Source organism: Pseudomonas sp. VMV1 (genome assembly GCF_056790235.1).
The window spans coordinates 1-55,398 of sequence record NZ_JBXGSE010000008.1 but is presented as its reverse complement, the minus strand read 5'-3'; the positions used below and the strand labels follow the sequence as shown (position 1 = coordinate 55,398).

The window sequence follows — 55,398 nt, the reverse complement described above, 5'->3', positions numbered from 1 at the left end:
CGGGCGCATCATCTACCGCGTCGGCGCCCTGATCCGCGAGGAGGCCGAGGCCCTGGCGCAGCTGGAATCGCTGACCGCCAACAAGCCGATCCGCGACGCCCGCGTCGAGGTGCTCAAGGTCGCCGAGATGTTCGAGTACTACGCCGGCTGGGCCGACAAGCTGCATGGCGAAGTCATCCCGGTACCCACCAGCCACCTCAACTACGTGACCTACGAACCCCTGGGCACGGTGCTGCAGATCACCCCCTGGAATGCGCCGATCTTCACCGGCGGTTGGCAGATCGCCCCGGCCATCACCGCCGGCAATGCGGTGATCCTCAAGCCTTCCGAGCTGACCCCGGTGACCTCGCTGCTGCTGGGCGTGCTGGTGGAACGCGCCGGTGCGCCCAAGGGCCTGGTCAACGTGCTCGCCGGCCAGGGCCATACCGTCGGCCAGCAGGTGATCGCCCACGCCGACATCCGCAAGGTGGTCTTTGTCGGCTCGCCGGCCACCGGCCGGCACATCGCCGCCGCCGCGGCCCAGCGCTGCATACCGGTGGTGCTGGAGCTGGGCGGCAAGTCGGCCAACATCGTCTTCGAAGACGCCGACCTGGACCTGGCCGTGCGCGGCGCCCAGGCGGCGATCTTTTCTGGGGCCGGCCAGAGTTGCGTCTCCGGTTCGCGGCTGCTGGTGCAGGAGTCCATCTACGAGCGCTTCATCCAGGCGGTGGCCCGCGCCGCCAGCCAGTTCAAGGTGGGGGACCCGAGCGATCCCGAGACCCAGATCGGCCCGATCCACAACGCCAAGCAGTTCGCCCACGTCAGGAACATGGTGGAAGGTGCCCTCGGTGAGGGCGCACGGCTGGTGGCCAATGGCGTCGAGCCGCTGCCTGCCGGGACGGGCTACTACGTCAATCCCACGGTACTGGCTGGCCACAATGGCCTGAGTTGCGCCCAGGAAGAGATCTTCGGGCCGGTGGTGGTGGCTATCCCGTTCAAGGACGAGGCCGATGCCATCCGCATCGCCAACGACAGCCGCTTCGGCCTGGCCGGGGCGGTCTGGACCCGCGATGTCGGTCGTGCCCACCGGGTGGCGCGCGGTGTGCGCGCCGGTACCTTCTGGGTCAACGGCTACAAGACCATCCACGTCAGCTCGCCCTTCGGCGGCTACGGCGAGAGCGGCTACGGTCGCTCCTCGGGACTCGACGCCCTGCGCGAATACAGCGAAGTGAAGAGCGTCTGGGTGGAAACCGCCGCGGTGCCCGCCGCCGGCTTCGGCTATGGCGCCAGCCTGGAGTAACAGATGACCATCCATCAAGCCTTGTTGGACGACGCCCGCAGCTGGCGTCGCGATTTCCACGCCCATCCGGAATTGGGTTTCGCCGAGCACCGCACCGCGGCGCGGGTGGCCGAGTTGCTGGAGGGCTTCGGCCTGGAGGTCCATCGCGGCCTCGGTGGCACCGGCGTGGTCGGGGTACTGCGTCATGGCGAGGGCCCCAGCCTGGGGCTGCGTGCCGACATGGACGCCCTGCCGATGCAGGAGGTGGGGGACGTTCCCCACCGCTCCACCGCCGCCGGGCGCATGCACGCCTGCGGCCATGACGGCCATACCGCCATTCTGCTGGCCACGGCGCGTCATCTGAGTGAGCACCGCGACTTCCGCGGCACCCTCTATTTCGTCTTCCAGCCCGCCGAGGAAAATCTCGGCGGCGCGCAAAAGATGATCGAGGACGGCCTGTTCGAGCGCTTCTCCATGGACGCTATCTACGGCCTGCACAACTGGCCGGGATTGCCGGCCGGCCAGGTGGTGGTCAATCCGGGCGCCATGATGGCCTCGCTGGACACCTTCGCCATCACCCTCACCGGCAAGGGCTGCCACGCGGCCATGCCCGAGCGCGGGCGTGATCCCATCGTCGCCGCGGCGGACCTGATCCTGCAGCTGCAGACCATCGTCGCCCGGCGGATCTCGCCGCTGGCCGCCGCGGTAGTCAGCGTGACCATGATGGAGGCGGGGGAGGCCATCAACGTCATCCCCGAGGTGGCGCGGCTCAGGGGCACGGTGCGTTGCCTGGATGGCGCGGTACGTGCCGAAGTTGAGCGGCTGATCGGCGAGATCGTCGCCCAGGCGCCGCTGGCCCAGGGCGTGCGCGGCGAGCTGGAGTTCACCCGCGGCTATCCGGTGACCGAGAACCATCCCCAGCAGGCGGCGCGGGTGCGTCAGGCGGCGGTGACAGCCTTTGGCGCCGAGCGGGTCAGTGACGGCGTACCACCGTCCATGGCCTCCGAGGATTTCGCCTTCATGCTGGCGGCGCGTCCGGGAGCCTATCTCTGGCTGGGTGTCGATGGTGAGCGACCCTCGGCACCGCTGCACAATCCGGCCTACGACTTCAACGACGCCATCATCGAACCGGCCGTGCGGCTGTGGGCGGAGCTGGTGCGCCAGGAACTGCCCGCCTAATTAGTCTTCAGCGTTTGGTCAAAGCCTAAAGCCTTGCGAGCTAGAGCCAAACAAGGCCTGGGCGGCCCCGCGAAGAGGCCTGAGGAAGCGGATCGGACTCGCGGGCGAGTTTACAAGTGGTAAATGAGCATTCCGAAGGCATCTTCAACGCAGTTTGGCCGACGCGCAGCTGGCTTTGAGCCGACGCTCAGCGAAAGGCGGTCATCCGCTGCACCATGGCCGTGCGCAACTCGTCCGCGGCGCGGCTGAGCTTGCGGCCCAGGCGGGTCACCAGCTCGACGTGGGCGCGGGCGAAGCCCGGATCGGCCAGGGGCAGGGCGCGCAAGGCGCCGCTGTCCAGCTCCTGGGTGGCGGCGAACAGCGGCAGCAGGGTCACGCCGCCCTGCTGGGCATAGTGCTTGAGCAGGGCGAAGGTGTTGCAGGTCAGGGTCGGTGCCAGGCGCTGGCCGGCGGCCTGCTCCACGGCGTCGAGCATCTGGCGGATGCCGTAGGAGATGTCCGGCACGGCCAGGCGATGCTCGCCCAGCGCTGCCAGGGTCACAGGGCCCTGGGTCGCGGCCAGCGGATGCTCGGGCGCCACCATTGCATAGAGCGGCTGCTCGCGGCTGCCATGTACGCGCAGGTGCGGATCGCGCGGCGGATTGAACACCAGCCCCAGTTGCGCCTCGTCTTCCATCACCTGGCGGATCACCTCGTTGGTACCCACCACATTGACCCTGACCTCGATCTCCGGATGCCGCGCGGAAAAGTCGCCCAGGCTGCGCGACAGGTCGCCGATGAAGCCTTCGCCGATGGCCAGCACCACGCGGCCGGTGCGCAGTCCCTGGAGATCGGAGATGGCATCTTTCAGGCCGTCGAGCTGGGTCTGGCGCTGGCGGAAATAGTCCAGCACCAGGCGCCCGGCCTCGGTCGGGGTGATGCCGCGACGGTGTCTTTCGATGAGGTCGACGCCCAGCTCCGCCTCGACCTGGGCGATCTGCCGGCTGACCGCGGACGGGGCGATATCCAGGGCGTCAGCCGCAGCGCGCACGCTGCCCAGGCGCACCGCCTCGACGAAATAATGCAAGCGCTGTTCGTGAATTCCACGCATCCGTGTGTTCTCTTAAAGGCAACGGAAAAGGCCATTTCCAGTATTGGAGAGAGAACAGGCCGCTGTCCATACTCGGGCCAAGACCACGGCCGCCCCGGCCTGGCCAAGGCCCGCGACGCAGAGCCCTGAAGCGGTAAGAAGTCCCATGCGAGACACTGTCCGCGCCGGGCTTCTTCCCTCTGGCGCGCCAGGCGTACGCCTTCGACCAGACCTCCAGAACGACCGGGTCCTGCTCCCTTGCGGAGCCCTTTTCTGCCCAGCGGGCCTCGCTGCTCGCGACTGCCAACCATACCAACAACCGAGCCCGCGAGCGGGCCGCAGGGGGAAGAATGAGCGCCAATCCGACTCTGGCCGTGGGCCAGGACCGAGCCGTCAGCAATACCGTCAGACTCTACATCTGGGCAGCGCTAGTGCTGCTGATCGCCGAGCTGATCGGCTCCCTCACCATACCGCTGGGGCCGGGCAAGGTGGTGTTGCTGCCGATGATCTGGGCGCTCTTGCTGGGTGCGGCGGTGGGGCAGGTCGGCAAGCGCATGCCGCTGGGTCTGGGTATCGACCGCGGCGCCCAGGTGCGCTCGGCGGCCATTCTGCAATACGCCTTGCTGGTGTTCATTGCCAAGCTCGGCCTGGTGGTGGGTGGCTCGCTGCCCACGGTGATCGCCGCCGGCTGGGCACTGGCCTTCCAGGAGCTGGGGCATTTCGTCGGCACCATCCTGCTCGGTCTGCCGGTGGCCCTGCTGCTGGGCATCAAGCGCGAGGCCATCGGTGCCACCTTCTCGGTGGGGCGCGAACCGAGCCTGGCAATCATCAGCGAACGCTATGGCATGGACTCCCCGGAAGGCCGCGGCGTACTCGCCGAGTACCTGACCGGCACCCTGTTCGGCGCGGTGTTCATGGCCATCGTGGCCGGTTTCATCGCCAGCCTGAACATCTTCCACCCCTATTCCCTGGCCATGGGCGCCGGCCTGGGGTCGGGCAGTATCATGGCCGCCGCGGCTGGTGCCATCGCTGCCCAGCAGACCGCCGAGGTGGCCAAGGAGGTCATGGCCCTGGCCGCCGCCGCCAACCTCATCACCCTGACCCTGGGCACCTATTTCACCCTGTTCATCTCCCTGCCGCTGGCAGTCTGGGGCTACCGGGTGATGGAGCCGCGCATCGGCCGTACCACCAAGGCCTCCTTCCAGCAGAGTTCGGTGGATGCCGCCGTGGTGGACGAGCCCGTGGAGCTGGGCTGGTCGGCACGCTTCAGCGCCTGGCTGGCCTCGGGTGCCCTAGCGCTGCTGGCGACCCTGGTGATGAGCAAGACCCTGCCACCGGCTGCTTTCCTGGGCGTCGCGGTGATGATCCTGGCGGCCTTCGTCGGCGAACTGCTCTGCCAGCTGTTTCGCCGCAAGGTGCCGGCGGTGTGCTGGGTATCGCTGGTGGCCATGTTCCTGACCTCGCCCTGGTGCCCCCTGGCGCCGCAGATCACCGCCGCCCACAACGCGGTCGGCATCATGGCGCTGATCACCCCCATGCTGGCCTTCGCCGGCCTGTCCATCGCCAAGGACATCCCGGCCTTCCGGCGCCTCGGCTGGCGCATCGTGGTGGTTTCGCTGATCGCCAGCTTTGGCACCTTCATCGGCGCGGCCTTCATCGCCGAAGTGTTTCACTGATCCTCTCCGCGCGCACCGGGTCTCCGGTGCGCCGCTTCCCGCTGCCGTATCGCTCCGCCGCTTGATCTCTCCGCTTCCCGCATTTCGTGTCGCAGCTCCCAGCCTTGAGCCCTGACGGCAAGGTGTCGTCCCTGGACGATCACCGGCGCTTGAGCTACGCCCCGAGTTGCAGTATCTATGATGGAAAATTAACAAAAACCGTTAATTTAATAACATCAAGAAAACGGAGGCGTGCTCGGCATGGGCAAAATCGCGGTCATCGGCAGCAACATGGTCGACCTCATCACCTACATCGAGCGGCTACCCGTGCAGGGCGAGACGCTGGAAGCGCCGGACTTCGCCCTCGGTTGTGGCGGCAAGGGCGCCAACCAGGCGGTCGCCGCGGCCAAGCTGGGCAGCAAGGTGCTGATGGTGACCAAGGTCGGCGACGACCTCTTCGCCGACAATACCCTGGCCAACTTCCGCCGCTTCGGCGTCGACACCCGTCACGTAACCCGCGCGCCGGGTCGCTCCAGCGGGGTGGCGCCGATCTTCGTCCAGCCCGACTCGCATAACAGCATCCTCATCGTGAAGGGCGCCAACGCCGCCCTCGGCCCGGCCGACATCCAGGCCGCGGAAGCCGATCTGCGCGACTGCGCACTGATCGTGCTGCAGCTGGAGATCGCCCTGGAGACCGTCTATGCCGCCATCGATTGCGGCCAGCGCCTGGGTATCCCCGTGCTGCTCAATCCGGCCCCCGCGGTGGCCGACCTGAGCGCCGCGCACCTCGCCCGGCTGGATTACTTCGTCCCCAACGAGACCGAACTGGCCCTGGTCAGCGGTCTGCCCGTGCAGGATCGCGAGAGCGCCTTCGCCGCCGCGCGGGTGCTGGCCGGTCGCGGCATCCGCCATGTGGTGGTCACCCTCGGTGCCCAGGGCGCGCTGTACGTGGGCGAGGAGGGCGAATTCAGCCTCCCCGGCCAGCAGGTGGCGGCCATCGACACCACCGGCGCCGGCGATGCCTTCATCGGCTGCTTCGCCCATGGCCGCGTCCAGGGCCTCGGCCTCCGGGACGCCATGCAGCGGGCCGTGGCCTATTCGGCGCTGTCGGTCACCGGACGCGGCACCCAGACCTCCTATCCCGAGGCTGCGGTCTTCGCCGACTACCTCGCGTCCCTGGATCTCTGACGCAAGGTCGGCGATCCCCTCACCCTGGCACCCCTACGGAGAACAACAATGAGCCAGTCACCCCTGCGGCCCAGCGCCGACGGCTACTACCTGAACCGCACGCCGTGGTTCGCCTTCATCCTGCTGTGCTGCATCTTCGCGCTCTGGGCCGCCGCGGCGAGCATGAACGACGTGCTCATCGCCCACTTCAAGAAGGCCTTCCTGCTCAGTGATTTCCAGACCGCCTTCGTCCAGTCGGCCTTCTATCTCGGCTATTTCTTTCTGGCCCTCCCGGCTGCGCTGATGGTGCGGCGCTTCAGCTACAAGACGACCATTCTCTTCGGTCTGTTCCTCTACATGGTCGGCTGCCTGCTGTTCTTTCCGGCCGCCTCCATGGCCAAGTACGGCATGTTCCTGCTGGCGCTGTTCGTGATCGCCGCGGGGCTGTCCTTCCTGGAGACCGCCTGCAACACCTACTCGACCCTGCTCGGGCCGCGCGAGACTGGCACCCGCCGGTTGAACATCTCCCAGACCTTTCACCCCTTCGGCGCCATGACCGGCGTCTACGTGGGCAGCTTCGTGATGTTCAAGGACGGCGACGCCAGCCAGGCGCAGCTGCTGCAGATGAATCCCGCCGAGGCCGCCGCCCAGCAACTGCAGATGATCCAGGCCACCCTGACGCCCTACCAGTGGATGATCGGCGTGCTGGTGCTGATCTTCGTGCTGATCGCCTGTACCCGCTATCCGTCCTGCAAGGGCAACGACCGCGTCCGCAGCGAGGGCGACGGCATGGCCGCCAGCCTGGGTCGGCTGAGACGCAATCCGCGCTTCGTCTTTGGCGTGCTGGCACAGTTCCTCTATGTCGGCGCCCAGGTCGGCGTCTGGAGCTTCACCATCCGCCTGGCCATGCAGCTCGGCGGCATGAACGAGCGCAGCGCCTCCTGGTTCCTGCTCACCACCTTCGCCGCCTATTTCGTCGGCAAGCTGATCGCCAACCTGCTGATGCGCCGCTGGCATCCGGCCAAGGTGCTGGGCGTCTACGGCGTGCTGTGCATCGCCCTGCTGGCCTACACCATCCTGGTGCCCAACATCACCGCGGTGTACGCCGCCGTGGGCGTGAGCATCTTCCTCGGCCCTTGCTGGCCGACCATCTATGGCCTGACCGTCGACGGCATCGGCCGCGATACCGAATTCGGCGGTTCGCTGCTGGTGATGAGCATCGTCGGTGGCGGGGTGATCCCGATCTTCCAGGGCCTGCTGTCCGACTACACCGGCGGCAACATGCAGCTGGCCTATTCGGTGCCGCTGCTGTGCTTCACGGTGATCGTCGCCTACGCCCTCTATTGCCTGCGTCATCCGGCCAGCGAGCGGCTGCCGGTGGGCGCTGCCCAGACTGCCTGAGGAGGGCACCGCCATGTCCGTACGCCTGCCCCTGCAGCCTGAGCAATTCACCGCGTGCGAGCGCACCCTGCTCGCCAGCGACGCCTTCCAGGTGCGCGCCTGGACCTATCCTTCCGGGGTCCGCGCCCTGGCCCTGGAGAATCGCCGCGGCCGGCTGGTCGTGCTGCCCTATCAGGGACAGATGGTCTGGGATGCCACCTTCGACGGCTGCCGCCTGACCATGCCCGGGCTGTTCGATCAGCCGCGGCCGACCCGGCGGATCATCGAGACCTATGGCTGCTTCATGTTCCACGCCGGGGTGCTACGCAACGGCTGCCCGGCGCCGGAGGACAGTCACGAGCTGCACGGCGAACTGCCCTGCGCGCCGCTGGACGAGGCCTGGCTGGAGCTGGGCCGGGACGCGGAGGGTGACTTCCTGCGCCTGGGCGGTCGCCATGACTACGCCATGGGCTTTGGCGATCGCTATCGCGCTCAGCCCAGCGTGACCCTGAGGCCGGACACCGCCGTATTCGAACTAGGCCTGGAGGTGGAAAACCAGGCCGGCCAGCCCATGGACCTCATGTACATGGCGCACATGAACTACGCCTACGTACCCGGCGGTCGTTTCCACGAGCCGCTGGGCGTGACCCGCACCCGGGTGCGCACCAGCGTGCCGGCTCATGTGCGGCCGACCGCCGACTGGCAGGCTTTCATCGCCGAGCTGGCCGAAGATTCGGAACGGCTGCGGGTGCTGGATGCGCCTGAGCGCTACCAGCCGGAAATCGTCAGTTTCATCGATGCGCCGGGCACCGACGCGGCGGGGGAGGCGCACTTCCTGCTGGAGCATCCGGGCGGCGCGGCCTTCTACACGGCCTATCGCCCAGAGGATTTGCCCCATGCCACGCGCTGGGTGCTGCACAACCCCGACCAGCAGGTGGCGGCCTTCGTGCTGCCGGCGACCTGCGAGCCGGAGGGCTATCTGGCCGAGACCGCCAAGGGCCAGGTGCAGCAGCTGCAGCCGGGTGAGCGGCGCACCTTCAGCGTGCGCACCGGCTACCTCGCCGCCGCCGAACGCGAGGCGCTGCTGACGCGCCTGGCCGACCCAACGCGGATCAGGTGAGCAGTTGCGCGCCGTTCGCCTCGATCCGTTCGCGATAGCTGCGCGGGATGCGCCCGTCGCTGACCACCCCGTCGAAGTCGCTGAGCGCCGCGAAATGCGCGGCGCGCACCACGTCGAACTTGGTATGGTCGACCAGCAGCAGCCGCTGCTGGGCCTGGCGCAGGACCTTCTGCTTGACCTCGACCTCGTTGAAGTTGAAGCAGGTGACGCCGAAGTCCGCGCTCACCCCGGCCGCCGAGACGAAGGCATGGGTGAGGCGCACGCCATCGAGCACCCCGGTCTCCAGGCGACTCTCGAAGATCTGATTCTTGCGCTGGAAGGTCCCGCCGCACACCACCAGGGTGCAGTTGACCTTCTGCTGCAGCTTGAGCAGCACATTGAGCGAGTGGCAGACGGCGGTGAATTCCAGGTCATCGGGAATGAAGTCCACCACGAAGGGCGTGGTGGTCCCGCAATCGAGGAAGATGGTGTCGCCGGCGCGGATCTGGGCCGCGGCCAGCCGACCGATGCGGCGCTTTTCCTCGACCTGGCGCAGGTCCTGTTCCACCACCTGGTAGCCGGGCGCCTCGCTGCCGCCGACATCGCGGGTGACATGACCGCCGAGCAGCCGCAGGCCGTCCGGCGGGAGCCGCAGGTCGCGGCGCAGGGTCATTTCCGAGACACCCAGCAGTTGGGCCATCTCGCGCAGGTGAATGGCGTGCTGGTCCTGCAACGCCTGGTGCATCAGCTTGAGCCGAGCGGCTTTCTTGCTATCCATGAGAGGTGCTACGGGAGTCCGACAAGACGTACAGGCCACACGAACAAAGAATTCTGATCCGATCATACGCTACCCGTGCCTGAGGAGGCCCCATGCAGCTTGAACCCGGCGAACTCGCCAAGACCATCGACCACACCCTGCTCGCCGCCGATGCCCGCCGCGCCCAGATCGACCGCCTGTGCCAGGAGGCGCGTACCCATGGCTTCTACTCGGTGTGCGTGAATTCCGCCCAGGTCCCCCACGCCGCGGTGCAACTGGCCGGCAGCGCGGTCAAGGTCTGCGCGGTGGTGGGCTTTCCGCTCGGCGCCGGGCTGAGCGCGGCCAAGGCTTTCGAGGCCGAGCGGGCCATCGCCGCCGGGGCGGGGGAGATCGATATGGTGCTCAATATCGGCTGGCTCAAGGATGGTCTGCTGGAGGAGGTCTCCGCCGACATCGCCGCCGTCCAGGCGGCCTGCGGCGCGGTACCGCTCAAGGTGATCCTGGAGACCGGTCTGCTCGACGAGACCCAGAAGCGCCAGGCCTGCCGGATCTGTCGCGATCTCGGGGTCGCCTTCGTCAAGACCTCGACCGGTTTCGGCCACGGCGGCGCGACCCTGGAGGACGTGCGGCTGATGCGCGAGGAGGTGGGCCCGGATATGGGTGTGAAGGCCTCCGGCGGCGTCCGCGACCGGGCCACCGCCCAGGCCATGCTGGAGGCCGGCGCGACCCGTCTGGGGACCAGTTCGGGCGTGGCCATCGTCAGTGGGGGTGAGGGTGGGGCCGGGTATTAGGGCAGGACGCCTGTAGGTTGGGTTGAGCGCAGCGAAGCCCAACGGTGCCGCCTTGTGTTGGGCTTCGGCGGAGGAGCCGCCTCAGCCCAACCTACGGGTGCTATCCCGGCCCCTGCCGGTACAGCTTGGAATCGCTGAAATCCCCCGGCGCCAGCACCTCGCCCACCAGGATCAGCGCCGTGCGACGGAAATCCTTGTCCCGTGCCCGCTCGACGATGTCGGCCAGGGTGCCCTGGACGCTGTCCTGATCCGGCCAGCTGGCGCGGTGGACGATGGCCACCGGGCAGGCGGGGCCGTAGTGCGGCAGGAGGTCGGTGACGATGCGTTCCAGCTGGCCCACGCCCAGGTGAATGGCCAGGGTCGCCCGGTGGCGAGCGAGATCGGCCAGCGCCTCGCCCTCGGGCATGGCGGTGCGGCTGGCGTAGCGGGTGAGGATCACCGTCTGGCTGACGCCGGGCAGGGTCAGCTCGCAACCCAACAGGGCGGCGCAGGCGGCGGTGGCGGTCACGCCGGGGACGATCTCGTAGGCAATGCCCAGCGCCTGCAGGCGGCGGATCTGCTCACCGATGGCGCCGTACAGCGAAGGATCGCCGGAATGCACCCGGGCCACGTCCTGGCCTCGGGCATGGGCGGCGGCCAGATGCCCGACGATGGCATCCAGATCAAGGCTGGCGGTGTCGATCACCGTCTCGGCCTGGTGACCTTCCAGCACCGCTTGTGGCACCAGGGAGCCGGCATAGAGGATCACCGGGCATTGGCGGATCAGCCGCTGGCCCTTGACGGTGATGAGGTCGGGATCGCCGGGGCCGGCGCCGATGAAATGGACGGTCATGGGGTTTCCTCGGCCAGGGCGGCGAGCAATTCGGTGACGCTGGCGAATTCGCGGTCGACGCTGGGTAGGGCAGGGCGACGCAGGATCAGCACCGGCAGACCGCGTTCGCGGGCGACCTGTAACTTGGGCTGGGTGGCGGCACTGCCGCTGTTCTTGCTGATCAGCACATCGAAGTCGCCCTGGGCGAAGAGCGCGCGCTCGGCCTCCAAGGCGAAGGGACCGCGGTCGCCGATGATCCGTGCCCGTTCGGTGCCGGGATGGGCATCGAGCAGGCGCAGGGTCCAGAACTGCCCGCCGGGAATCTCCTGGAGATGCTCCAGCGGCTCGCGACCCAGGGTGAAGAAGGGCCGGGCGAAGGGTGCCAGGGCTCGCTGCAGCTCGGCCCAGTCGGCCACTTCGCGCCAGTCATCCTGCGGACCGGCCTGCCATCCGGGGCGCCGCAGGGCCCAGCAGGGGACACCCGATCGAGCTGCGGCCAGGGCGGCGTTGTGGCTGATCTGTGCGGCGTAGGGGTGGGTAGCGTCCAGCAGCAGGTCGATGCCTTCACTGCGGAGAAAGGCGCCCAGCCCCTCGGCGCCACCATAGCCGCCGACCCGCACCTGGCAGGGCAGGTCCTGGGGCACGCGGCCGAGGCCGGCCAGGCTGTAGAGGGCATTCGCCGGCAGCTGGCGGGCGATGGCCAGGGCTTCGGTGGTACCCCCGAGCAAGAGGATCTTCATTGGGCTTCTCCGACGATACCGCCCTGGCGGTCGATGGCCAGGACCTCCAGCGCCACGCCTGCCGGGACGATGCCACGGGCGAAGGCCAGCGCCTGGCGGCAGACGGCATCGCCCAGGGGAATGCCGGCGGCCTGGGCCAGTTGCAGTGCCTGCTGGCTGGTATTGGCGCCGATCATGGCGGCTTGCAGGTCCGCGTCGGCGCCCAACGTGGCAGCCCAGGCGGCCAGCTGTGGCAGGTCGATGCTGGAGCTGCGGCTGTGCAGGTCGAGATGGCCGGCGGCCAGCTTGCTGATCTTGCCGAACCCGCCGCACAGACTCAGGCGCGCCACCGGCGCCTTGCGCAGGTGCTTGAGCACGGCGCCGGCGAAGTCTCCCATTTCGATCAGGGCGGTTTCCTCCAGGCCGTAGCGACGGCGCATGGCGTCTTCGCTGGCGTTGCCGGTGCAGGCGGCGAGATGGCCGTGGCCGTTGGCGCGAGCCACGTCGATGCCCTGGTGGATGGAGGCGATGTAGGCGGCGCAGGAAAAGGGCCGGACGATGCCGCTGGTGCCAAGGATCGACAGGCCGCCGAGAATGCCCAGGCGCGGGTTCATGGTCTTGAGCGCCAGGTGTTCGCCCCCCTCGACGCCGACGGTCACGGAAAAGCCGCCACCATAGCCGTGGCGCCGTGCCAGTTCGCCGAGATGGCGGGTCATCATCTGCCGCGGTACCGGATTGATCGCCGGTTCTCCCACCGCCAGCACCAGCCCGGGCTTGGTCACGGTGCCGACGCCGGGGCCGGCGTGGAAGCTGACCCCCGGGGTGGTGCTCAGGCGTACCTGGGCGAACACCAGGGCGCCGTGGGTCACGTCCGGATCATCGCCACCGTCCTTGAAGGTACCGGCTTGGGCGCCGCCTTCCAGCCGCTGGCAGTGGGCCAGGGGCATGAGGACCCGCCGTCCCTTGGGCAGCTCGATCTCCACCGCATCGCCGGGCGTCTCGCCCAGCAGCAGGCTGGCCGCCGCCAGGCTGGTGGCGGTGGCGCAGCTGCCGGTGGTGAGGCCGGTGCGCAGGGGCGCGGGCTGTTCGGGGGTTTCGTCACGCATGGGGCTTGCGGCTGTGCAGCAGGGTGATGGGCAGCGCCGCGCGCCAGGTGTCGAAGGCGCCCAGCGGCTGGGCCTGGGCCACCTGCAGGCGGGTCAGGTCGCCGCCATGACGTTCGCGAAAGGCCACCAGGGCGGCTTCGGTCTGCAGGGTCACGGCATTGGCCAGCAGGCGACCGCCGGGCCGCAGGGCGGTCCAGCAGGCATCCAGGACCCCGGGCGCGGTGAGGCCGCCACCGATGAAGATGGCGTCCGGGGTCGCCAGGCCGGTCAGTGCCTCCGGTGCCTGACCGGCCACCAGCTGCAGCGCCGGCGCACCGAGGTGGTCGCGATTGTGGAGGATGTGTGCCTGGCGTCCGGCATCGGCCTCGACGGCCAGCGCCCGGCAGCTGGGATGGCTGCGCGCCCATTCGATGCCGATGGAGCCGCAGCCGGCGCCCACGTCCCACAGCAGTTCGCCGGGGCGGGGGGCCAGGCGCGCCAGGGTCACGGCGCGCACGTCGCGCTTGGTCAGCTGACCGTCGTGGCGATAGGCGTCGTCCGGCAGGCCCGGGGTGAGGGGCAGGCCGGCCTCAACGGTCTCGCTCAGGACCTCGATGGCCACCAGGTTGAGCGTCGCCGCCTCTGCCAGCGACCAAGCCTCGGCGCGGCTGGCGATGCGTCGCTCCAGCGGACCGCCCAGGTGCTCCAGCACCTGCAGCTGGCTGGCGCCAAAGCCCTGGTCCACCAGCAGGGCGGCCAGGGCGGCGGGGCTGTGACCGTCGTTGCTCAAGACCAGCAGGCGCGCGCCGGGATGCAGGTGGCGCACCACCCCGGCCAGGGGCCGCGCCACCACCGACAGCAACGCGACCTCCTGCAGGGGCCAGCCCAGGCGGGCAGCGGCCAGGGAATAGGAGGAGGGCGCCGGCAGCACCTGCAGTTCGTCGGCCGACAGTTGGCGCGAGAGGCTCGCGCCAACGCCGAACAGCATGGGATCGCCACTCGCCAGCACGCAGACCGGGGTGCCGCGACGGTCCAGCACGGGAGCGAGGGCGAAGGGTTGCGGCCAGGGCTCGCGGACGGCGCGGATGCAGGGTGGCAGCAGCGCCAGCTGGCGTGGACCGCCGATGACGACCTGCGCCTCCAATAGGGCGCGCTGGGCGCTTTTGCCCAGGCCGGGGTAGCCGTCTTCGCCGATACCCACCACGGTCAGCCAGGGGATCATGAACAAACCTCATCGAGCGTCAGCCGACCGGCCGTTTTCAAGGGGTCGGGCAAAGCGGGCATAATAGCCTCTTTCCCCGTCCAGCCCGACCTTCCGCCGTGAATCCTCCGTCTCCTTCCGCCCTCGTCCCGCGGCCTTCGGCCTGTCCGGGATTGCTGCGCATCGTGCCCGCCCGCGATGGCGGCCTGTGCCGGGTGAAGTTGCCGGGCGGACGCCTCACGGCGGTCCAGGCGCGGGCCATCGCCGCGGCCAGCCAGCGCTGGGCGAGCGGTGTGCTGGAACTGACTAACCGCGCCAACCTGCAACTGCGTGGCGTGCGCCCGGACGGCGCCAACGCCCTGGTGGCCGCGCTGCAGGCGGCCGGTCTGGGCCCAAGCGATCCAGCCGCCGACGACGTGCGCAACGTGCTGCTCAGCCCCGCCGCGGGCCGCGATCCGCAGCAACGGAGGGACGTCCGTCCCCTGGCCGCCGAACTGCTCGCGCTGCTGGAAGGCGATCGCCGCCTGCATGGCCTGTCGCCCAAGTTCGCCCTGCAACTGGACGGCGGCGAGGCCCTGGCACGGCTCGACCATGCCCATGACGTCTGGCTGTCGGCCCACGCCGAAGGCTATCTCCTCGGTCTGGCCGGTACCCCGCTGGATGCGCCGCTGGGCCTGATCCCCACGGGGCGCGAGAGGGCGACGGTGGCAGCCCTGCTGCACCGTTTTCTCGACCTCGCCAGCGCTGAGCAGAGCCGCATGCGCCAGCTGCTGGCGCAGCTTCCGGTTGCGGAGCTGCTGGCTGGACTGGACCTGCTGCCAGCCCCGGCTACCCCTCGTTCGCCAGCGGCAACGGCGCGGCGCCTGGGCAGTCATCCGCAGCGCCAGGCGGGCCTCTGCTGGGTCGGTGCCCAGCCCGCCTTGGGGCGGCTGCCGACCATGACCCTGGCAGCGGTCGCCGAACTCGCCGAGCACCACGGCAATGGCGAACTGCACCTGACCCCCTGGCAGGGCCTGTTGCTGCCCGATGTGCCGACCGACAAGGCCCAGGCGCTGCTCACGGCCTTGACCACCCTGGACCTGACCACCGACCCTGCCGCACCCCTGGCCCGGCTGATCGCTTGTACCGGCAGCCAGGGCTGCGCCAAGGGCCAGGCCGATACCAAGGGCGACGCCCTGCGCCTGGCTGAGCGGCTGCCGGCAGGCGTGGAGGTCCACCTCTCCGGCTGCCCGCGCAGTTGCGCCCTGGCCGGACAGGCCCCCCATACCCTGCTGGCCGTGGCCCCCGGCCGTTATGACCTCTTCGTGCGCGACGCCACCCAGCCCGGTCCGGGCCGGCGGCGCGCCACCCAACTATCCCTCGACGAGGCCGCCGCCTGGCTGGCCCGGAGTCCTAGTGATGCTTGAATACGAACGCGACGGCCAGGCGATCTATCGCCAATCCTTCGCCACCATCCGCGCCGAGGCCGATCTCTCGGCCATCCCCGCCGACCTGGAAAAGCTCGCCGTGCGGGTGATCCACGCCTGCGGCATGGTCGACGTGGTCCAGGACCTGGCCTTTTCCCCGGGCGCCGGCGCGGCCGGTCGCGCGGCCCTGGCGGCCGGCGCGCCCATCCTCTGCGATGCGCGCATGGTCGCCGAGGGCGTCACCCGCACCCGGCTGCCGGCCGCCAATCAGGTGATCTGCACCCTGCACGACGAGGGCATCCGCGAACTGGCCGTGGCCCAGGGCAACACCCGCTCGGCGGTGGCCCTGGAGCGCTGGCGGCCGCACCTGGCCGGCAGCGTGGTGGTGATCGGCAACGCCCCCACGGCGCTGTTCTATCTGCTGGAGATGCTCGACGCCGGGGCGCCCAGGCCGGCGCTGATCCTCGGCATGCCGGTGGGCTTCGTCGGCGCCATGGAGTCTAAGGACGCCCTGGCCGCCGACAGTCGCGGCGTGCCCTACGTCATCGTGCGCGGCCGACGTGGCGGGAGTGCCATGGCCGCGGCAGCGGTCAATGCCCTGGCCACGGAGGTGGAGTGATGGCCGGCCGCCTGCTCGGCCTGGGCGTCGGCCCCGGCGATCCGGAACTCATCACCCTGAAGGCCCTGCGCCTCCTGCAGGGCGCGCCGGTGGTGGCCTATTTCGTCGCCAAGGCCAAGGCCAACGCGGGCCAGGGCGGCAATGCCTATGGCGTCATCGAGGGCTATCTGCTGGACGGCCAGCAACGCCTGCCGCTGGTCTATCCGGTGACCACCGAGAAGCTGGCGCCGCCGCTGTCCTACGAGACGGTGATCGCCGACTTCTACGACACCGCCGCCGCCCAGGTGGCCGACCATCTGGACGCCGGCCGTGACGTGGCGGTGATCTGTGAAGGCGATCCCTTCTTCTACGGCTCCTACATGTACCTGCACGACCGCCTGGCCGAGCGCTACGAGGCCCAGGTGGTGCCGGGGGTCTGCTCCATGCTCGGCGGCGTGGCCATGCTCGGCCTGCCGCTGGTCTATCGCAACCAGACCCTCACGGTGCTCTCCGGGGTGCTCTCCGCCGAGGAGCTCAAGGCACGTCTCGCGAGCGCCGACGCCGCCGTGGTGATGAAGCTCGGGCGCAACTTCGAGAAGGTGCGCCAGGTGTTGCGCGACCTGGGCCTGGACGAGCGCGCCCGCTACATCGAACGCGCCACCATGGACAACCAGCGCATCGTCGCGCTGGACGAGGTCGAGCCCATGGCCTCGCCGTATTTCTCGCTGGTGGTGGTACCGGGGGTGAAATGGAAGGGTTGAGCCCGGCCATCGTCATCCTCGGCCCTGGCGCCCTGGCCACTGCTCGCCGCCTGCAGGCTGGCCTGCCGGGCAGCCTGGTGCACGGCCTGGCCGGGCGGGTCGAGGGCGACGTGACCTACACCGCTTTCGGCGACCATCTGCGCGACCTCTATCGCCAGCAGCGGCCGCTGCTGGTGCTCTGCGCCGCCGGCATCGTCATCCGCAGCCTGGCGCCGCTGCTGGACGACAAGACCGCCGAGCCGCCGGTACTGGCGGTGGCCGAGGACGGCAGCGCCGTGGTGCCGCTGTTGGGCGGCCTGGCCGGTGCCAATCGCCTGGCCCGCCAGCTGGGTACCTTGCTGGACGTGGCCCCGGCCATCACCACCAGTGGTGAACTGAGATTCGGCACCTGCCTGCTCGATCCACCGGCCGGCTATGCCCTGGCCGACGTCGACGTGGCCAAGCACCGGGTGGCCGATCTGCTGGCCGGCGCCCCGGTACGCATCGAGGGCGAGGCGCCCTGGCTGGACGAGGTACCCCTGGCCCGTGACCCCGCTGCGCACCAGCGCATCCTGGTCTCGCCGCTGGCCAGTGCCGACGACCACACCCTGCTCATCCATCCCCGCGCCGTGCTGGTGGCGGTACGTGCCGATGCCACCGCTGTCGCCGTCACCGAACTGCTTGCCAGCACCGGCTATGCGCCAGGTGCCGTGGCGGTGCTGCTGGCGCGGGCGGAAGACATGGCCGCGCCCGGCCTGGTCGAGCTGAGCCAGGCGCTGGATGTGCCGTTGAGATTCGTCGACGCCAACACGCCGGACTTCGCCCTGACGACGGTGGAACGTGCCCAGGAGCGGGGCATCGCCCTGCACCTGCATGACCGGCCGCTGGAAGCCGAGGACCTTGGCCAGCGGCGTGGCCGCCTCAGCGTGGTGGGCCTCGGCCCCGGCGCGGCCGAGCTCATGGCACCGGTGGTGCGCCGCGCCCTGGACCAGGCCCAGGACGTACTCGGCTACGCGACCTACGTGCAGATGGCCGGCCCCTTGCGTCCGGATCAGTTGGCCCATGCCAGCGACAACCGTGAAGAATTGCAGCGTGCCCGCCATGCCTTCGAGCTGGCTGCCAGCGGGCGCCAGGTAGTCATGGTGTCGTCCGGCGATCCGGGTGTATTCGCCATGGCCGCCGCGGTACTGGAGGTGCTGGAAGGCGCCGATGACCCGCGCTGGGCGGCGGTGGAGCTGGAGATCCTGCCGGGCATCACCGCGGCCATGGCCAGCGCCGCCCTGGCCGGGGCGCCCCTGGGCCACGACTTCTGCCTGATCTCCCTGTCCGACAACCTCAAGCCCTGGGCGGTGATCGAGCAGCGCCTGCGCCAGGCCGCGGCAGCGGACCTGGCCATGGCCTTCTACAACCCCATCTCCAAGGCTCGCCCGCACCAGTTGGAGCGCGCGCTGGACGTGCTGCGCAGCTGCCGTACGGCGACCACCCCGGTGATCCTCGGCCGTGATGTCGGCCGGCCCGGCGGGGGGCTCGAATACACCAGCCTCGGCGCCCTGCGCAGTGACATGGTGGATTCACGCACCCTGGTGATCCTCGGCTCCAGCCATACCCGGCGCTTTCCGCGGGCCGATGGCGGCGAATGGGTCTATACGCCGCGCTGGTACGATCCGGAATTGTTATAAAGTAACATTTAATGCTTGAATCCTGGTCGCCGCTGGCCCACCCTCGGCGACCCTTCCTATTCCCTGGCGGGAAGCCGGTGAGAGTCCGGCGCGGTCGCGCCACTGTGAGCTTCGAAAGAAGCGAGCCAGACCTCGCCAGGGAACATCCATCATCCACAAGGGACGCGTCATCCCAAGGAGAGTCCATGCTTCGCCGTCTTTCACCGCTGCTCGCCGCCGGCCTGTTGTCCGTTTCCGCCCTTAGCGCCCAGGCCGCCACGACCTATCCGCTGACCATCCACAACTGCGGCCGTGACCTGGTCTTCGAGCGCGCGCCCCAGCGCCTGGTCAGTCTGGGCCAGGCCAGTACCGAGTTGCTCTTGCGCCTGGGCGTGGGCTCGCGCCTGGTGGGTACCGGGGTCTGGTTCGGCGGCCTGCCGAAAGACCTGCAGGAGGAGGGCAAGGGCATTCCGCGCCTGGCCGACAACGCTCCCAGCTTCGAAGCCGTGGTCGGTACCCGGCCGGACCTGGTGGCGGCGCAGTACACCTATCACGTCGGACCCGGCGGCGAGGTGGCGGACTTCCCCCGCTTCGCCAAGCTGGGCATCGCCGCCTATGTGGCGCCCAGCGATTGCGAGGGCAAGGCGGTGACTGCTGATTCCAACAGCGACGGCAGCCGCAGCGCGCCCTTCGACATGAACCTGGTGACCCGCGAGGCCCGGGAACTGGCGGCCATTCTCGATGTGCAGCCGGCTGGCAAGCAGTTGGTTGCCGAGCTGGATCACCGCATCGCCGCCGCTGGCGAGCAGGCCAAGGCGGCCGGGGTCCAGGGGCGTTCGGTGCTGTTCTGGTTTTCCAGTCCGCGCCTGGAAGGCGATCCCTGGGTCGCTGGCAACCTGGGCGCACCGGCCTGGATCGCCCGGTCCCTGGGCCTGCGCAACGTGGTCGACAGCGCCGAGGAATGGCCAGCGGTGAGCTGGGAACGTATCGCCAGTCTGGACCCTGACTATATCGTCGTGGCGCGCATGGACCGCCGTCTCTATCCCGCCGATGACGTCGACAAGAAGCTGGCCTTCCTGCGCAGCGACCCCCTGACCCGCGAATTGCGCGCGGTGCGCGAGAACCACCTGCTGGTGGTGGACGCCCCGACCCTCAATCCCTCGCTGCGGGTGGTGGACAGCGTCGAGACTCTGGCCGCCGACCTGGCCAAGCCGCAACCATGAGCCTGCCCCTGGCAGCCGAAGGGGCCCGGCCCTGGCGCTGGCTGCTGGGCCTGGCCGCCGTGCTGGCGCTGGCGGCGAGCGTGGTGCTGGCCGCTTCCTTCGGCGAGATGCCCATCGCGCCTCTGACCAGCCTGCAGGCCATCGCCAACGGCCTCGGCCTGGGGCCCTATCCGGTGGAGCGTATCGTCCAGGGCATCGTCTGGGAGTACCGCCTCAGTCGTGCCCTGGTGGCGGCCTGCTGTGGCGCGGGCCTGGCGGTCTCCGGCGCCATTCTCCAGGCGCTGCTGCGCAACGCCCTGGCCGAACCCTATGTGCTGGGGCTGTCGGCAGGGGCCTCCACCGGCGCGGTGCTGGTAATGCTGCTGGGCGTCGGCGGCGGGGTGCTCGGGGTCTCGCTCGGCGCCTTTCTCGGCGCGGTGCTGGCCTTCGCCGTGGTGTTGCCGTTTCTGGGCGGCGGTGGCAGCACCCGCATCATCCTCGCCGGAGTGGCCGCTTCCCAGCTGTTCAATGCCCTGACCGCCTATATCGTCGCCACCGCAGCCAATGCCGAGCAGGCGCGCAGCGTGATGTTCTGGCTGCTCGGCAGCCTGGCCGGGGTGCGCTGGCCAGACGTCTGGCTGGCCGCCGGGGTGGTACTCGCCGGTCTGCTGGTGTGCCTGGCCTGTGCCCGAGCGCTGGATGCCTTCGCCTTTGGCGAGGACGCCGCCGCCAGCCTCGGGGTCGCTGTGGGGCCGCTGCGCCTGCTGCTGCTGGCGGTCACCGGCCTGATCACCGCCTGCCTGGTCAGCCTGGTGGGCGCGGTGGGCTTCGTCGGCCTGGTGATCCCCCATGTGGCACGCTTCCTGGTTGGTCCGGGGCATGGGCGCCTGCTGCCCACCTGCGCCCTGATCGGCGCCCTGTTCATGGTGCTGGCCGACATCGTCGCCCGTACCCTGGTGGCCAAGCAGACCCTGCCCATCGGCGTGGTCACCGCCCTGGTCGGCGCGCCGGCCTTCGCCTTCATCCTCTATCGCGCACGGGAGGTCCGATGAGTCTCGCCGCGCGCGACGTCGCCTGGAGCGCCGGCGGCCAGCCGATCCTCCGCGGGGTCACGCTGGCGGTACCGCCCGGTGGGGTGCTCGGGCTGCTCGGCCCCAACGGCTCGGGCAAGTCCAGCCTGCTGCGGCTGCTGGCCGGGCTGCGCCGGCCGGAGGAGGGCAGGGTCAGCCTCGACGAGACGCCCCTGCAGGACCTGCGCCGGCGCGACCTGGCGCGCCGGGTAGCCCTGGTGGAGCAGCAGGCCGGTACCGAAGCTGATCTCTCGGTAGCCGAGGTGGTGCGCCTGGGTCGTACGCCCCATCGGGGCCTGCTCGATGCCTGGAGCGCCCGCGATGCCGAGGTCTGCCAGCGGGCCCTGGCCCAGGTAGGCCTGGTCGACAAGGCTGCCCGCCGCTGGCACAGCCTCTCCGGTGGCGAACGCCAGCGCGCCCAGATCGCTCGCGCCCTGGCCCAGGAACCCAGCGAACTTCTGCTGGACGAACCCACCAACCACCTCGATATCCAGCACCAGCTGGAGATCCTCGACCTGGTGCGTCGCCTGCCGGCCACCTGCGTGCTGGCCATCCACGACCTGAACCTCGCCGCGATGTTCAGCGACCGCCTGGCGGTGCTCAAGGACGGCCAGTTGGTGGCCGAAGGCGCGCCTGCCGAGGTGCTGACGGCCGAGCTGATCCAGCAGGTCTGGGGGGTAAGGGCGCAGGTGGCGCTGGACGGCCCCGATGATCGGCCGACGATCCGCTATCGGCTCGGCTGACGCCGCCGCACCGGGCCGGCCCGCTCTTCGATCACCCGCCGCAGTGCCGGGCGCCCGCCCAGCAGGAACACCAGCTCCGCGACGATGAACAGCGGGCCGATGGCCAGTCCGGCGATATCGTCGAAAAAGGCCGGCTTGCGTCCCTCGTAATGATGGCCGACGAACTGGATGGCCCAGCCGACCAGGAACAGACCCAGCCCCCAGGTCAGCCAGACGCCCGTGGCCTGGGCTGCCAGCGCGGCACCCAGCCAAATGGCAAGACCGAGCAGGCCGCTCATCAGCAGCCCCAGCGGCCGATCCAGGCGCAGATAGAAGATCGCCACCGCGCCAGCGACCGGTAGTGCAGGGGACAGTGGCCAGCCAGCGAGCGTGAATACGGGGCGGGACAGCAGGATGGCCACCGCCAGCACGATCAGCAGGATGCCGGGGAAGTGGCTGGCGATGTTGCGCGGATCGCGGTGGTAGCTTGCGTAGTGGCTGAGATGATCTTCCAGGGTTTTCATCGGCAGGCATCCAGGCGGCTGGCGTGAAGCCTCAGCATGCCTCTGGACGAGTGCTTTCGTCTGCGGGGGCGAGAAGAAATGCGATTGCGATAATCGCCCCCTCGCTCGATAATCGATCAAAAGCCTGCAGAGGACCGGTCCGATGGACGATAACCGCACCGTTCACGCCACGGGCCTGCCGCCGCTGGCCGCGCCGCCCATCATCGCCTCGCCGGCCAAGCGCATCGAAGCCTTCACTGGCGACCCGAATTTCATGACCTCCTTGGCCCGCGGCCTGGCGGTCATCCATGCCTTCCAGGAGCGCAAGCGCCAGCTGACCATCGCCCAGATCAGCCATCGCACCGAGATCCCCCGTGCCGCCGTGCGCCGCTGCCTGCACACCCTGATGAAGCTCGGCTACGTCACCACCGACGGTCGCACCTATTCGCTGCTGCCCAAGGTGCTGACCCTGGGGCACGCCTATCTGTCGTCGACGCCGCTGGCGGTCACCGCCCAGCCGGTACTCGATCGCCTGAGCGAACAGCTGCATGAAGCCTGCTCCATGGCCACCCTGGAGGGCGACGAGATCCTCTACATCGCCCGCTCGGCCACGCCGCAGCGGCTGATCTCGGTGGACCTCAGCGTGGGCAGTCGGCTGCCGGCTTATTGCACCTCCATGGGCCGCATCCTGCTTGCCGCCCTGGACGACGCGGCGCTGCACGACTATCTGGAGCACGCCGACCTGCAGGCCAAGACCAGCCGCACCCTCTACCAGCCGTCGGCGCTCATCGAGTGTCTGGGACAGGTGCGCCAGCAGGGCTACGTGATCGTCGACCAGGAACTGGAAGTGGGCCTGAGGTCCCTGGCGGTGCCCTTGCGCGACGCCGCCGGCCAGGTGCTGGCGGCGCTCAACGTCGGCACCCACGCCAGCCGTGTCGGTCGCCAGGAGCTGGAGACGCGGTTCCTGCCGGTGCTGCTGGCGGCCAGCCAGGAGCTAAGTACCCGGCTGTTTCACTAGCGAATCCGGTCGATTATCGGCCATATCGCCGATAATCGAATTGTCAGCTGTTCGGGGTTGGGCTTAACGTCAGCGCAGTGGCGCACTACGCCGATAACAACAACACGAGCAGACCACCATGACGCAAACCCTTGCGGGCGCCGTGCCCCTGGCCGACCATCCGGCCACGGCGACAGCCGGCACCCTGGATGTCCAGCAATTCATCAATCGCCAGGCACTGTCCGCCTACCAGTGGCGCATCGTCGCCCTGTGCTTTCTGATCGTCTTCCTCGATGGCCTGGACACCGCTGCTATGGGTTTCATCGCCCCGGCGCTGTCGGTGGAGTGGGGCATTCCGCGGGCCAGCCTCGGCCCGGTGATGAGCGCCGCCCTGGGTGGCATGGTCTTTGGCGCCCTGGGCTCCGGTCCGCTGGCCGACCGCTTCGGCCGCAAGGGCGTGCTGGTGGTCGCCACCTTCCTCTTTGGCGGCTTCAGCCTGCTGTCGGCCTTCAGCGCCAACCTCGAACAGCTGGTGATCCTGAGATTCCTCACCGGGCTGGGCCTCGGCGCCGCCATGCCCAACGCCACCACGCTGCTCTCGGAGTACACCCCGGAACGCCTCAAGTCGCTGCTGGTGACCAGCATGTTCTGCGGCTTCAACCTGGGCATGGCCGGCGGCGGCTTCGTCTCGGCCTGGATGATCCCGGCCTATGGCTGGCACAGCCTGCTGGTGCTGGGCGGGGTACTGCCCCTGGCGCTGGCCGTGGTGCTGCTGCTCTGGCTGCCGGAATCGGCGCGCTACCTGGTGGTGCACGGCAAGAGCGCCGAGCGCATCCGCCGGGTACTGGCGCCCATCGGTCGCGAAGCCGCCGAAGCACGGCACTTCATGGTGCCCGAGCAAAAGTCGGTCAAGACCGGCAACGTCTTCGCGGTGATTTTCAACCGCAGCTACAGCGCCGGCACCCTGCTGCTGTGGCTGACCTATTTCATGGGCCTGGTGATCGTCTATCTGCTCACCAGCTGGCTGCCGACCCTGATGCGCGACGCCGGTGCCAGCCTGGAGCAGGCCGCCCTGATCGGCGCGCTGTTCCAGTTCGGCGGGGTACTCAGCGCGGTGTTCGTCGGCTGGGCCATGGACAGGTTCAACCCGCACAAGGTCATCGGCCTGTTCTATGCCCTGGCCGGGATCTTCGCCTACTGCGTCGGCCAGAGCCTGGGCCAGGTCGCCCTGGTGGCCACCCTGGTGCTGGTGGCCGGCATGTGCATCAACGGTGCCCAGTCGGCCATGCCGTCGCTGGCAGCGCGCTACTACCCAACCCATGGCCGCGCCACCGGGGTGTCCTGGATGCTCGGCATCGGCCGCTTCGGCGCCATCACCGGTGCCTGGATGGGCGCGACCCTGCTGGGCCTGGGCTGGACCTTCACCCAGGTGCTCACCGCGCTGCTCCTGCCGGCCGGTCTCGCCGCCCTGGCGGTGCTGATCAAGGGGGTGGTCAGTCATGCCGACGCGACCTGAAGCGCAATAAAGTGGTTAGGCGCTAGGCTAGCCGCAGGGCCTAGCGCCAGAGTGAGCTTAATCCAGGCTTTCTAGCCAAGCCTCTACCCGGGCGTGTCGGTCTGCAGGTGACAGAGTAGGCACGCCGTCTTTGACCAGCGCCTTGCGATCGCCTGTATGAGGATTTGCGGCATAGGTGCGAATGGATGGCCTTACCTGTGGATTCGCCCGCCAGCCCAGATTGAAAGCGGCGAGCTTGGGAAACCACTCTTGCGAGCTATAGGGCAGGTGGTCATGGATCCACCAGGCGAGGGGCGTCCAGTCCTTGTACCAAGGACTTTCTTCTTGCTCAAAGCCCTTTAGCAGTGCCGGCACCACGATGCACACACTGGCGCCCAGGTAACCGTCCGTATCCGGCAGGTCCCAGATGTGATGAGCAGCGTTCGCCTCGTTGCTGGCGCAGTTGTACTGGTTGCCTTTCTCCGCCCCCTTGGCATTGACTGCCGCGCTGCGATATCCCGAACGGATAGCGATCCGGCCGAAGCGCGCCTGCAAGGGCTCCAGCAGTCGTTCGCACAACTGGGTACCCGCCTCGATGGCTAGATCCGGTCGCTCAGGTACGTTGGGTATGCCTTCGACTTGACTGATTTCGGAGTAAAGGAAGTCGCGCATGAAGAAGTGCTGGGATAGCCGTTTCCGTCCAAATTCTTCGAGGGCTTTAACCGAGTTGGGTGTTTTCACTGCTCGTCCTTGAATAGGCCAATTCACTTTGGGTTTCCTAGCCGTCACCAGTCTAGGCTCTGGTTTGCTGGTAGACGTACGGTAACTGTGGAACAGCATAAGCCTTTGATATTGGCGCTACATCTCAGGCGCTGCGTTATTGCTATTCAGGATTTGAGCGCCATTCCCTCTCTGGCTAGGCGCAGGCGCTGCCACCGCGTAAAGTTGCACCCTTTGCATGCGCCGCAGTCATCCGTCTAGAGCGGGTGCAGATGTCCAAGGGGTTCCATGAAAGGTTTCGCTCGCAGCGGGCAGTGGGCTGTCCGGCTGGTAACGCTTATCGCTTGCTTTCTGATTGCTCCGGCTTTCGCCGAGACCCGCCAGGTCACCGATGTCCTCGGGCGCACGGTGACTATCGAGGCGCCAGCCAAGCGCGTGGTGCTGGGCTTCCACTATGGCGACTACCTGGCGGTTGGGGGCGAGCATGCCTTCGACGCCGTGGTCGGTGTTTCCCGCGGCGCCTGGGAGCGCAAGGTGCCGGCCAACTGGGCGCTCAACGTCGCCCACCGGCCATCCCTGGCCACCCTTCCCGATGTGGGGGAGACGGAAAACAATAGTTTTTCCGTCGAGAAGGTGCTCGCCCTCAAGCCGGATCTGGTGGTGCTGGCCGCCTGGCAGCTCCAGGCGCTGGACAGCGAGGTCAAGCGCCTCGAACAGCTCGGCATCCCGGTGGTGGCGATCGACTACAACGCCCAGACCCTGGAACGCCATCTGGCCTCCACCCGCTTGCTCGGCGTCATCACCGGCCAGGAGGCACGGGCCACCGAACTGGCCAATTTCTACGCCAAGGTGGTGAAAGACATCCAGACCCGTATCGCGGCGGCCCATCGCCCGCGGCCGCGAGTCTATGCCGAGTTCGGCAACAAGGGCCCGGCCGAGTACTCCTTCACCTATGGCCGCAACATGTGGGGCGCCATGGTGACCCTGGCCGGCGGCGACAACATCGCTGCGCCCTTCATCCAGTGGTGGGGGGTGATGAATCCGGAGCAGGTGCTCATGGCCCAGCCGGAGGTCATCTTCATCTCCGGGCGTGAGGACAACAGCAATCCCACTGCCTTGCCCATGGGCCCCGGCGTCAGCGCCGACGATGCCCGCACTCACCTGCGCGCCTTCATGCAGCGGCCGGGCTGGAGCAATCTGCCGGCCATCCGCGACGGTCGTCTCTATGGCGTCTACCAGGGTGCCTCGCGCAGCCTGGAGGACTTCGCCATGCTGCAGTTCATCGCCAAGCAGCTCTATCCGGATCTGTTCCAGGACGTGGATCCGATGGCCAACTATCGCGAGTACTACCGCCGCTACATGCCGATCCAGCCCCAGGGCACCTTCGCCATAGGCCTGAACCCATGAGCGCCTCTTCGCTCTCCAGCCACGCGGACGCCATCGCCGAGCAGCGCGCCCGCGAACGTCGTCGCTGGCGTGCCTGCGGGGTGTTCCTGGCTCTGACCCTGGCGGGTCTGGTGCTGGACATCGCCACCGGGCCCTCGCTGCTCTCGCCGCTGGAGGTGCTCAAGTCCCTGACCGGGCTCGGCGAGCGGCAGCCGATGACCGACGCCATCGTCCGCGACCTGCGCCTGCCGGTGGCGCTGATGGCGCTGGCGGTGGGCGCCGCCCTCGGCGCCGGCGGGGCACAGATGCAGACGCTGCTCAACAACCCCATGGCCAGCCCCTATACCTTGGGCATGGCCGCCGCCGCGGGCTGTGGCGCCGCCCTCAGCCTGGCACTGGGCAGCTTCGGCCTGGGCGCGCTGATCGGGGTACCGTTGGGCGCCTTCGTCTTCGCCATGCTGGCGGCGCTGTTTCTCTTCGCCCTGGCTTCGCTCAAGCGCACCGGCAGCGACACCATCATCCTCGGTGGCATCGCCCTGCTGTTCCTCTTCCAGTCATTGCTGTCGCTGGTGCAGTTCCTTTCGTCGCCGGAGCTCTCGCAGCAGATCCTCTTCTGGCTGTTCGGCAGCCTTGGCCGCGCCACCTGGACCACCCTGGCCATCGTCGCGGGGGTGACCCTGCTGTGCTGCATCCTGCTCTTGCGCGATGCCTGGAAACTGGCGGCCCTGCGCCTGGGCGAAGCGCGTGCCGAGAGCCTGGGCGTGGACATCCGCCGCCTGCGCCTCAAGGTGCTGATCCTGGTGGCGGTGATGACCGCCACGGCCACCAGCTTCGTCGGGGTGATCGGCTTCGTCGGCCTGGTCGCACCCCATATCGCCCGCTGGCAGGTGGGCGAGGATCAGCGCTTCCTCTTGCCGCTGTCGGCCATCTGCGGCGCCCTGATGCTGTCCTTCGCCTCGGTACTGTCCAAGTCGATCCTGCCCGGGGCGCTGTTTCCGGTGGGCATCGTCACCGCCATCGTCGGGGTGCCCTTCCTGCTCTGGCTCATCTTCGCCCCGCGCAGGCCCAGCCTATGATTCGCCTCCATGACCTCGCGCTGAAGCGCGGCGACCGTACCGTGATCTTCGGGCTGAGCACCGAGCTGCATCCCGGCCAGGTCCATGTGATCCTCGGCCCCAATGGCACCGGCAAGACCACCCTGCTGCGCGCGCTCGCTGGGGACCTGCCGCTGGCGGCGGGTCATATCGAACGCGGGGAAAGGCGGCTGGTGGCGGGTGCTTCGCTCCGCGCTCAGCGCGAGGGCTGGCGCCAGGGCGTGGCCTATATGCCCCAGGATTCCCATGCCGAGGCGGCACTGTCGGTGCTGGAGACGGTGGCCATGGGCAGCCTGGAGCGGCTGACCCTGCACCTGGACGATGAGCTGCTGGAACGGGCGCTGGGCAAGCTCGACGAAGTGGGCATCGGGCACCTGGCCTCGCGCCAGTTGGGCGCCCTGAGTGGCGGTCAGCGGCAGCTGGTGTTCTTCGCCCAGGTGCTGATGCGTGAACCCGAGGTGATGCTGCTGGACGAACCGGTCAGCGCCCTGGATCTGCGTCACCAGATCAACCTGCTCGATCGCGTGCGCCACGAGACCCGATTGCACAATCAGGTGACCGTGGTGGTGCTGCACGATCTCAACCTGGCCTGCCAGTACGCCGATTCGCTGCTGGTGCTGGTCGACGGTGGCCTGTTGGCCGCCGGGCGACCCGCCGCCATCGTCACCGCCGACCTGCTGGAGGCCACCTATGGCGTGGCGGTGGACATCCTGCAGGACCGCCAGGGCCGTCCGGTGGTCCAGCCGCTGACCGGCCAGGCCTTCAGCGAGGCCTGACCGCAGGGTTGCAGAGGGTGGGGCGTCAGAAGGTGTAGGTGAAGCCGGCCTGCACCGTACGCGGCTCGCCCGGATAGCTGTAGGCGTTCCAGGAGCTCTCGTCGTAGCCCTTGTTGAAGACGTTGCGTACGTCCAGGTTCAGCCGCAGGTGTTCGTCGACCTTGTAGAAGCTCAACAGGTCGGTGACGGTGTAGCTGTCCATGCTGTAGTCGCTGACGGCGGTTTTCTGGCCTTCGCGCTCACCCACGTACTTGACGTTGGCGCCCAGCCCCAGGCCGCGCAGCCTGCCGTCGTGGAATTCGTAGACGTTGAGCAGGTTGACGGCATTGCGCGGGATGTTGGTCAGGCGCGTGCCGCGGGCCAGGGTGTTGTCCTTGGTGACCTCGGCATCGGTAAAGGCGTAGCCGCCGAGGATGCGCCAGTTGGGCGTCAGGTCGCCGGTCACGTTGAGTTCGAAACCGCGGCTGCGCACCTCGCCAGCGGCGACGTTGAAGGCCGGGTCGACGGGGTCCAGGGTCAGGACGTTTTCCTTGACCGTATGGAAGATCGCCGTGTCGACGCTGAGACGGCCATCCATCGCCGCCCACTTCATGCCCACTTCGTAGGCCTTGCCTTCCTCGGGATCGAAACCGCCGCCCAGGCGCGCCGCGCCGGTGTTGGGCTTGAACGACTTGGAGGCGCTGGCGTACAGGGCCAGTTCCGGGGTGAGGTCGTAGCTGACGCCCAGGCGCGGGGTAACGGCGTTGTCGGCGTTGGACCAGCTCTTGCCGCCGGCGACGAAGTTATCGTAGTCGTGCTCGAAGCGCTCCAGGCGCACGCCACCCAGCACCTTGAAGCGCTCGGTGAGGGCGATCTGGTCCTGCACGAAGGCTGCCCAGGTCTTGAGGGTCTCGTGGTCGTGGGTTGGCGTACGGGTCAGGGCCGGACGCGGCTGGCCGAGGACCGGATTGACCAGATTGACCGCATAGACATCGGTGCCGCCGGGGGAGCGCTGGATGATCGACTGATAGTCGTAGTCTTCCACCTCGACCCCGGTGATCAGGGTATGGCCGAGGCCAAAGGTGTCAAAGTGGCCAGTCAGGTTCAGCTGCAGGTCGCGATCGCTCCACTCCAGCTTGCGGTAGTTGAAGTTGCGGCCGAGGGTCACGCCGTCGGCCTGCACGCCGTTGGCTTCCACGGCATTGCCCTTGAGGCTACCGTCGAGGTACTGGAAGCCGCCGGCCAGGGTCCAGGCGTCGTTCAACTGGTGCTCGAAGCGCAGCTGATAGGCCTCGCTGTCGCTGTGCAGCAGGTTGGTGGTGCCCTTTTCCCAGGCATTGGTGGAGCGATTGGCCTCGGCGCGCTGGGTGAGGTAGTTGGTGCGGCCGCGATCCAGCGGGGCGTTGCTGCGGATGATGTCCGCCTCGAAGGTGATGAGGGTGGCATCGGTGGCCTGCCAGCTCAGCACCGGGGCGACTTCGTAGCGCTCGGTGTGCACGTCGTCGCGGAAGGTGTCGCCGCCCTCGGCGATCAGGTTGAGGCGATAGGCCAGGCGGCCGTCCTCGTCCACCGGACCGGTGGTGTCCAGGGTGCCGCGTTTCTGGCCCTGGTCGGTGAACTGGCTGCCGAGGGTGGTCTTGCGCTCGCCCAGCGGTTGCTTGGTGACCACGTTGAAGGTGCCGCCCGGATCACTGCGGCCATAGAGGGTCGCGGCGGGGCCGCGCAGGACCTCGACCCGCTCCAGGGTGGCGGCATCCGGCGCGCTGGGGTAGCCGCGGTTCATGGGGAAGCCGTTGCGGAAATACTCGGAGCTGGTGAAGCCGCGCACCGTGTAGCTGGTCAGGCCCTGGCCGCCGAAGTTGTTGCCACGGCCGACGCCGCCGGCCTGGTCCAGCGCCTGCTGCAGGCGGGTGGCGGAAAGGTCGTCGAGGGCCTCGCGGGAGACCACGCTCACCGACTGAGGCGTCTCGTGCAGCGGGGTATCGGTGCGGGTCGCACTGCTGGAGCGCTCTGCCTTGTAGCCCTGTACTGGCCCGGTGGGTGATTCGGCCGAGCCAACGATGGTGAGGTCGGACAGGGCTTGGGGGGTATCTTCCGCTGCCTCCTGGGCATGACCAGCGAGGGGAAGGGCACAGAGAGGCAGCAGATAGAAAGCAGGGACCAGCCGGCGCATTGTTATCGTCCTGGAGTTCGGGGAGGCGGATTCTAGAGCGCCTTGCAAAGGGGACACAACTGCGAGTCGTTACCGCCTGAGACAGATTTTCATCAGCCTCGTCGATTCGCTTGGGCCTCTCGTGAATCGGGTGGCGGGTGCTGAGCCAGAAAAGGCGGATGCCGGGCGCGCCTGATGGCCTGCCCGGGAAGCGATGGCGGCGCTTTTGGCGTAGCATGCCGCTCCTTTACCGCCGTGATCGCCCATGAATACCGCTACGCTCGCCAGCCTCACCGATCTGCTTCTCGCCGCCCTCGCATCGCCACCCGCCGAGGCGCGCCGACTGGTGCACGGCCGTGGCCGGCTGCTGCCGGGGCTGGAGCAGCTCACCGTCGACTGGCTGGAAGGCGTGGTGCGGGTGGGCCTGTTCCGCGAGCTGCCCATGGCAGAGCTGGACGCCCTACGCACGACCCTGGTGGCCTTGGACGAGACCCCGACGTGGCGCGCCAGCGGTGCCCAGAGCCTGCTCCTGCAGCATCGTTATCGGCTGGATGCCGCCAGCGAGGCGCTGATCGGCGCGCCGGTGGGCGAGCACGTCATCCATGAGGAAGGCCTGAAGTTCGGCCTGGACCTCACCCGTCACCAGAACATGGGGCTGTTCCTCGACATGCGCCTGGGCCGCCGCTGGGTACGCGAGCAGGCCGCCGGGCTGCGGATCCTCAACCTGTTCGCCTACACCTGCGGCTTCTCGGTGGCCGCCCTTGCTGGCGACGCCGCCCAGGTGGTCAATCTGGACATGGCCCGCGGCCCCCTGACCCGCGGACGCGAAAATCACCGTCTCAATGGCCACGACCTGGGCAAGGTCAGCTTTCTCGGCCACGAGCTGTTCAAGTCCTGGGGCAAGGTGCGCAAGCTGGGGCCCTACGACCTGGTGATCGTCGATCCGCCCAGCTTCCAGCAGGGCAGCTTCGCCCTGACCAAGGACTATGCGCGCATCCTGCGTCGGTTGCCGGAGCTGCTCACCCCTGGCGGGCGGGTGCTGGCCTGCGTCAACGATCCGGGCGTGGGGGCGGACTTCCTCATCGCCGGCATGGCCCAGGAAGCACCGGGACTGACCTTCGTCGAGCGCCTGGCCAATCCGCCGGAATTCGCCGACGAGGACCCCGAAGGCGGCCTCAAGGTGTTGGTGTTCCAGCAAGGATGAACCCCGTAGGTTGGCGCTGAGCCCCGCGAAGCCCGACGGTGCTCACGCTCGACCCTGGTTTGTTGGGCTTCGACGATGAAGCCGTCTCAGCCCAACCTACGGAACCCGCCCGTAGGTTGGCGCTGAGCGCAGCGAAGCCCAACGGTGCCCCGGCTCGACCCTGGCTTGTTAGGCTTCGACGATGAAGCCGTCTCAGCGCCAACCTACGGAACCCGCCCGTAGGTTGGCGCTGAGCACCGCGAAGCCCAACGTCGCCCGTGGTGCCGAATCCAGGCCTGTTGGGCTTCGACGATGACGCCGTCTCAGCGCCAACCTACGTACGTTCTGTCCCGGGCGATCCTCCGCTTCATCGATCGATGCGTACCGCTCGGAGGCCCTGGTGGCGGCGGGGCGCGCCAGGGTCCATGCTGTGGCGTTAGCTGGAAGGAGCGGCAATGGACGTGCAATGGTGGTACTGGCTGGTGCTGGGCGTCGGCCTGGTGCTGAGCGAATTGGTGGTGCCGGCCTTTTTCCTGATCTGGTTCGGTCTGGGCGCCCTGTTGGTCGGTGTGCTGCTGCTGGCACTGCCGACTCTGGCACTGGCCTGGCAGCTGCTGGTCTGGAGTCTGGCTTCGCTCGCGGCGGTGTTTCTCTGGTTTCGCTATGGCAAGGGCCGCAGCAAGCCGGGCGAGGACTGGAGCGCCGACGCCCATCTGGGCGAGATCGGCCTGCTGGTCGCAGCGGTCGGCCCCTTTGCCCGTGGGCGCGTACGCTTCCAGAAACCCATCCTTGGCAGTGACGAATGGCCTTGCCTGGCCGATGCGGAGATCGCAGCCGGCGAGCGCGTGCGGCTGCTCGCCTTCGAAGGCAACCTGGTCAAGGTCGCCCGTCAATCCTGACGTCTTCCACCTCTAGAGACAAACGCCATGAGTGTCAGCCTTATCGTCGCCCTGCTGTTGCTGGTCTTCATCGTCGTCACCGTCGCCAAGGGCGTGCGGCTGGTGCCCCAGGGGCAGGAATGGATCGTCGAGCGCCTGGGCAAGTACCGCACCACCCTCAAGCCCGGCCTGAACTTCCTGATTCCCTACATGGATCAGGTCAGCTATCGACTCAGCACCAAGGACCTGATCCTCGACGTGCAGCAGCAGGAGGTCATCACCCGTGACAACGCGGTGATCCTGGCCAATGCCCTATGTTTCGCCAAGATCGTCGATCCGGCCAAGGCGGCCTATGGCGTGGAAGACTACGCGCAGGCCATCACCAGCCTGGCGATGACCTCGCTGCGGGCCATCATCGGCGAGATGGAACTGGACCAGGCGCTGTCCTCGCGAGACGAGATCAAGGCGCGGCTGAGGGTCAGCATGGCCGAGCAGACCGTGGACTGGGGCATCACCGTCAAGGCGGTGGAGGTGCAGGAGCTCAAGCCGACGCCCTCGATGCAGGCGGCGATGGAAATGCAGGCGGCCGCCGAGCGGGAGCGCAAGGCGGTGGTGACCCGCGCCGAGGGCGCCAAGCAGGCCGCCATCCTGGAGGCCGATGCCCGTTTGGAGGCGGCCAAGCGCGACAGCGTGGCCCAGGTGACCCTGGCGCAGGCTTCCGCTGCGGCCTTGAGCAAGATCTCCGAAGCCGTGGGCAGCGAGCCAACCCCGGTGCTCTACCTGCTGGGCGAGCGCTACATCAATGCCATGGAAAAGCTGGCCACCAGCGACAACGCGAAGACGGTGGTCTTGCCGGCCGATATCCAGCAGACGCTGCGCGGGTTGCTGGGGACCAAGCCCTAGTCCGACGGCTGTTCGCGGGGATACGCCTCAGCCCTGCTTGGGCAGGCGCCGATAGAGCTGCTCGACCTTTTCCCGCGCCCAGGGCGTGCGGCGCAGGAAGGTCAGGCTGGATTTGATACTGGGCTCATGGGTGAAGCAGCGCAGCGGAATGCGGCGGCCGAGTTCTTCCCAGCCGTGATGCTCCACCAGGCGGGTGAGCAAGGCTTCGAGGGTGATGCCTTCGAGGGAGGCGCGGGGCTTGTCGGACATCGGTTGGGCTCTGGATGAGGGGAGGGCAGTGTAGCCGCTGCAACAGCTCGCTGCGCGTCGAAGCAGTCGACAGACCACGGAACGATGCTGTTCGATAATCGAACTGTTAGTCGATTATCGGATTGTTTGCGCGGATGGGGCTTTGTAGTCTGACTCCAGACCGCCGCACCGGGCGGCGCCGACAACAAAGACGCGAGTCGACAATCCATGGCCCAGATCCTGTCCCTGAGCGAAGCCATCCAGCGCTTCGTCCACGATGGCGAGACCGTCGCCCTCGAAGGCTTCACCCATCTCATTCCGACCGCCGCCGCCCACGAGCTAATCCGCCAGAATCGGCGCGACCTGACCCTGGTGCGCATGACCCCCGACCTGGTCTATGACCTGCTGATCGGTGCCGGCTGTGCCAAGCGGCTGATCTTCTCCTGGGGCGGCAACCCCGGGGTCGGCTCCCTGCACCGGCTGCGCGATGCGGTGGAAAAAGGCTGGCCGCACAAGCTGGAGATTTCCGAGCACAGCCACGCGGCCCTGGCCAACGCCTATGTCGCCGGCGCCTCCAACCTGCCCTTCGCCGTTCTGCGCGGCTACCAGGGCTCGGACCTGGCCAAGGTCAATCCGGACATCAAGACCATCGCCTGCCCCTTCACCGGCGAGCAGCTCGCCGCGGTGCCCAGCGTGCGCCCGGACGTTACCGTCATCCATGCGCAGAAGGCCGACCGCCAGGGCAACGTGCTGATCCAGGGCATCCTCGGCGTGCAGAAGGAAGCGGCCCTGGCCGCCCAGCGCTGCATCGTCACCGTGGAAGAGCTCGTCGACGACCTCCAGGCGCCGATGAACGCCTGTGTGCTGCCGACCTGGGCGCTCAGCGCCGTTTGCGTGGTACCGGGTGGGGCACATCCGTCCTATGCCCACGGCTACTACGAGCGGGACAACCGCTTCTACCAGGCCTGGGATCCGATCGCCCGCGACCGCGACACCTTTACCCAGTGGATCGACACCTACATCCGCGGTACCGCGGACTTCGCCGCCTTCCAGGCGAAGCTGGCTGCGGAGGCCTGAATCATGAGCGACTTCACCACCAATGAAATGATGACCGTGGCCGCCGCGCGCCGCCTCGGCAATGGCAGCGTCTGCTTCGTCGGCATCGGCCTGCCGTCCACCGCCGCCAACCTGGCGCGCCTGACCCATGCGCCGGACGTGGTGCTGATCTACGAATCCGGCCCCATCGGTGCCAAGCCCTCGGTGCTGCCGCTGTCCATCGGCGACGGCGAGCTGGCCGAGACCGCCGACACCGTGGTGCCCACCGGCGAGATCTTCCGCTACTGGCTGCAGGGCGGACGCATCGACGTGGGCTTTCTGGGCGCGGCCCAGGTCGACCGCTTCGGCAACATCAACACCACGGTGATCGGTGACTACCACCAACCCAAAGTACGCCTGCCTGGCGCTGGCGGCGCCCCGGAAATCGCCGGCTCGGCCAAGGAGGTGCTGATCATCCTCAAGCAGTCGCACCGCAGCTTCGTCGACAAGCTGGCCTTCATCACCTCGGTGGGCTTCGGCGAGGGTGGCGATCACCGCCAGCAGCTGGGCCTGCCGGGCAAGGGCCCGACCGCCATCATCACCGATCTCTGCATCATGGAGCCGGAGGCCGGCACCCACGAATTCGTGGTGACCGCCCTGCATCCCGGGGTGACCCGCGAGCAGGTGGTGGCCGCCACTGGCTGGGCCATCCGTTTCGCCGACCAGGTCGCCACCACTGCGGCGCCGACCGCGACCGAACTCGACGCCCTGCGTGATCTGCAGGCCCGGACCAATGCCGCCCACGGCGGCCAGAAAGGAGCTGAGGAATGAGTCGCCCCGTCTATATCTGCGATGCCATCCGTACCCCCATCGGCCGTCTCAACGGCGGTCTCTCGGCGGTGCGCGCCGACGACCTGGCGGCCATTCCGCTGCGGGCTTTGCAGGAGCGCAATCCCCAGGTGGATTGGACGGCGGTGGACGAGGTGTTCATGGGCTGCGCCAACCAGGCCGGTGAGGACAACCGCAATGTGGCGCGCATGGCGGTCCTGCTGTCGGGGCTACCAGAAACGGTGCCGGGCGTGACCCTCAATCGCCTCTGCGCCTCGGGCATGGAAGCGGTGGGCCAGGCCTATCGCGCCATCGCCCTGGGCGAGATGGAGCTGGTGATCGCCGCCGGGGTGGAATCCATGACCCGGGCGCCCTATGTCATGGGCAAGGCCGACAGCGCCTTCGGCCGTGGCCAGAAGCTGGAAGACACCACCCTGGGCTGGCGCTTCATCAACCCGGCGATGAAGGAGGCCTATGGGGTGGACAGCATGCCGGTCACCGGTGACAACGTCGCCGCCGACTATGGTGTCAGCCGCGCCGACCAGGACGCCTTCGGCCTGCGCAGCCAGCAGCGTGCCGCGGCGGCCCAGGAATCCGGCTATTACGCCGAGGAAATCGTCCCGGTGACCATCAAGGGCAAGAAGGGTGACGTGGTGGTGGAGCGCGACGAGCATCCGCGTCCGGACACCACTGCCGAAGGCCTGGCCAAGCTCAAACCGGTCAACGGCCCGGACCGGACCGTGACCGCGGGCAACGCCTCCGGGCTCAATGACGGCGCCTCGGCCATCATCCTGGCCTCGGCAGAAGCCGTGAAGAAGCATGGCCTCACGCCCCGCGCCCGGGTACTGGGCATGGCCAGCGGCGGGGTAGCGCCGCGCATCATGGGGGTCGGTCCGACTCCGGCAGTGCGCAAGCTGCTGAAGCAGCTTGACCTGTCCATCGACGCCTTCGACGTCATCGAACTCAACGAAGCCTTCGCCGCCCAGGGCATCGCCGTCCTGCGCGAACTGGGCGTGGCCGACGACAGCCCCAAGGTCAATCCCAATGGCGGCGCCATCGCCCTGGGTCATCCCCTGGGCATGAGCGGCAACCGCCTGGTGCTCACTGCAGTGCACCAGCTGGAGAAGACCGGCGGCCGCCTGGGTCTCGCCACCATGTGCGTGGGCGTCGGCCAGGGGCTGGCGCTGGCGGTGGAGCGGGTGGAGTCGATCTAGGTTTGGTGTTCTGGTCATATCGCGGCCATGGGCCGCTCCTACACGTGCCGTACCTGTAGGAGCGGCCCATGGCCGCGATTCTCAGGGCTGATCGTAGAGCCCTTGCTTGAGCAAACCACCAAATCTCATTCACCCCATGCCCATCATCCCTGTAACCGCGTGTGTCTCTCTTGGTCCGATGGCGGTAGGCTGTCCCCCGTCCATCCATACCTATAATTAAGGATCTCCATGAGCACTCGCCCGCATTACACCTTCGAGGAGCGCAAGAAGCGCATCTTCGCCATCGTCGGCGCCTCGTCCGGCAACTTGGTGGAATGGTTCGACTTCTACGTCTACGCCTTCTGTTCCATCTACTTCGCCGCCGCCTTCTTTCCCAAGAGCGACCCCACCGTGCAGCTGCTCAGCACCGCCGGGGTGTTCGCCGCGGGCTTTCTCATGCGCCCCCTGGGCGGCTGGATCTTCGGGCGCGTCGCCGACAAGTACGGCCGGCGCACCTCCATGGTCATCTCCATCCTGATGATGGGCGCCGGCTCCCTGGCCATCGCCTGCCTGCCCACCTATTCCAGCATCGGCGTCGCGGCACCAGCGCTGCTGCTGCTCGCGCGGCTCCTGCAGGGCATCTCGGTAGGGGGTGAATACGGCACCACCGCCACCTACATGAGCGAAGTGGCCCTGCGTGGCCAGCGCGGTTTCTTCGCTTCCTTCCAGTACGTCACCCTGATCGGCGGCCAGCTGCTGGCCGTGCTGGTGGTGGTGATCCTGCAGCAGGTGCTCAGCGATGCCGACCTGCGCGCCTGGGGCTGGCGGATTCCCTTCCTAGTTGGGGCCGCCGCGGCAGTGGTATCGCTGTTCCTGCGCCGCTCGCTGGAAGAGACCACCACCGCCGAGACCCGCGCCAACAAGGAAGCCGGCACCCTGAGCGGCCTGTTCAAGCATCACAAGGCGGCCTTCTTCACCGTGCTCGGCTACACCGCTGGCGGCTCGCTGATCTTCTATACCTTCACCACCTACATGCAGAAGTACCTGGTCAACACCAGCGGCATGGACGCCAAGACCGCCAGCGCCGTGATGACCTGCGCCCTGCTGGTGTTCATGCTGATGCAGCCGCTGTTCGGCATGCTCTCCGACCGCATCGGCCGGCGCGCTTCCATGCTGCTGTTCGGTGGCCTGGGCACGGTCTGCACCTGGCCGATCCTCACCGCCCTGGCCAGCGTCCAGAGTCCCTTCGTGGCCTTCCTGCTGATCTGCCTGGCCATGGCCATCATCAGCCTCTACACCTCCATCAGCGGGCTGGTGAAGGCCGAGATGTTCCCACCAGAGGTGCGCGCCCTCGGCGTGGGCCTGTCCTATGCGGTGGCGAATGCCATCTTTGGCGGCTCGGCGGAATTCGTCGCCCTGAGCTTCAAGACCCAGGGGCATGAAGAAGTCTTCTACATCTATGTCTCGGTGATGCTGGCGGTGGCCTTCCTGGTCAGCCTGCGGCTGCCGCGGCAAGCCACCTATCTGCATCACGACCACTAAGCGAGAGGAGTCCTTCATGTCCAACCTGCTATTCGACGCCTACTTCACCAGCGCCGCCATGCGCGCGGTGTTTTGTGACCACGGCCGACTGCAGGGCATGCTGGACTTCGAGGCGGCCCTGGCGCGCGCCGAGGCGGCGGTGGGGGTGATTCCCCAGACGGCGGTGGCACCCATCGCCGCCGCCTGCCGCGCCGAGCGGTATGACGCGGCCGAGCTGGCCCAGGCTGTGGTCAGCGCCGGCAATTCCGCCATTCCCCTGGTCAAGGCCCTGGGCCGGCAGATCGCCGCCCAGGACCCCGAGGCCGAGCGCCATCTGCACCGCGGCGCGACCAGCCAGGACGCCATGGACAGCGGGCTGGTCTTGCAGATTCGCCAGGCGCTGGATCTCCTGGACGCCGATCTGGCGCACCTGGCCGAGGCCTTGGCCTCCCAGGCCGAGCGCCATGCCGGTACCGTGCTGGCCGGGCGCACCTGGCTGCAGCACGCTACCCCGGTGACCCTGGGCATGAAGCTGGCCGGGGTGCTGGGCGCCATCACTCGTCACCGCCAGCGCCTGGCCGAACTGAGGCCACGGGTGCTGGTGCTGCAATTCGGCGGCGCCTCGGGCAGCCTGGCCGCCCTGGGCGCTGACGCCCTGCCGGTGGCCGAGGCCCTGGCCCGGGAGCTGGGCCTGAACCTGCCGGAACAACCCTGGCACACCCAGCGCGATCGCCTGGTCGAGGTCGGTGCCTGGCTCGGCCTGGTGGCCGGCAGCCTCGGCAAGCTGGGGCGTGATCTGTCGCTGCTGATGCAGACCGAAGCCGCCGAGGTCTTCGAACCCTCGGCGCCGGGCAAGGGCGGTTCTTCCACCATGCCGCACAAGCGCAATCCAGTGGGCGCGGCGGTGCTGATCGCCGCCGCCACCCGCGCGCCGGGTCTGGTCAGCACCCTGTTTTCCGCCATGCCCCAGGAGCACGAGCGCAGCCTGGGCCTCTGGCATGCCGAATGGGAAACCCTGCCGGAGCTGTTCTGCCTGGTCTCCGGCGCCCTGCAGCAGGCCCAGGCCATCGTCGCCGGGCTGGAGGTCGATGCCGCGCGGATGCAGGCCAATCTGGAACTGACCCATGGCTTGGTGCTGGCCGAGGCGGTCAGCATCGCCCTAGCCGGACGGCTAGGGCGTGAGGCCGCCCATCACCTGGTGGAGCAGAGCTGTAAGCGCGCCGTCCAGGAGGGGCGTCACCTGCGCCAGGTGCTCGGCGACACGCCCGAGGTCACCGCCGAACTCTCCAGCGCCGAGCTGGATCGTCTGCTGGACCCTGCCCATTACCAAGGGCAGGCCCGTGCCTGGGTATCTCGCGCCCTGGCCGAACACCGCACCCTGCTTGCCCATTCCTAGACCAGAGGACTGCCTGATGCCCAGCGTACGTCTCGCCGATGGCGACCTTAACTACCGGCTGGAGGGCCCCGAGGGTGCTCCGGTGCTGATCCTGTCCAACTCCCTGGGCACCCACCTCGCCATGTGGGATGACCAGGCCGCGGCCTTCAGCGAGCGTTTCCGCCTGCTGCGCTACGACACCCGCGGCCATGGCGCCTCCCTGGTGACGCCCGGCCCCTATCGCATGGACGGGAACGGTCGCGACGTCCTGGCCCTGGCCGATGCCCTGGGCATCGAGCGATTCGCCTTCTGCGGCCTGTCCATGGGCGGCTCCATCGGCCAGTGGCTGGGCATCAACGCGCCGGAGCGGATCACCCGCCTGGTGCTGTGCAACACCGCCGCCAAGATCGGCACCCCCGAGGTGTGGAACACCCGCATCCAGACCGTGGAAGCCGGTGGCGAGCAGGCCATGCGCGACCTGCGCGACGCTTCCATCGGTCGCTGGTTCACCCCCGACTTCGCCAGCGCCGAGCCGGAACGGGTCGACCGCATCGTCGCCATGCTCGCTGGTACCTCGCCCCAGGGTTACGCGGCCAACTGCGCGGCGGTGCGCGATGCCGACTTCCGCGAGGTGCTGGATGCCATCCGTGCGCCGACGCTGATCGTCGCCGGCACCCATGACGCCGTGACCACCCCAGCCGACGGGCGCTTCCTGCAGGAGCGTATTCCCGGTGCCGAGTACGTCGAGTTTCCCGCCGCCCACCTGTCCAACGTGCAGATGGGCGATGCCTTTACCCAGCGCGTGCTGGCCTTCCTGAGCGCCTGAAGGAGTCGATCTTGGACGAAAGAGAACGTTATGAAGCCGGCATGCAGGTCCGCCGCGCGGTGCTGGGCGACGCCCATGTCGATCGCAGCCTGGAAAAGCTGACCCCCTTCAACGAAGAATTCCAGGAGATGATCACCCGCCACGCCTGGGGCGACATCTGGACCCGCCCGGGCCTGCCGCGGCACACCCGCAGCCTGATCACCATCGCCATGCTGATCGGCATGAACCGCGAAGGCGAACTGCGCCTGCACCTGCGCGCCGCGCGCAGCAACGGGGTGACGCGGGAGGAGATCAAGGAGTTGATCATGCAGAGCGCCATCTACTGCGGCATCCCGGCGGCCAATGCCACCTTCCATTTGGCGGAGGCGGTATGGGATGAGTTGGGGGTGGAGTCGTTAGGCGACTGAGCGCTCGCTGTCTCCCTTTAACAGCGTCTGCTGGAATGGATTTGGTGGGCGTTATTGTTTGAGGGAGGGCAAGGACGTAGGTTGGCGCTGAGCGTCAGCGAAGCCCAACGTTGCGGGGTTAGCCCTCGAGACCTGACTTTACCTGTTGGTGCCCTAGCTGCTTATCTAGGTCTGCTGGAGGTTCTTGTTTCGCCCACCCGGGCGAGTCACTTTTGTCAGTCGCGGCTGCGCGCCCCGGACTACGCGCCCCGGACTACGCGCCCCGGACAAAAGTAACCAAAAACGCTTGCCCCGAACATCCGGCCCTCCGCTACGCTACGTTTCGCTCACGCCAGCGTCGTTCCGGGGTCGGTCCAGTTGGGCCGTCCATGGCCCACTGGACCTCTCGCCGCATCCCTGCGGCTCGACCCACTCCACGACACTGGCGTTCGCCCTGCTGAACGGGGTGATTCGCTATCCTGCTGCCTTTAGTGCAAACCTGTAGGGTGGACAACGGCGCAGCCTTGTCCACGCGGTAAGCCTTACTCCCTAAGTGGAAAACGCTGCGCGGTTTTCCACGCTACAACCTGTGAACACCCAACCATCAGGCTGGCGTCCGTCCCCGTCAGTGAGGCCGAGTACAGGTGTTGCGGAGGGGGATGCGAGGCAGGACGCCGAGCAAGGCGCGAGGGGCAGGAGGCCCCTTCGTGCCGTGCCCCTGGAGCGGCACCGGAGCGAGGGGACCCGGAGCGCAGCGGAGGGCCGAACTGTTGGGGTGTGCTTTCTTTTGCTTACTTTTCTTTGCACAAGCAAAGAAAAGTGAGTCGCCGGCTAGGCGAAACAAAAGCAATCAAAGCATTCGATAATCAGCCAGGGCACCGATAAGCCAAGGCATCCCAGTCAAACATCCGTGATGTTGGGCTTCGCCACGCTCAACCCAACCTACGAACGCCAGAAGCCGAAAGCCGCCCCCAGCCCAGGCCGGGGGCTACACGCCTCTTACTTGGCCATCACCCGCGTAATCCGATCCCCCTCGGCATCATCCTGCCCCTTGGCCTTGTTGACCGCGTAGACCACGCCTTTGGCGTCCACCACGGCCTGGTTGGGATAGGTGCCCAGTTCCAGGTTGGCCTTGATGTTGCCGTCCGGGTCGACCACGGTCAGGGTGCCGGCGCCGCGGTTGGTCACGTAGGCCAGGCGCTTGACCGGGTCGAAGGCCACGTTCAGCGCTCCGGCGCCGGTAGTGACGTTGTGCAGGGTCTTGCCGGTCTTGGCGTCGACGATCAGCAGGTTGTCGCTGCCCTGGGCGGTGATGAACAGGCGGTCGGTCTGGGGATCGTGGGCCACGCCCATGGGGGTCTTGGCGCCCTGGAGCGGGAAGACCTTCTCGACGGTCTCGGTCTTGGCGTCGATCACCGCGGCTTCGTTGGTCTTCATGCTGACGGCGTAGAGCTTGTGCACCGCTGGGTCCAGGTGCATGCCGACCACGGCGAACCGCTCGCCGCGCACGCCCGACTCGATGGTGATGCGCTTACGCAAGGCCGGCGCCTTGGCGTCGAAGCTGATGATATCCGGCGTGATGGCCGCCGAGGCGAAGGCGCGGTCGAGTTTCTCGTCGATCACCACGGTGTGGGCATGGGAGACGATGCCGGGTTCGAATTGCTTGACCAGGCCCAGGTCGCTCTGGCGATAGACCGCCACGGTGTTCTGCCGGGTGTTGGTGGTCCAGACGTTACCGTTGCGGTCGTCCACGGCCACACCGTAGACGGCGTATACACCGGCGTCCTCGCCCTGGGCGGCGGCCGGGGTGATCTGGCGCTCGATGGACAGGTCCTTGGGGTCGAGCTTGAGCAGTTGCGAGACCTTGACCGGCGGGCGGCCCACGGCCGAGGTGACGAAGAGGGCGCCGGACTTGCCGCTGATGTCCACCTGATACAGCCCGGGGACTAGCTTGACGGAGGTGAGGCTGTAGCCGTCGACGCCACTCAGGGGAACCACCGGCGAGACCTTGAGCGGAAAGACCGCGGCGCCCGAGGGCTGGGCGGTGCTGATGACGATGGGGTGCTGGCCGGGCGCGGCGTCTTCGGGAATGCGGATGGTCGCCTTGAAGTTGCCCTGGGCGTCGGCCACGTAGGCGGCGTCGGGGTTGAGCGCCACGCCACCACGGGACAGGGTGATCTGCTGGCCAGGGGTGAAGCCGCGGCCGTCCAGGGTGACCTCGCTGCCCGCCAGGATAGCGGTGCCGGCAACGGGGCTGGCCTTGATTTCGCCGCGGTAGTCCGGGTCGGGGGCTTCGAAGCTGGAGCGCGCCTGGGCGGCTTGCCCACCCAGCGCCAGCAGGGCGGCCAACAAGGTAACGGAAAAGACGCGCCGGCCCTTGGCCGAAGACGCTGGAGCGATGTTCATCAGGGATTCCTTGTAGCGGCGATCAAGATACCCGCGCCAGAGCGCCGGGCGGCAGAGGCCCTCCTGGGCTAGGCCATGTTAAAGCGAAAGCGAAATACTTGCATTTAGATTTGCAAGGTTTAGGCGTGCTCGGCATCCGGGGTATCGAGGGTGCGCTGCATCAGGCAGGCGCCGGCACCATAACCGGCCAGCTTGGCCTTGAGCGCGGCGTCGGTGGGAACCGGGTGATAGTGGTGGCGCTGCCAGTAGCCGATGGCACCGGACAGCGACACCAGACGGCCCTGGCGCAGGCGGGCACGCCGGGCCTGGCCCTTGGCGTGGCGATAGAGGCGACCGGCCACGCCCTGGCCCTGGGCCTCGGGATGCACCGCGCAGTCGTGCAGGAACCAGGTGGAAGCCTCGCTCGGCAGCTGCTCCAGGCGGGCCCCCAGCACCGGCGGCAGGCCGTCGTCCCAGGGATAGGCGATCAGATAGCCGCGCAGGCGATCCTCGGCATCGGTCGCCGCCCAGCAGTGCTCCGGGGCGAGCTCCAGGCGGTTGACGTAGAAGGCGCGGTCTTCGAGCAGGTCGGCGGGGTAGGTGGCCGCCTGGATATCAAGAACGGCAGGGATATCGGCAGGGCGCAGCGGGCGTATCGAGGGCATGACGACGAGGCGAAAAGGTCCGGCCGGGCAGTATGGTCACTGCCCGGCCGGGAGGCAAATGCCTCGGAGCCGTGGGTGGTGAGTCCCCTTGGCAAGCCTGCGCCCTGGTCGTGGGAAACTGGATTCCGCCGGCGACCTTTGCGTGCCTGGCGACGCCTCTGGCTTCAAGCCTTGGCGATCAGCCGCGAATTGCGCTCGTTGCGGAATTGCAGGTCCTCGATCCGCTGGGTCGCGGTCTCGGCTTCCTGGCGGGCGGCGAGGATGAGGTCATGGTGCGGAGACTTGGCGCAGACCGGATCGGCATTGCGCGCATCGCCGGTGAGCATGAAGGCCTGGCAGCGGCAGCCACCGTAGTCCTTTTCCTTCTCGTCGCAGGAGCGGCAGGGCTCGGGCATCCAGTCGTAGCCGCGGTAGACGTTGAAGCCGAAGGAGTCGTACCAGATATGCCTGAGGTCATTCTCCTTCACGTTCGGGAAGGCGATGGGCATCTGCCGGGCGCCGTGGCAGGGCAGGGCGGTGCCGTCCGGCGTAATGGTCAGGAACAGCTTGCCCCAGCCATCCATGCAGGCCTTGGGGCGCTCTTCGTAGTAGTCCGGGGTGACGAAGATCAGCTTGCAGGGATGGTTCTCGGCCTTGAGGCGCGCACGGTAGTCGTTGGTGATGCGTTCGGCGCGCTCCAGCTGGGCCTTGGTCGGCAGGAGACCGGCGCGATTGCGCTCGGCCCAGCCATAGAACTGGCAGGTGGCGAGTTCGACGAAGTCGGCTTCCAGGGCCAGGCAGAGGTCGATGATCTGGTCGATGCGATCGATGTTGTGCCTATGGGTGACGAAGTTGAGCACCATCGGGTAGCCATGGGCCTTGACCGCCTTGGCCATGGCCAGCTTCTGGGCGAAGGCCTTCTTCGAGCCGGCCAGCAGGTTGTTCACCTGTTCGTCGCTGGCCTGGAAGCTGATCTGGATATGGTCCAGGCCGGCCTCCTTGAATTCGGCGATGCGCGCCTCGGTGAGGCCGATGCCGGAGGTGATGAGGTTGGTGTAGTAGCCCAGCCGGCGCGCCTCGCGGATCAGCTCGGCGAGGTCCTGGCGCACCAGGGGTTCGCCCCCGGAGAAGCCGATCTGGGCGGCTCCCATCTCCCGTGCCTCGGCCATGACCTTGAACCACTGTTCGGTGGTCAGCTCGCGGCCCTGGGCGGCGAAGTCCAGGGGATTGGAGCAATAGGGGCACTGCAGTGGGCAGCGATAGGTGACCTCGGCCAGCAGCCACAGCGGCAGGCCGACATTCGGCTTGGCTATGACCGGCGGCTGCGGGAGTTGCATGGGCACTCCAGGCAGCGACGTATCAGCCGAGCAGGAGCCAGTGCTCTGCACGGGCGACCTCCATGAATTGCTCGACGTCCGCACCCAGTTCGGGCACGCCGGGGAAGCGTTCGTCGAGGTCAGCGATGATGGCGGCCACGTCACGCTGGCCGTCGATCAGCCCGCCGATGGCGGCGGCGCTGTCGTTGAGCTTGATCATGCCCTCGGGATAGAGCAGCACATGGCCGTCCTGCGCCGGCTCGAACTGGAAGCGGTAGCCGGGACGCCAGCGCGGCACCTGGGTGCGGTCGAAGCTCATAGGTCGATTCCTCGGTGCCAGCGGCGCTCGCTGGTGACGCTGTGATAGGGCGGGCGGTGCAGTTCGTAGGCCATGCTCATGGCGTCGAGCATGCTCCAGAGGATGTCCAGCTTGAACTGCAGGATCTCCAGCATGCGCTGCTGGGACTCCCAGGTGGTGTAGTGCTGCAGGGTGATCTGCAGGCCGTGTTCGACGTCGCGGCGGGCCTGACCCAGGCGGGTACGGAAGTACTCGTAGCCGGCCGGATCGATCCAGGGGTAGTGGGTCGGCCAGGCGTCCAGCCGCGACTGGTGGATCTGCGGCGCGAACAGCTCGGTCAGGGAGCTGCTGGCGGCTTCCTGCCAGGAGGCGCGACGGGCGAAGTTGACGTAGGCATCCACCGCGAAGCGTACCCCGGGCAGCACCAGTTCCTGGGAGAGCACCTGCTCGCGGTCCAGGCCGGTGGCCTCGGCCAGGCGCAGCCAGGCCTCGATGCCGCCTTCGCTGCCGGGCTCGCCGTCGTGGTCGAGGATGCGCTGCACCCACTCCCGGCGGATCTCGCGGTCCGGGCAGTTGGCCAGGATGGCGGCGTCCTTGAGCGGTATGTTGACCTGGTAGTAGAAGCGATTGGCTACCCAGCCCTGGATCTGCTCGCGACTGGCGCGACCCTGGTACATGGCCACGTGATAGGGGTGGTGGATGTGGTAGAGGTCGCCCTTGGCACGCAGGGCGGCTTCGAATTCGGCGGGGGTGAGGGCATTGGGCATGGCGGTCACAGCTCGATGGAGAGTCCGTCCCGGGCGACTTCCACGCCCTGGCGCTCGACGATGGCGCGCTCGGGGGAGTCTTCGTCCAGGATCGGATTGGTGTTGTTGATGTGGATCAGCACCTTGCGCTGGCGCTCGAAGCCGGCCAGCACCTCCAGCATGCCACCGGGACCGCTCTGCGGCAGGTGGCCCATCTCGGTGCCGGTACGGGTGCCCACGCCGCGACGCTGCATCTCGTCGTCGGTCCAGAGGGTGCCGTCTACCAGCAGGCAATCGGCCTGGCTCATCAGCTCCAGCAGGGCGGCGTCTGGCTGGCCGAGGCCCGGGGCATAGAACAGCTTGCCGCCGGTGCGCCGGTCATGGACCAGCAACCCCAGGTTGTCGCCGGGGTGCGGATCGTGGCGATGGGGCGAATAGGGCGGCGCGGCGCTGCGCAGCGGGAAGGGCGTGAACTCCAGGTTCGGGCAGGCCGGGATGGTGAAGCTGCCGCTCAGGGCGATGGGCTGCCAGCTGAGCCCGCCGTTCCAGTGCTGGAGCATGTTGAACAGCGGAAAGCCGGTGGTCAGGTCCTGGTGGACCATGTCAGTGCACCACACCTCGTGGGGGCAGCCCTCGCGCAGGCTGAGCAGCCCGGTGGTATGGTCGATCTGGCTGTCCAGCAGGACGATGGCGCGGATACCGGTGTCGCGCAGGGCCCGCGCCGGCTGCAGTGGGGCGAAGCTGGCGAGCTGGGCGCGGATGTCGGGCGAGGCGTTGCACAGGATCCAGTTCACCCCGTCGTCGGACAGGGCGATGGAGGACTGGGTACGGGCCTGGGCCCTGAGGGTGCCCTTGCGGAAGCCGTCGCAATTGACGCAATTGCAGTTCCACTGGGGAAAGCCGCCGCCGGCGGCGGAGCCGAGAATCTGGATATGCATGGGAAAGGCTAAACCTGAAAAAAGTACGCCCCGGCGAACCGGGGCGTGGGGCGCATCAACGGTTGGCGAAGTACATGGTGACTTCGAAGCCGATGCGCAGGTCAGTGTAGGCAGGCTTGGTCCACATGGGAGGTCTCCTCTTTGACTGCGAAAGCCGGATGGATCCGGTTGCCAAGTTTAACAAATGTTACCTAGCTAAGGGTTTTTGCCGCGACGAATCGACGGCGGTTCGGCCGACATAACTGTCTTACCGATCCTGCAACAGATTGACCGCCCACAACGGCCGACGCTCCCGGGAAAATGTTGAAAGCTATGACATCCAGCCGGATGGTGGCTCGGCATTGCTCAAGGCGAAGCGCGGGGCGTCGGCCCTCGTGAGCTGATGCCAGGCCTGGCGCAGGGCCTGATCGTCCAGCATGGACAGAGCCTCTCCCAGGGATCCAAGGTCCAGGGCGCCGTTGCGCTGGAAGCCCCACCAGAGCCGTTCGGCCAGGGCTGCGCGCTGGGGGGTGGTGGGGCTGAAGTCGCGTACCAGCTGGCGAATGCTTTCCGTCAACGTCGCGATATCGGTCCAGACAGCCGGCCCGCTGTCGCTCAGGCAGGCCTCGATCTCCATGAGGATGTCGGCCGCCCCGGCATGGGGTGACTGCACTCCGATCAGCAGACCGCCGTGATCGCCCAACTGGCGATAGGCGGAAAACACCGCATAGCCCAGTTGCCGTTCGCTGCGTAGCCGGCGGAACAGCGGCCCCTGCAGACGCGCCGCCAGCAGCCGCCAGGCAGCCTCGGTGGCGGGCTGGGCATCGGGTTGCGGACAGAACAGCAGCAATGCCTGTTGGGCATCGGCGCTGGGTTCGGGGTGCCAGTGACGACCACGCAAGACCGGCCGCGCGCCAAGCGCAGCGGCCTGCAATAGGGAGGGCGGCGCGATCCAGGCCAGGCCCGCCTGCGCGGTCGCGGGCAGGCCGCAGGCCAGCGCCTGCCACTGTAGCCCCTCGTCGCCCTTTGTTTGAGGGGTAAGGGCGGGCAAGCGCTCGGGCAGCACCTTGAGCAGCTGGCGGATCAGCATGGGTTCGGAGGGTGCCGCAGAGGGCGATTTGGGGCTGTCCAGTTCGCCTTTCAGGTGTTCGAGCGCCTGCTCCAGCGCTGCCGGCAGCGCCGTGGCCCAGCCTTGCAGGCGCAGCTCCCAGGGGGCCCCTGGCGGACTCCAGCGCAGTGTGACCCCAGCCTCGGCGGCCAGACGCGGCAAGGCGCCCAGGGCGCTGGCCGCGGGTGCGACCGGCGGTTGTCCCGGCCACTGCCAGCGCAGGAACAGCAGGCCTTCGCGCTGCTGGGGGGCGAGGGCCTGGCTGATCGGCCAGGGTTGCGTCGAGCAAGGGCGCGCCACGGGTTGATCGGCGAGCAGCGGATTGGGCGGTGGCAGCTCGAAGGGGGCTGCGACGGGTTCGGTCGCACCTGGCTGGTCGGGCAGGCCGGTGGCGAAACCGCTGAGACGCCCTGGCACCAGTTGGGCGAGCAGCCGGGGCCAGGCGGCCTGGGCCGCAGGCGAGAGCGAGGCGTGTGGCCAGGACTCGCCGTCGCGATCCAGCCAGAGGCGTTCACCCAGGCGTCGCACCAGTGCCAGGGCGGGCAGGGTGGCCCACTGGCGCTGGATGCGGTCGGCATGGTCCTGCTCCAGGGTGGCGAGGGGCACCTGGCGCACGGCATCCAGCCAGCCGAACAAGGCAGCGCTCAGGCGGGCTGGGTCGGCCTTGGGGCCAGGCGCGATATCCAGCCGGAGCAGCCCCTGTCGTGCCTGGCGATAAGGCCAGGCGAGGCCCAGGCGCTCGGCCAGTCCCGCCTGACGCAAGCGTGTCGGCAGGCCACCGGGATGGTCGCCGAGCAGCAGGGTTTCCAGCAGCTCCGTTGCCTCCCAGCTGCCGGGCGGCAGCTCGTCAAGGGCGAATTGCAGGGCCAGCGTCGGGGGTGCGGCAGCTGCTGTTTGCCAGTGTTCGCCCCTGGCCGCGAGCGGTGGGGGCACTGGGCCCCTGGGCGCAGGGCCGGAGGGCAGCAGGGCGCCGTGTTCGTGGGCTAGTTCTGCCAGTTCGGCCAGCGGTTGCGGCCCGGCCAGTAGCAGCAGGGCGTTTTCCCCGCGGTACTGCTGGCGTTGGAAATGGCGCAGCGCCGTCTGGAAGGCTGGGTTCTGCAGCGGCAGGCTGTAGCGATTACCGGCATGGAAGCCCGTCGCTGGGTGGGCGGCTGGCAGCCTCCTGGCCAGGGCCAGGTCGCGGCGAGTATCGGCGCTGCGTGCCCAGGCGATGAACTCGGCGTGCAGCACCTCACGTTCGCGGCGCTGGGCGCCCGGCTCCAGCAGGGGAGCGGCGAGCATGTCCAGCAGGCGGGCCAGGGCGGCGGCCAGGTGCTCGGGCGCCAGGGCGAAGAAGAAGTCGGTGGTGGTCTCGCGGGTGCTGGCGTTGAGTACGCCGCCCAGACGCTGCACCAGCGGCATCAGGCCGTCCGCTGCGGGATAGTGGCGGCTGCCGAGAAAGAACAGGTGTTCGAGAAAGTGCGCCAGCCCCGGATAGGCCCGCGGTGCCTGGTGACTGCCTGCGCCGATGCGCACCAGGGCGGCGGCCTGGGGCAGCTCGGGGTCGTGGAGCAGGGCGACGGCCAGGCCATTGGCCAGGCGCAGGCGGCGGTGTTGGGAAAGAGAGCTGGGCATGGGGGTAGCTTAACCGAGTCCAAGGCAAGGTGATGGAGCGGGGCGTGCCCTCTCCCAGGGGGAGAGGGGGAAAAGCGAGAGCTGTGCCTGGGTTCGCCTTCATCCCCGACGCTCTCCCTGAGGGAAAGGTTCGAGGCGCGGTCTCGACACCGTAGCGTGGAAAACGGCGCAGCCTTTTCCACTGGAGCCTTGGGTGCCAGAGGCCCTCACCTCAGCTCTCTCTCAGGAGAAGAGGGGAGGAGCCCTGGCAGCAGCCCTTTTCATGAAGAGAAAAGCCCAGGCGAAAAAAATCCCGGTCAGGCCGGGATTTTGGGGTGGGGCGAGGGGGTTTCTAACAGGATGTCGGGGTGCTCGAAGCATCCCCCGCCCCGACCCTCTCCCGAAGGAGAGGGGAGCTCAGGCGCAGGCGCCGTTACTTCTTCTCGGGCAGGGCGAAGGCCATCACGTAGTCGCCCTGCTTGGTGCCCAGCGAGCCATGGCCGCCAGCGTAGACCAGCACGTACTGGCGACCGTCCTTGCCGGTGTAGGTCATGGGGGTGGTCTGGCCACCGGCCGGCAGGCGGCCTTTCCACAGTTCCTTGCCGTTCTTCACGTCATAGGCGCGCAGGTACTGGTCCAGGGTGCCGCTCAGGAAGGCCACGCCACCGGCGGTGGTGACGGTGCCGCCCAGGCTGGGTACGCCCATGGGCAGGGGCAGCGGAACCGGCGAGTTGTCGCGCACGGTGCCGTTCTTGTGCTTGTAGACCAGCTTGCCAGTGGTCAGGTCGAGACCGGCCACATAGCCCCAGGCAGGTGCCTGGCAGGGCAGGCCCAGGGGCGACAGGAAGGCCGACAGGATCACGCCGTAGGGCGCGCCCTTGTTGGGCTGGATGCCCTCGGTCTCGCTCTTGCGCGCCGGCTGGTTGGCGATCTCTTCACGGGGTACCAGCTTGGAAGTGAAGGCCATGTAGCTGGGGTTCAGGAAGGCGATCTGACGGACCGGATCGACCGAGATACCGCCCCAGTCGAACACGCCGAAGTTACCCGGGTAGACGATCGAACCCTGGGTGGACGGCGGGGTGTAGATACCCTCGTAGCGGTGCTCGCGGAAGGCGATACGGCACAGCGCCTGGTCGAAGGGCGTACCGCCCCACATGTCGCTTTCCTTGAGGGTCGGCGCCGCCAGGTTGATCGAGGAGACCGGCTGGGTCGGCGAGGTGTGGTCGCCTTCCACCGCGCCCTGGGGCACCTGGGTTTCCTTGATCGGGTAGATGGGCTGACCATTGGTGCGGTCCAGCACATAGATGCTGCCCTGCTTGGTCGAGGCCATCAGCGCGGGTTTCACACCGCCGTCGGTCTTGATGTCCACCAGGGTCGGCTGACCACCCACGTCCATGTCCCAGAGGTCATGGTGGGTGAACTGGTAGTTCCAGCGTACCTTGCCGGTGGCGATGTCGAGGGCGACCACGCCAGCGCTGTACTTCTCGGACGCCGGGGTACGGTTACCGCCCCACTGGTCGGGCATCTGGTTGCCCATGGGCAGATAGACCATGCCGACCTTCTCGTCGACCGCCATCATCGACCACATGTTGGGCGAGTTGCGGGTATAGATGCCGTCGGCGGCGATGGGCGCGGTGGCGTCCGGATTGCCGCTGTCCCAGTTCCATACCAGCTTGCCGCTGTGCACGTCATAGGCGCGGACCACACCGGAAGGCTCGTCGGTGGAGACGTTGTCGGTGACGTGGCCACCGATGATCACCAGGTTGCGGGTCACGGCCGGCGGCGAGGTGGAGTAGTAGCCACCGGGCGTGAAGCTGCCCATGTTGGCGGTCAGGTCGACCTGGCCGTTGTCGCCGAAGTCGCTGCACACCTTGCCGGTGTCGGCGTTGAGGGCGATCAGGCGGGTGTCGGCGGTGGGCAGGAACAGGCGACGCGGGCAGCTGCTGGCAGCCGGGGTGCTCTGCTCGTCGACCGGGACGGCACTGCCGGTGGCCGGGCTCTGGCCCGCGGTGGTGGTGCCGGCGTAGGTGGCGTCGTCATGGTAGGCCACGCCACGGCAGGTCATGTGCGCCCAGCCCTTGAAGCTGTCGGCGTGCTGAGTGCTCAGCTTGGGATCGAAGCGCCAGATTTCCTTGCCGCTATCGGGGTCCACGGCGATCACCTGGCTGTGCGGCGTGCAGACATAGAGCATGCCGTTGACCTTGAGCGGGGTGTTTTCCGCGGTGGTCTCCTGGGGATCGTTCGGGCCGGGGATGTCGCCGGTACGGAAGGTCCAGACGGGCTCCAGATTCTTCACGTTGTTGACGTCGATCTGCTTGAGCGGCGAGTAGCGATCGCCGAAGGCGGTGCGGCCATAGGACGGCCAGTCGCCATCGGCGGCGGTCGGGGCGGCGCTTTCGACGCCCGCGGTGTCGCGGCCCAGGTCACCGTCCAGACGGTTGTAGTTGACGAACTGGGCGACCAGGGCGACGACCGCCGCGATCACCAGCGAGCCGACCAGCGGCAGGCCGCCGCTACGGCTGTCCAGCGGCCGGCGGAACGCCGGGATCAGCAGGACCAGGCCGAGGACGAACCAGAGTGCCAGGCGCGGCACCAGTTGCCACCAGTCGAACTGGACTTCCAGTACGGCCCAGGCGGTGGACACCACCAGGAAGAAGGCATAGACCCAGACCCCGCTGGCCCGCCGAATGCACAGCAGGTAACCACTCAGGGCGAGCAGCACGCCGCCGCCGAGGTAGTAGAGGGAGCCCCCGAGGGTGGCCAGTTTGATGCCCAGCCCCAAGAGGGCCAGGCCCAGGAGGATGAACAGGATGCCGAGTAACCTGGCGGGCAGGCCTCCCGGTCTCGCGTTGGAAGTGACAGTCATGGCAGCGCTCGCAATGCAATCGTGAAAAAAGACTTCGACTCGATCGACGACATCGCAAATCGGAACCGCATGCGGATCTGTCGTCTGCTACGTCTGAACCTGTTGTGTGTCTTATTGTTCCACCCCTTCGCCGGCTTCCCTGGCAGGAAGCTAGAGCGGTCGCGCGTAGGCGAAGCGAGGGATGGTTGAGAGGCGTCGTCTGAATCGGGCGGGTAGATAGTAAGCTAAGCATTGACTGATGTCACTTCGCGATGACAGAAGGACGGGGCCGATCTGGCACCGTGCCTGCTACCATCGCGGGCCTTTTTCTGATGTTGTCCGCCATGTCCGACGTGCTTGCCCTGGTTCAGGCGACCTTCGACGTTACCGCCCCGGTCTTCGCCCTGGTGCTGCTCGGCTGTGTGCTCAAACGGCTGAACTGGATCGATACCGCCTTCATCAACACTTCGTCCGCCCTGGTGTTTCGCGCCACCATGCCGACCCTGCTGTTTCTCGGCATCCTCAAGGCCGACCTCGGCGAAGCCCTGCAACCGCTGCTGCTGGGCTACTTCGCCCTGGCCACGGTGGTGAGCTTTCTCGCTGCCTGGGGCTGGGCGATCTGGCGCTGCCCCCATGCCGATCGCGGGGTCTATGTGCAAGGCGCCTTCCGCGGCAACTGCGGCATTGTCGGCCTGGCCCTGGCGGCCACCCAGTACGGCGACTACGGTCTGTCGGTGGGCGGGATCATGGCCGGCATGGTCATCCTCTTCTACAACGTGCTTTCGACCATCGTGCTGGCGCTCTACAGTCCGCAGCTGGAGGCCAACTGGCGCACCCTGCTGCGCAGCATCCTCGGCAACCCACTGATCATCGGCATCCTGGTGGCGATTCCCTTCGCCTATTTCCAGTGGCAGCTGCCACGCTGGCTGGACACCTCGGCGCGCTACTTCGCGGGTCTCACTCTGCCGCTGGCACTGATGTGCATCGGCGCCACCCTGTCGCTCACCTCCTTGCGTGAGAGCAGCAGCCTGGCGATAGGCGCGAGCCTGTGGAAGATCGTCTGGATCCCGCTGCTGGGCGTGCTGGGCGCCCTGGCGCTGGGGATCCAGGGGCCGGCGCTGGGCATCCTCTTCCTCTACCTGGGCTGCCCCACGGCCGCGTCGAGCTTCGTCATGGCCCGCGCCGCTGGCAGCAATTCCCAGCTGGCAGCGACCATCGTGGTGCTCAGCACCCTGGGCGGGATGCTGACCACCAATCTGGGCCTGCTGCTACTGAAAGGATTCAGCTTGCTATAGGGCAGCGTCCACCAGACATCGGCGTTGTGAAAGCGTCCATCGGTTGTCCGCAGCGAAAAGTGAGATTAAGCGTGATAGTGCGGCATCGACCGTCCCAGGTTCGCTTACCCTTCCGATTGTTATCGCAGTTAGTATTTGCGAGGGGAGGGGCGTCCACTATCCAAGCCTTTCGCGTGGTATCCATGAAACGCTCACTCCAATTCAGCCACAAGATCCTGCTGGCGGCTGCCCTCGTGGTGACCATCGCCCTGGCCGGTTTCGCCAGTTTCAACGCCTATCTGCAGCGCCAGGCCATCACCCAGAGTCTTGAAGCTTCCTTGAGTGAGATCGGCCGCATTACCGCCGGCAACATCGCCTACTGGCTGGATGCGCGGGTCAAGCTGATCGACAGCCAGGCCCAGGCGCTCAGCCGTGACAGCAGCCCAGCCAACGTGGTGGGTCTGCTGGAGCAGAAGCTCTACACGAGCAACTTCGATTCCACCTACCTGGGTGAAGTCGACGGCACCTTTACCGACCGCCCCCATACACCCATGGAGGCCGGTTACGACGCCCGCCAGCGCGACTGGTACAAGGCCGCGGTCAGCGCCGGGCGGCCCATCCTCACCGAGCCCTATCTCACCGCACCGCCGCAGAGCTTCCTGTGCATCACCATCGCGGCGCCGGTCCTGCAGAACGGCAAGCTGATCGGCGTGGTGGCCGGGGACCTGGTGATGGACAGCCTGATGAAGATGATCACCTCGCTGGATGCCGGTGGCCTGGGCGAGGCCTTCCTGGTCGACGGCGATGGCAAGATCCTGGTCAGCAGCCACGCCGACCAGGTGCTGAAATCGCTCAAGGACGTCTTCCCGGACCAGACGCCGTCGCTGGCGCCTGGTTTTCACAACGTCGTCCAAAATGGCAACGAGCGCCTGGTGAGTTTCACCCCGGTCAACGGTTTGCCCTCGGTGAAGTGGTACCTGGGTCTGTCCATTGACCAGGCCAAGGCCTATGCCCCGGTCACCCAGGCGCGCAACCTAGCCATCGTCGCCACCCTGGTGGCGGTGATCGCCATCATCCTGCTGCTGGGCCTCTTGATCCGCGTTCTGCTGCGCCCGCTGCATGACCTGACTCGCGCCATGGACGACATCGCCGAAGGCGAGGGCGATCTGACCCGCCGGTTGCCGGTGCAGTCCCGCGACGAATTCGGCGCCCTGGCATCGGCCTTCAACCACTTCGTGGCACGGATC

The 55,398-nt window shown here is 67.8% G+C and carries 50 protein-coding genes and 1 riboswitch (1 of these 51 only partly in view); of the genes, 31 read left to right on the top strand and 19 right to left on the bottom strand.

Translation table 11 applies throughout. The features are described from left to right. Window positions 1-1,279, top strand: partial view of an aldehyde dehydrogenase family protein gene (locus tag ACUCV0_RS20455; RefSeq protein ID WP_482213541.1) — the 3' portion only. The gene continues 239 nt to the left of window position 1, outside the view; the window shows 1,279 of its 1,518 coding nt (coding positions 240-1,518); the start codon falls outside the window, past its left edge; it ends in the stop codon at window positions 1,277-1,279. A gap of 3 nt (window positions 1,280-1,282) precedes the next feature. Continuing rightward, window positions 1,283-2,437 carry a M20 aminoacylase family protein gene (locus ACUCV0_RS20450; RefSeq protein ID WP_482213540.1) on the top strand — a complete coding sequence of 385 codons (1,155 nt, stop codon included), beginning with the start codon at window positions 1,283-1,285 and terminating at the stop codon, window positions 2,435-2,437. A 187-nt stretch (window positions 2,438-2,624) separates the two neighbouring features. Here the strand turns inward: ACUCV0_RS20450 and ACUCV0_RS20445 are convergent, their stop codons facing one another. Beyond that, the gene (locus ACUCV0_RS20445) at window positions 2,625-3,527 is read right to left on the bottom strand and encodes a LysR family transcriptional regulator (RefSeq protein WP_059316367.1); all 903 of its coding nucleotides are present in this window, start codon (window positions 3,525-3,527) and stop codon (window positions 2,625-2,627) included. 329 nt (window positions 3,528-3,856) lie between these two features. Between ACUCV0_RS20445 and ACUCV0_RS20440 the strand changes: the two genes are divergently transcribed. The 4 genes from ACUCV0_RS20440 to ACUCV0_RS20425 all read left to right on the top strand — a co-directional run bounded on the left by ACUCV0_RS20440 (window position 3,857) and on the right by ACUCV0_RS20425 (window position 8,828). Continuing rightward, window positions 3,857-5,182: a DUF3100 domain-containing protein gene (locus ACUCV0_RS20440; RefSeq protein WP_059316366.1), complete on the top strand. Its 1,326-nt coding sequence runs from the start codon at window positions 3,857-3,859 to the stop codon at window positions 5,180-5,182. Between the two features lie 240 nt (window positions 5,183-5,422). After that, window positions 5,423-6,349 (top strand): ribokinase, encoded by a 927-nt coding sequence (gene rbsK / locus ACUCV0_RS20435; protein ID WP_482213539.1) that lies wholly within the window; start codon window positions 5,423-5,425, stop codon window positions 6,347-6,349. A gap of 48 nt (window positions 6,350-6,397) precedes the next feature. Continuing rightward, a complete protein-coding gene (fucP, locus tag ACUCV0_RS20430; protein ID WP_184290059.1) occupies window positions 6,398-7,729 on the top strand; it encodes an L-fucose:H+ symporter permease in 1,332 nt (443 codons plus the stop codon). Window positions 7,730-7,742: 13 nt separating this feature from the next. After that, a complete protein-coding gene (locus ACUCV0_RS20425) occupies window positions 7,743-8,828 on the top strand; it encodes an aldose 1-epimerase family protein (RefSeq protein ID WP_482213538.1) in 1,086 nt (361 codons plus the stop codon). Here the strand turns inward: ACUCV0_RS20425 and deoR are convergent. Further along, complete coding sequence (gene deoR / locus ACUCV0_RS20420) at window positions 8,821-9,585, bottom strand: DNA-binding transcriptional repressor DeoR (RefSeq protein ID WP_059316362.1); 765 nt, start codon at window positions 9,583-9,585, stop codon at window positions 8,821-8,823. The genes ACUCV0_RS20425 and deoR overlap by 8 nt on opposite strands. Before the next feature lie 92 nt (window positions 9,586-9,677). Between deoR and deoC the strand changes: the two genes are divergently transcribed. Continuing rightward, window positions 9,678-10,355 carry a deoxyribose-phosphate aldolase gene (gene deoC / locus ACUCV0_RS20415; RefSeq protein WP_482213537.1) on the top strand — a complete coding sequence of 226 codons (678 nt, stop codon included), beginning with the start codon at window positions 9,678-9,680 and terminating at the stop codon, window positions 10,353-10,355. Between the two features lie 100 nt (window positions 10,356-10,455). On the opposite strand, the gene cobM is transcribed toward deoC, so the two are convergent. Genes cobM through cbiE form a run of 4 tightly spaced genes read right to left on the bottom strand, consistent with a single transcriptional unit; the run spans window position 10,456 to window position 14,192 of the window. Continuing rightward, the gene (cobM, locus tag ACUCV0_RS20410; protein ID WP_482213536.1) at window positions 10,456-11,187 is read right to left on the bottom strand and encodes a precorrin-4 C(11)-methyltransferase; all 732 of its coding nucleotides are present in this window, start codon (window positions 11,185-11,187) and stop codon (window positions 10,456-10,458) included. Next, the gene (locus ACUCV0_RS20405; protein ID WP_482213535.1) at window positions 11,184-11,906 is read right to left on the bottom strand and encodes a cobalt-precorrin-6A reductase; all 723 of its coding nucleotides are present in this window, start codon (window positions 11,904-11,906) and stop codon (window positions 11,184-11,186) included. Before ACUCV0_RS20405 ends, cobM begins: the two co-directional genes overlap by 4 nt. Then, window positions 11,903-12,991 carry a cobalt-precorrin-5B (C(1))-methyltransferase gene (locus ACUCV0_RS20400; RefSeq protein ID WP_271653182.1) on the bottom strand — a complete coding sequence of 363 codons (1,089 nt, stop codon included), beginning with the start codon at window positions 12,989-12,991 and terminating at the stop codon, window positions 11,903-11,905. Before ACUCV0_RS20400 ends, ACUCV0_RS20405 begins: the two co-directional genes overlap by 4 nt. After that, window positions 12,984-14,192 carry a precorrin-6y C5,15-methyltransferase (decarboxylating) subunit CbiE gene (gene cbiE / locus ACUCV0_RS20395; RefSeq protein ID WP_482213534.1) on the bottom strand — a complete coding sequence of 403 codons (1,209 nt, stop codon included), beginning with the start codon at window positions 14,190-14,192 and terminating at the stop codon, window positions 12,984-12,986. Before cbiE ends, ACUCV0_RS20400 begins: the two co-directional genes overlap by 8 nt. Before the next feature lie 98 nt (window positions 14,193-14,290). Here cbiE and cobG point away from each other — a divergent pair, with 98 nt between their 5' ends. From cobG to ACUCV0_RS20360, 7 genes are all read left to right on the top strand, one after another. Next, window positions 14,291-15,577 (top strand): precorrin-3B synthase, encoded by a 1,287-nt coding sequence (cobG, locus tag ACUCV0_RS20390; protein ID WP_482213533.1) that lies wholly within the window; start codon window positions 14,291-14,293, stop codon window positions 15,575-15,577. Continuing rightward, on the top strand, window positions 15,570-16,196 hold the full coding sequence (locus ACUCV0_RS20385) for a precorrin-8X methylmutase (RefSeq protein ID WP_454253831.1): 627 nt from the start codon (window positions 15,570-15,572) through the stop codon (window positions 16,194-16,196). Before cobG ends, ACUCV0_RS20385 begins: the two co-directional genes overlap by 8 nt. Beyond that, complete coding sequence (locus ACUCV0_RS20380; RefSeq protein ID WP_160921918.1) at window positions 16,196-16,936, top strand: precorrin-2 C(20)-methyltransferase; 741 nt, start codon at window positions 16,196-16,198, stop codon at window positions 16,934-16,936. Before ACUCV0_RS20385 ends, ACUCV0_RS20380 begins: the two co-directional genes overlap by 1 nt. Further along, window positions 16,924-18,594 carry a precorrin-3B C(17)-methyltransferase gene (gene cobJ, locus ACUCV0_RS20375; RefSeq protein ID WP_482213532.1) on the top strand — a complete coding sequence of 557 codons (1,671 nt, stop codon included), beginning with the start codon at window positions 16,924-16,926 and terminating at the stop codon, window positions 18,592-18,594. The genes ACUCV0_RS20380 and cobJ overlap by 13 nt, the downstream gene beginning before the upstream one ends. Before the next feature lie 6 nt (window positions 18,595-18,600). Continuing rightward, a riboswitch (cobalamin riboswitch) is annotated at window positions 18,601-18,748 on the top strand. Between the two features lie 31 nt (window positions 18,749-18,779). Beyond that, complete coding sequence (locus tag ACUCV0_RS20370; RefSeq protein ID WP_059316352.1) at window positions 18,780-19,796, top strand: ABC transporter substrate-binding protein; 1,017 nt, start codon at window positions 18,780-18,782, stop codon at window positions 19,794-19,796. Further along, a complete protein-coding gene (locus ACUCV0_RS20365; RefSeq protein WP_059316351.1) occupies window positions 19,793-20,827 on the top strand; it encodes a FecCD family ABC transporter permease in 1,035 nt (344 codons plus the stop codon). Before ACUCV0_RS20370 ends, ACUCV0_RS20365 begins: the two co-directional genes overlap by 4 nt. Further along, the gene (locus ACUCV0_RS20360; protein WP_482213531.1) at window positions 20,824-21,588 is read left to right on the top strand and encodes an ABC transporter ATP-binding protein; all 765 of its coding nucleotides are present in this window, start codon (window positions 20,824-20,826) and stop codon (window positions 21,586-21,588) included. Before ACUCV0_RS20365 ends, ACUCV0_RS20360 begins: the two co-directional genes overlap by 4 nt. Here the strand turns inward: ACUCV0_RS20360 and ACUCV0_RS20355 are convergent. Beyond that, window positions 21,573-22,091 (bottom strand): Mpo1 family 2-hydroxy fatty acid dioxygenase, encoded by a 519-nt coding sequence (locus tag ACUCV0_RS20355; protein ID WP_482213530.1) that lies wholly within the window; start codon window positions 22,089-22,091, stop codon window positions 21,573-21,575. The genes ACUCV0_RS20360 and ACUCV0_RS20355 overlap by 16 nt on opposite strands. Before the next feature lie 142 nt (window positions 22,092-22,233). On the opposite strand from ACUCV0_RS20355, the gene ACUCV0_RS20350 reads away from it, so the two are divergent. Further along, complete coding sequence (locus ACUCV0_RS20350) at window positions 22,234-23,088, top strand: IclR family transcriptional regulator domain-containing protein (protein ID WP_482213529.1); 855 nt, start codon at window positions 22,234-22,236, stop codon at window positions 23,086-23,088. A gap of 118 nt (window positions 23,089-23,206) precedes the next feature. Continuing rightward, window positions 23,207-24,583 (top strand): 4-hydroxybenzoate transporter PcaK, encoded by a 1,377-nt coding sequence (gene pcaK, locus ACUCV0_RS20345; RefSeq protein ID WP_271653174.1) that lies wholly within the window; start codon window positions 23,207-23,209, stop codon window positions 24,581-24,583. 57 nt (window positions 24,584-24,640) lie between these two features. On the opposite strand, the gene ACUCV0_RS20340 is transcribed toward pcaK, so the two are convergent. Then, window positions 24,641-25,303, bottom strand: a complete 663-nt coding sequence (locus tag ACUCV0_RS20340; RefSeq protein WP_454253825.1) for a peptidase M15 — start codon at window positions 25,301-25,303, stop codon at window positions 24,641-24,643. 267 nt (window positions 25,304-25,570) lie between these two features. On the opposite strand from ACUCV0_RS20340, the gene ACUCV0_RS20335 reads away from it, so the two are divergent. Genes ACUCV0_RS20335 through ACUCV0_RS20325 form a run of 3 tightly spaced genes read left to right on the top strand, consistent with a single transcriptional unit; the run spans window position 25,571 to window position 28,538 of the window. Beyond that, on the top strand, window positions 25,571-26,689 hold the full coding sequence (locus ACUCV0_RS20335) for an ABC transporter substrate-binding protein (RefSeq protein ID WP_482213528.1): 1,119 nt from the start codon (window positions 25,571-25,573) through the stop codon (window positions 26,687-26,689). Beyond that, the gene (locus ACUCV0_RS20330) at window positions 26,686-27,744 is read left to right on the top strand and encodes a FecCD family ABC transporter permease (protein ID WP_482213527.1); all 1,059 of its coding nucleotides are present in this window, start codon (window positions 26,686-26,688) and stop codon (window positions 27,742-27,744) included. The genes ACUCV0_RS20335 and ACUCV0_RS20330 overlap by 4 nt, the downstream gene beginning before the upstream one ends. After that, entirely contained in the window at window positions 27,741-28,538 is a 798-nt protein-coding gene (locus tag ACUCV0_RS20325) for an ABC transporter ATP-binding protein (protein ID WP_482213526.1), read from the top strand. Before ACUCV0_RS20330 ends, ACUCV0_RS20325 begins: the two co-directional genes overlap by 4 nt. Before the next feature lie 25 nt (window positions 28,539-28,563). Here ACUCV0_RS20325 and ACUCV0_RS20320 read toward each other — a convergent pair whose 3' ends face one another. Next, the gene (locus tag ACUCV0_RS20320; protein WP_482213525.1) at window positions 28,564-30,690 is read right to left on the bottom strand and encodes a TonB-dependent siderophore receptor; all 2,127 of its coding nucleotides are present in this window, start codon (window positions 30,688-30,690) and stop codon (window positions 28,564-28,566) included. 244 nt (window positions 30,691-30,934) lie between these two features. Between ACUCV0_RS20320 and ACUCV0_RS20315 the strand changes: the two genes are divergently transcribed. From ACUCV0_RS20315 to ACUCV0_RS20305, 3 genes are all read left to right on the top strand, one after another. Beyond that, window positions 30,935-31,873: a class I SAM-dependent methyltransferase gene (locus ACUCV0_RS20315; protein ID WP_482213524.1), complete on the top strand. Its 939-nt coding sequence runs from the start codon at window positions 30,935-30,937 to the stop codon at window positions 31,871-31,873. A 434-nt stretch (window positions 31,874-32,307) separates the two neighbouring features. Continuing rightward, window positions 32,308-32,751 carry an NfeD family protein gene (locus ACUCV0_RS20310; protein ID WP_271653168.1) on the top strand — a complete coding sequence of 148 codons (444 nt, stop codon included), beginning with the start codon at window positions 32,308-32,310 and terminating at the stop codon, window positions 32,749-32,751. A 27-nt stretch (window positions 32,752-32,778) separates the two neighbouring features. Then, window positions 32,779-33,633 (top strand): SPFH domain-containing protein, encoded by an 855-nt coding sequence (locus ACUCV0_RS20305; protein WP_271653167.1) that lies wholly within the window; start codon window positions 32,779-32,781, stop codon window positions 33,631-33,633. A 27-nt stretch (window positions 33,634-33,660) separates the two neighbouring features. On the opposite strand, the gene ACUCV0_RS20300 is transcribed toward ACUCV0_RS20305, so the two are convergent. Then, the gene (locus tag ACUCV0_RS20300; RefSeq protein WP_027598793.1) at window positions 33,661-33,882 is read right to left on the bottom strand and encodes a VF530 family protein; all 222 of its coding nucleotides are present in this window, start codon (window positions 33,880-33,882) and stop codon (window positions 33,661-33,663) included. 207 nt (window positions 33,883-34,089) lie between these two features. Between ACUCV0_RS20300 and ACUCV0_RS20295 the strand changes: the two genes are divergently transcribed. The 7 genes from ACUCV0_RS20295 (at window position 34,090) to pcaC (ending at window position 41,046) form a co-directional block, all read left to right on the top strand. Further along, window positions 34,090-34,938 (top strand): CoA transferase subunit A, encoded by an 849-nt coding sequence (locus tag ACUCV0_RS20295; protein ID WP_059316339.1) that lies wholly within the window; start codon window positions 34,090-34,092, stop codon window positions 34,936-34,938. Window positions 34,939-34,941: 3 nt separating this feature from the next. Next, a complete protein-coding gene (locus tag ACUCV0_RS20290; RefSeq protein ID WP_017642963.1) occupies window positions 34,942-35,727 on the top strand; it encodes a CoA-transferase subunit beta in 786 nt (261 codons plus the stop codon). After that, the gene (gene pcaF / locus ACUCV0_RS20285) at window positions 35,724-36,938 is read left to right on the top strand and encodes a 3-oxoadipyl-CoA thiolase (protein WP_482213523.1); all 1,215 of its coding nucleotides are present in this window, start codon (window positions 35,724-35,726) and stop codon (window positions 36,936-36,938) included. The genes ACUCV0_RS20290 and pcaF overlap by 4 nt, the downstream gene beginning before the upstream one ends. A gap of 228 nt (window positions 36,939-37,166) precedes the next feature. After that, entirely contained in the window at window positions 37,167-38,459 is a 1,293-nt protein-coding gene (locus ACUCV0_RS20280) for an MFS family transporter (protein ID WP_482213522.1), read from the top strand. Window positions 38,460-38,475: 16 nt separating this feature from the next. Further along, window positions 38,476-39,834: a 3-carboxy-cis,cis-muconate cycloisomerase gene (locus ACUCV0_RS20275; protein WP_482213521.1), complete on the top strand. Its 1,359-nt coding sequence runs from the start codon at window positions 38,476-38,478 to the stop codon at window positions 39,832-39,834. Window positions 39,835-39,850: 16 nt separating this feature from the next. Continuing rightward, on the top strand, window positions 39,851-40,639 hold the full coding sequence (gene pcaD / locus ACUCV0_RS20270) for a 3-oxoadipate enol-lactonase (protein WP_482213520.1): 789 nt from the start codon (window positions 39,851-39,853) through the stop codon (window positions 40,637-40,639). 11 nt (window positions 40,640-40,650) lie between these two features. Then, window positions 40,651-41,046 (top strand): 4-carboxymuconolactone decarboxylase, encoded by a 396-nt coding sequence (gene pcaC / locus ACUCV0_RS20265; protein WP_482213519.1) that lies wholly within the window; start codon window positions 40,651-40,653, stop codon window positions 41,044-41,046. A gap of 978 nt (window positions 41,047-42,024) precedes the next feature. On the opposite strand, the gene ACUCV0_RS20260 is transcribed toward pcaC, so the two are convergent. The 9 genes from ACUCV0_RS20260 to ACUCV0_RS20220 all read right to left on the bottom strand — a co-directional run bounded on the left by ACUCV0_RS20260 (window position 42,025) and on the right by ACUCV0_RS20220 (window position 52,898). After that, entirely contained in the window at window positions 42,025-43,431 is a 1,407-nt protein-coding gene (locus ACUCV0_RS20260) for a YncE family protein (RefSeq protein WP_482213518.1), read from the bottom strand. Between the two features lie 119 nt (window positions 43,432-43,550). Beyond that, window positions 43,551-44,075, bottom strand: coding sequence for a GNAT family N-acetyltransferase (locus ACUCV0_RS20255; protein ID WP_482213517.1), 525 nt, complete (start codon window positions 44,073-44,075; stop codon window positions 43,551-43,553). Window positions 44,076-44,239: 164 nt separating this feature from the next. Continuing rightward, window positions 44,240-45,391: a pyrroloquinoline quinone biosynthesis protein PqqE gene (gene pqqE / locus ACUCV0_RS20250; protein WP_454253813.1), complete on the bottom strand. Its 1,152-nt coding sequence runs from the start codon at window positions 45,389-45,391 to the stop codon at window positions 44,240-44,242. A gap of 22 nt (window positions 45,392-45,413) precedes the next feature. Then, the gene (gene pqqD / locus ACUCV0_RS20245) at window positions 45,414-45,689 is read right to left on the bottom strand and encodes a pyrroloquinoline quinone biosynthesis peptide chaperone PqqD (protein WP_482213516.1); all 276 of its coding nucleotides are present in this window, start codon (window positions 45,687-45,689) and stop codon (window positions 45,414-45,416) included. Beyond that, window positions 45,686-46,435 (bottom strand): pyrroloquinoline-quinone synthase PqqC, encoded by a 750-nt coding sequence (gene pqqC / locus ACUCV0_RS20240; RefSeq protein WP_059316953.1) that lies wholly within the window; start codon window positions 46,433-46,435, stop codon window positions 45,686-45,688. The genes pqqD and pqqC overlap by 4 nt, the downstream gene beginning before the upstream one ends. A gap of 5 nt (window positions 46,436-46,440) precedes the next feature. Next, window positions 46,441-47,352 (bottom strand): pyrroloquinoline quinone biosynthesis protein PqqB, encoded by a 912-nt coding sequence (gene pqqB / locus ACUCV0_RS20235; protein ID WP_482213515.1) that lies wholly within the window; start codon window positions 47,350-47,352, stop codon window positions 46,441-46,443. Between the two features lie 55 nt (window positions 47,353-47,407). After that, window positions 47,408-47,479 carry a pyrroloquinoline quinone precursor peptide PqqA gene (gene pqqA, locus ACUCV0_RS20230; RefSeq protein ID WP_003243383.1) on the bottom strand — a complete coding sequence of 24 codons (72 nt, stop codon included), beginning with the start codon at window positions 47,477-47,479 and terminating at the stop codon, window positions 47,408-47,410. A gap of 183 nt (window positions 47,480-47,662) precedes the next feature. Further along, window positions 47,663-50,053 (bottom strand): pyrroloquinoline quinone biosynthesis protein PqqF, encoded by a 2,391-nt coding sequence (pqqF, locus tag ACUCV0_RS20225; RefSeq protein WP_482213514.1) that lies wholly within the window; start codon window positions 50,051-50,053, stop codon window positions 47,663-47,665. A gap of 412 nt (window positions 50,054-50,465) precedes the next feature. Next, entirely contained in the window at window positions 50,466-52,898 is a 2,433-nt protein-coding gene (locus ACUCV0_RS20220; protein WP_482213513.1) for a glucose/quinate/shikimate family membrane-bound PQQ-dependent dehydrogenase, read from the bottom strand. 332 nt (window positions 52,899-53,230) lie between these two features. Between ACUCV0_RS20220 and ACUCV0_RS20215 the strand changes: the two genes are divergently transcribed. Beyond that, complete coding sequence (locus ACUCV0_RS20215; protein WP_482213582.1) at window positions 53,231-54,172, top strand: AEC family transporter; 942 nt, start codon at window positions 53,231-53,233, stop codon at window positions 54,170-54,172. Window positions 54,173-54,354: 182 nt separating this feature from the next. Then, window positions 54,355-55,398 (top strand): HAMP domain-containing protein (locus tag ACUCV0_RS20210; RefSeq protein ID WP_482213512.1); only part of this gene is annotated, 1,044 nt, incomplete at its 3' end.

Bases quoted from the DNA above. Each gene is read 5' to 3' on its own strand.
- ACUCV0_RS20450 (WP_482213540.1), top strand. From the start codon at position 1,283: ATGACCATCCATCAAGCCTTGTTGGACGACGCCCGCAGCTGGCGTCGC.
- ACUCV0_RS20445 (WP_059316367.1), bottom strand. From the start codon at position 3,527: ATGCGTGGAATTCACGAACAGCGCTTGCATTATTTCGTCGAGGCGGTG.
- ACUCV0_RS20440 (WP_059316366.1), top strand. From the start codon at position 3,857: ATGAGCGCCAATCCGACTCTGGCCGTGGGCCAGGACCGAGCCGTCAGC.
- rbsK (WP_482213539.1), top strand. From the start codon at position 5,423: ATGGGCAAAATCGCGGTCATCGGCAGCAACATGGTCGACCTCATCACC.
- fucP (WP_184290059.1), top strand. From the start codon at position 6,398: ATGAGCCAGTCACCCCTGCGGCCCAGCGCCGACGGCTACTACCTGAAC.
- ACUCV0_RS20425 (WP_482213538.1), top strand. From the start codon at position 7,743: ATGTCCGTACGCCTGCCCCTGCAGCCTGAGCAATTCACCGCGTGCGAG.
- deoR (WP_059316362.1), bottom strand. From the start codon at position 9,585: ATGGATAGCAAGAAAGCCGCTCGGCTCAAGCTGATGCACCAGGCGTTG.
- deoC (WP_482213537.1), top strand. From the start codon at position 9,678: ATGCAGCTTGAACCCGGCGAACTCGCCAAGACCATCGACCACACCCTG.
- cobM (WP_482213536.1), bottom strand. From the start codon at position 11,187: ATGACCGTCCATTTCATCGGCGCCGGCCCCGGCGATCCCGACCTCATC.
- ACUCV0_RS20405 (WP_482213535.1), bottom strand. From the start codon at position 11,906: ATGAAGATCCTCTTGCTCGGGGGTACCACCGAAGCCCTGGCCATCGCC.
- ACUCV0_RS20400 (WP_271653182.1), bottom strand. From the start codon at position 12,991: ATGCGTGACGAAACCCCCGAACAGCCCGCGCCCCTGCGCACCGGCCTC.
- cbiE (WP_482213534.1), bottom strand. From the start codon at position 14,192: ATGATCCCCTGGCTGACCGTGGTGGGTATCGGCGAAGACGGCTACCCC.
- ACUCV0_RS20385 (WP_454253831.1), top strand. From the start codon at position 15,570: ATGCTTGAATACGAACGCGACGGCCAGGCGATCTATCGCCAATCCTTC.
- ACUCV0_RS20380 (WP_160921918.1), top strand. From the start codon at position 16,196: ATGGCCGGCCGCCTGCTCGGCCTGGGCGTCGGCCCCGGCGATCCGGAA.
- cobJ (WP_482213532.1), top strand. From the start codon at position 16,924: ATGGAAGGGTTGAGCCCGGCCATCGTCATCCTCGGCCCTGGCGCCCTG.
- ACUCV0_RS20370 (WP_059316352.1), top strand. From the start codon at position 18,780: ATGCTTCGCCGTCTTTCACCGCTGCTCGCCGCCGGCCTGTTGTCCGTT.
- ACUCV0_RS20365 (WP_059316351.1), top strand. From the start codon at position 19,793: ATGAGCCTGCCCCTGGCAGCCGAAGGGGCCCGGCCCTGGCGCTGGCTG.
- ACUCV0_RS20360 (WP_482213531.1), top strand. From the start codon at position 20,824: ATGAGTCTCGCCGCGCGCGACGTCGCCTGGAGCGCCGGCGGCCAGCCG.
- ACUCV0_RS20355 (WP_482213530.1), bottom strand. From the start codon at position 22,091: ATGAAAACCCTGGAAGATCATCTCAGCCACTACGCAAGCTACCACCGC.
- ACUCV0_RS20350 (WP_482213529.1), top strand. From the start codon at position 22,234: ATGGACGATAACCGCACCGTTCACGCCACGGGCCTGCCGCCGCTGGCC.
- pcaK (WP_271653174.1), top strand. From the start codon at position 23,207: ATGACGCAAACCCTTGCGGGCGCCGTGCCCCTGGCCGACCATCCGGCC.
- ACUCV0_RS20335 (WP_482213528.1), top strand. From the start codon at position 25,571: ATGAAAGGTTTCGCTCGCAGCGGGCAGTGGGCTGTCCGGCTGGTAACG.
- ACUCV0_RS20330 (WP_482213527.1), top strand. From the start codon at position 26,686: ATGAGCGCCTCTTCGCTCTCCAGCCACGCGGACGCCATCGCCGAGCAG.
- ACUCV0_RS20325 (WP_482213526.1), top strand. From the start codon at position 27,741: ATGATTCGCCTCCATGACCTCGCGCTGAAGCGCGGCGACCGTACCGTG.
- ACUCV0_RS20320 (WP_482213525.1), bottom strand. From the start codon at position 30,690: ATGCGCCGGCTGGTCCCTGCTTTCTATCTGCTGCCTCTCTGTGCCCTT.
- ACUCV0_RS20315 (WP_482213524.1), top strand. From the start codon at position 30,935: ATGAATACCGCTACGCTCGCCAGCCTCACCGATCTGCTTCTCGCCGCC.
- ACUCV0_RS20310 (WP_271653168.1), top strand. From the start codon at position 32,308: ATGGACGTGCAATGGTGGTACTGGCTGGTGCTGGGCGTCGGCCTGGTG.
- ACUCV0_RS20305 (WP_271653167.1), top strand. From the start codon at position 32,779: ATGAGTGTCAGCCTTATCGTCGCCCTGCTGTTGCTGGTCTTCATCGTC.
- ACUCV0_RS20300 (WP_027598793.1), bottom strand. From the start codon at position 33,882: ATGTCCGACAAGCCCCGCGCCTCCCTCGAAGGCATCACCCTCGAAGCC.
- ACUCV0_RS20295 (WP_059316339.1), top strand. From the start codon at position 34,090: ATGGCCCAGATCCTGTCCCTGAGCGAAGCCATCCAGCGCTTCGTCCAC.
- ACUCV0_RS20290 (WP_017642963.1), top strand. From the start codon at position 34,942: ATGAGCGACTTCACCACCAATGAAATGATGACCGTGGCCGCCGCGCGC.
- pcaF (WP_482213523.1), top strand. From the start codon at position 35,724: ATGAGTCGCCCCGTCTATATCTGCGATGCCATCCGTACCCCCATCGGC.
- ACUCV0_RS20280 (WP_482213522.1), top strand. From the start codon at position 37,167: ATGAGCACTCGCCCGCATTACACCTTCGAGGAGCGCAAGAAGCGCATC.
- ACUCV0_RS20275 (WP_482213521.1), top strand. From the start codon at position 38,476: ATGTCCAACCTGCTATTCGACGCCTACTTCACCAGCGCCGCCATGCGC.
- pcaD (WP_482213520.1), top strand. From the start codon at position 39,851: ATGCCCAGCGTACGTCTCGCCGATGGCGACCTTAACTACCGGCTGGAG.
- ACUCV0_RS20260 (WP_482213518.1), bottom strand. From the start codon at position 43,431: ATGAACATCGCTCCAGCGTCTTCGGCCAAGGGCCGGCGCGTCTTTTCC.
- ACUCV0_RS20255 (WP_482213517.1), bottom strand. From the start codon at position 44,075: ATGCCCTCGATACGCCCGCTGCGCCCTGCCGATATCCCTGCCGTTCTT.
- pqqE (WP_454253813.1), bottom strand. From the start codon at position 45,391: ATGCAACTCCCGCAGCCGCCGGTCATAGCCAAGCCGAATGTCGGCCTG.
- pqqD (WP_482213516.1), bottom strand. From the start codon at position 45,689: ATGAGCTTCGACCGCACCCAGGTGCCGCGCTGGCGTCCCGGCTACCGC.
- pqqC (WP_059316953.1), bottom strand. From the start codon at position 46,435: ATGCCCAATGCCCTCACCCCCGCCGAATTCGAAGCCGCCCTGCGTGCC.
- pqqB (WP_482213515.1), bottom strand. From the start codon at position 47,352: ATGCATATCCAGATTCTCGGCTCCGCCGCCGGCGGCGGCTTTCCCCAG.
- pqqF (WP_482213514.1), bottom strand. From the start codon at position 50,053: ATGCCCAGCTCTCTTTCCCAACACCGCCGCCTGCGCCTGGCCAATGGC.
- ACUCV0_RS20220 (WP_482213513.1), bottom strand. From the start codon at position 52,898: ATGACTGTCACTTCCAACGCGAGACCGGGAGGCCTGCCCGCCAGGTTA.